This window comes from Mucilaginibacter sp., assembly GCF_025362475.1.
In the GTDB taxonomy this organism is placed as follows: Bacteria; Bacteroidota; Bacteroidia; order Sphingobacteriales; family Sphingobacteriaceae; genus Mucilaginibacter.
The window spans coordinates 1-57,671 of record NZ_JANYGH010000041.1 but is presented as its reverse complement, the minus strand read 5'-3'; the positions used below and the strand labels follow the sequence as shown (position 1 = coordinate 57,671).

Sequence of the window (57,671 nt, the reverse complement as noted above, 5' to 3'; positions counted from 1 at the left end):
TCAATGGTGTTTATTACCTGTATGGCACCAGTTATGATTGCGGCTTTGAGTGGGGAAACAAAAGCGCGCCATTTTGCGGTTTTAAAAGCTATTCATCAACAGATATGGTGAACTGGACCGATCGTGGCTTCCTGTTTGATGCGCAAACTCCGGTATGGCAAACCCGTTGTAACGGCAATACTTATGGTTGTTTTCGTCCGCATGTTATTTACAATCAAAAAACCGCATTGTATGTGCTTTGGATAAATGTTTATGATAATATATCCGGCTACAGGGTGTTTACCGCAAAAAGCCCGGTGGGCCCTTTTACAGAAGTTGCCGAGCCTAAACTGGTTGTAAATGCCGATGCCCCGGCGGCTGGTTTAAATAATGGCGACCATGATACTTTTGTTGATGATGACGGCACAGCCTACCTTGCCTATACCGACTGGCGCACAAAGGGCAGCATCATAGTTGAAAAATTAAGTGATGATTACCTGACCGGAACCGGCGAGGTTGCCAAAGGCATTACCAAAGGCGAAACCGAAGCGCCGGGAATGTTTAAGCGCAATGGCATTTACTACATAGTATATTCAGATCCTAATTGCGGCTATTGCTCTGGCACCGGGGCATCATACCGCACAGCGTCATCGCCGTTGGGCCCATGGTCTGATGGGAAAAAGATCAGTGATAACTCTTGCGGCGGTCAGCCATCTTTTGTATCGACTATAAAATTGGGTTCGGGTACGGTTTTCCTCTTCGGCAGCGACCTGTGGAATAATGCCGCCAAAAACGAAGCACTGGCCAATTACTATTGGGCGCCACTAAAATTTAATGCCGATGGTTCTATTATTCCCATGACTTGTGATCAGGCTTTTAAGGTTTCGACACTAAACAACAGAACCGGCAACAACCCTGATGCCGTAAATTATAAGATCACATGCGACATCAGCAAAAGCGTGCAGCGATCACAGTCATTTACACAAACCTCTTCGGGTGCTTTAACATTTAGCCTCACAACATTCAAAACCGGTTATCCCGATGCCGGCTTGCAGCTTACAATTTATAAAGCAAATAGTGCTGGCCAACCAACCGGTGAGCCATTGGGTACACAAACCGTCCCAGCCAGTAAAATTGGCTGGTCAGCAAAAAAAATTGACGTATCGCCCCACATGCCATCCATAAAACCAGGCAAATATTGCGTTGTTATAAGCTCGACTGCAACTACAGGATGTTACGGGCTTGCTTATCGCGACAGCAAAAAACAAAATTTTATAGAAAGTTATAGTAATGATGGTGGTAAAACATTCATCTCAGAACCCCACAGATCGTTAAAATTTGGATGGACCATCTCAAATAACTTTAAATAATCAAAACCCAAAAAGATAATCAACAACAGCTTAATAAATATATAGCCGCAGACCTTCCATGTGGGAAGGCTTTATTTACATTCGTTTGCTTTTCATCAAACTAAAATCCTACCTTGTATCAACCAATTAGTTATGAAAAGAAAAACCTTTATCCGTTTAGGCGGCACACTTATGGCTACACCTTTTTTATCTCCTATGATCAGTTTGGCAGATCAGGCCCCATTGCAAAACTGGGCGGGCAACCTTACTTACAGCACGGCCAACGTGCAATACCCACGCTCGGTTGCGGAGGTACAACAATTGGTTAAAAAACACGGCAAGCTCAAGGCTTTGGGTACGCGGCATTGCTTTAACCGGATAGCCGACAGCAAAGACGACCTGCTATCGACCAAAGAACTAAATAAAGTGATTGCCATTGATAAAAAAGCGATGACCGTTACCGTAGAAGGTGGTATTAAATACGGCGAGCTGGCCCCCTATCTGCACAAAGAAGGTTTTGCGCTTCATAATTTGGCTTCGTTGCCGCATATTTCGGTTGCAGGTTCTATCACCACGGCCACGCATGGCAGCGGTGTTAAAAATGGCAACCTGGCCAGCGCCGTTACCGCTTTGGAAGTAGTTATTGCCGATGGAAGCATTGTGCATTTTTCAAAAGCTGCCGACCCTGAAAAGTTTAACGCGGTAGTGGTTGGGTTAGGTGCCATAGGCATCATAACCAAAGTAACACTGGCTATTGAGCCAACCTATATGATGCGTCAGCGTGTATTTTTAAAGATGCCCATGGCGCAGGTAAAACAGCATTTTGATGCCATAGTATCTGCGGGTTATAGTGTAAGTTTATTTACCGACTGGCAAAGCGACAGCATCAACGAGGTTTGGATAAAAAGCCGCATTGCGGAAAAAGACCATAATGAGCCCGAGTTTTATGGCGCAAAAGCAGCCACCAAAAACCTGCACCCCATATATGACCACCCTGCCGAAAGCTGTACCGACCAGATGGGCGTACCCGGACCGTGGTATGAACGCTTACCTCACTTTAAAATGGGCTTTACCCCCAGCAGCGGTAAAGAACTGCAATCAGAATATTTTGTGCCGATAAAACATGCGGTGGAAGCAATTGAGGCAATTGCCAAATTAGGTAAACAGGTTGGTCCGCATTTGTTTATAACGGAGATCCGCACTATTGCAGCCGATAGTTTGTGGTTGAGCCCTTGCCATAACCAAACCTCAGTTACCATCCACTTTACCTGGAAACCCGAAACAGAAGCTGTTACCAAACTGCTGCCCGTTATTGAGAAAGCACTTGCACCATTCAACGCCCGGCCACATTGGGGCAAGGTATTTACGCTTGATCCTAAAGTGCTGGCTTCCCGCTATGAAAAATTGGCTGCCTTTAAAAAGATAGCTGCGGAATATGACCCGCATGGAAAATTCAGGAACGCGTTTTTGGATCATAATATTTACGGGGTGTAACAGTCAGGAAAATCGCTTTTAAACAGGAGGCGCCTACGGAGCCAAAACAACAAGATATTTTTTCGCTATAAACACGTAACTCCGCTGGAGTTGGAAACGGTTGGAGTATTATTGACCCCGTAGAAGTATCGTGTTTATAGCGCAATAAAACCAAAAAACAGGGCTCCGGTAGGTGCCTCCTGTTTGTTTTTTTCAAGTGATTTCCCTGACGTAACGGTATATTTTTTTGGCAACTATGGTATTTAAATATTTTAATATTTATCTTACCTTTCTGCCTGTAAAGCCTTGTCATGTCCCGTTTGCGCTATTCGCTGCTGTTTATTCTTGTTATTACTTTCTATAGCGTTCATGCTCAGCAGGATATGAACCTACATTTGAGCGATACGTTTCTGCCCGGTAAAAATGTTCTGAAAGTAAAACGCGATTTTCTCGATCCATATTTATGGGTTTTAACCCAAGGCAACGGCGTTTATCGGATCAACAGCATTACCGGCGATGTTGCGGATTACAGCAGTCAATTTACAGGTTACAGCAATTTCAACTTCATTGATATAGCGAGCGATAGCAAAGATGCAGTATTCGTTGCTACCAATAGCAGCAACGTACTTAAATACACTGGCAGCGGTATTGAAGTTATCGGTAACTCAAAGGGATTAACAGGCGATATAAATTCCATCGGCTTTAATTACACACAATCCGTATTTAGCCAGGGATCAGGATCAGGCGATATCGGCAAAGACGAATTGATGATAGCTACAACGGATGGTCTTTATCCTTATTCTAAGAAGAACGGAACGGTGAGGCGTGTCAACATGGTTAAAACCGATATGAGGTTGTTTGAAAGCACCTACCGCTCGCTAATGTTTACTGATGTTATTACCAGCAATACCTATCCCAATAACGCAAAGTATTACGAAGTTGCCAATTTCTATACTTCTTCTTTTGAGTATACAGGTTATATATGGCTCGAGGGGGATAAATTTGGCAAAACGCTTAAGTCTGCCTACTACGGTAATGCCGGTATTTTTGACGCCTACAACCAGCAATTCCCTTATACCGGCAATCAGTTTTGGTCAACAGAAAATGGCTTATTCCAAAACAGGTGGAGCGGTTCAAATACTACAAACAGCCCATATAATCACTACCTCAACGGTGTAAATATTAACAAGATCACTTCTATTTTTGGTTTAATTAATGTAAAAAGCCTAACGCAAGAGAATTATTTACTTGGAACCGACCAGGGTTTGTATTTTTCAAATTCAAACAACAAAACCCACGACAATCTTTTCGATTATTCATTTCAGCATTATGACGGCTTAGGCAATAAGGTGATCAATGATATTTGTGTTAACGCCACTTCTTACGCGTCGCCAATATGCGAGGACGGAGTTTGGGTTGCCGCCCAGGACGGATTGTATCTATTAAAGCCAGATTATGGCGCTTACATCGACCAAACTCAACGATTAAAGGGGATTTATATTGATGGCCAAGACCCCAGTCTAAATGAGTTTCAGGTATGCGGAAATATTATCTTAAGCGCACGGCTCACCTACTCAAATTATGTTGGCGGCCTGGCACAATGGTATAAGGATGGCATAGAGATTCCAAACGAAAGCAAGGACAAGTATACCATTACCAGCGCCGGCGACTATTACGCAATTTTATATGATCCCTGTTCAGCTCTCCACTTTGAATCCAATCACATTAAAGTAACTCAAAATGCCGCCCCGGCATTTACCTTCAACTATCCCGATGTACTAAACTATTGCGCTGGCTCAGCCGCTTCATTAAAAACAGATGATAAACCGGCTTACCAGTACCGATGGTACAAAGATGGCGTCCTAAACGGCAACACAACCGCCACACTTAATAATATAACCGAAACCGGTAAATACAAAGTAGAAGTAAGCGCCTGCGAAGGCAACTGGGTACCCTCAAAAGAAGTACAGGCAAATTTTATTACTGTACCAAAGCCCAATGTATCGGCAGATAAAACGTCATATTGTGATGGCGATCTGGCTACACTATCGGCAGCCGTACCCATAGATGGTTCACAGATCATCAACTGGACAACTTATCAATACAAATGGTATAAGGATGGCGCTCCAATAAGCGGTACCGCTTCATCTATAAAAGTTAACCAAACAGGAAAATATAAAGTGGAAGTTACCGGCTGCTCGGGCCCGGTGTTATCAGATGAAGTACAGGTAATTTTTGATAAACCGGTACAACCGGTACTTGTTGCCGATAAAGCGGCCTATTGCATAGGCGACAACGCGAAGCTGAGTATAAATACCAGCATTGATCCTCTTTACACCATAACCTGGTTCAGGGACGGAAATTTATTACGTACCGAACTGGGCAAAACGAGCATAACAACCAATCTGCCGGGAAACTATACCGTGAATATTACTAACAGTACAACCACCTGCAAAATACTTTCAGCTGCTTATCCTTTAAGTTTTACTCCTCCCCCTACCATTAGTATACAACAAATTGTAAATACTACTTTATGCGATGGCCAAACGGTAGACCTTAAAGCTACCTACTCCAGCGGCAACATCCGGTGGACCACCGGTGCTACAACCGACAAAATAAGCGTTAAAAACTCGGGGACTTATAAAGCAACTATTGCTACCGTTGCTGGTTGCGAGGTAACAGAATCTGTAACGGTACAATTTTTACCAAACCCTTCTTTAAATGTTCCTTCGGCCACGCTTTGTCAGTTTACTAAGGAAAGCATTACACTTACGGCCCCAGATGGCTTTGTTAAATATGAATGGAACGGGCAGGCCGGCAACACTACTTTTTCTACTGATAAACTGGGTCCGGTAAATTTAACCGTTACAGATAATAACGGCTGCAAGGCCACACAAACCATCAACATCAGCAGCCATTGCGATGATATTCACATTCCAAACACATTTTCGCCAAACGGCGATGGCCATAATGATAACTGGGTAATTGCCGGCCTGGAAGGCGATTTATCAACTACCGTTAAGGTTTACAACCGTTTAGGCAGCCTGATATTTCAATCAAAGGGTTATGCCTCTCCATGGAATGGCACCTTTAATGGCAAAAAGTTGCCTGCCGCCGTGTATTACTACGTTATCAGTACGCAGGAAGCCAAACAGGTGCTCAGCGGATGGGTAACAATACTCTATTAATAGCAATACTTGCCGCTCAACCTTTGGCAAATCACAAAGACAGGAACAGGATGAATAATTATCAGATAGTATTTTTCTTAGAGGCTGTCTTTAAATAAAAAACAGGCCGTCATTGCTGTGAGGTACGAAGCAAGGACGGTTGGTTTATGAGAATGCAAACATCGCCCGTTATGACGACATTGCTATTTCCCTCCTGCTCACCATTACCTTTTGCACATCGATACTTCCGTAAACCACTTTCATTGAAGGCTTTCCTGCTTTTAAGCTTACGGTACCAAAACCGGTCTCGGTACTCAAAAAACTGGTAAAGTCGCCAACTTTTGAATCAATATGCAAAGTTTTGGTAACAGCGTCAAATCTTACACCGGTGAGGGCCTGCAGATACCCATAGCTGGATAAAGCACGCGCATACCAATGACCGCACTCATATTCATTAAAAGGATTGCGAACCCTCCCATCGTACCTATCCCGTGATGCACGAAGTACGTTCAGGCCTTCCTCCACATTGTCGGTTAGCATTAAGTGTGATGCTACCTGGTGCTCAATGCCTGTCCATACCTCGTCGCTATAAACAAAGGGCAAGGATAGCTTCCCCCCTTTAGGCCAGGTACACAATAGCAAACCAGCCTCGTTACCCAAAGCAAAGGAAGGGCGCTGCGGGTTAGCGTGTTCGCTCAGGTCTGTTTTAAAATTGTACTTATATACGGATTGCAGGTGGCTGTTTATTTTTTTACTATCAATAACATCGTCAATACCACACATACGGCCTATCCACGCGCCAAGTACCCCATCGCTAAGGCAGCCTTTGCCATATTGATATTTTGGACCTTCCTTTTTTAGCAAGGTTTCGGCTTCTTTGGAATAAGCGCCGCCATATGATTTTTCTTTGGAGGGATCTTTTGCATTTAAACCGGTATAGTTTATTTCCTGGATAAAGAACTCGCCGTTATACAACTCACCCTCTATCATGGCTTTACCCTTTGCCTGCAAATCACGATAGGCCGATATATCCTGTTTTAAAAACTCGCCCATGGCAATAAAACTATGTAGCGCCCCCAGGTAAAAGCTGGTATGCATTCCATCCGCACCCCAAAATTCAATATCGTAAGTATTATGATGTGGCTCTTCAATCACCCCTTTATGGCGCGGATCCCAGGTCTTGATGCAATAATCCATGCTCACTTTCACCATGGGGTAGATTTTTTTAAGCCAGGTATTGTCCCCGCTGATGCGCCAATCCCGGTAAACTTTCATAATACCACCCAACTGGCCGTCGGCAGCCGAATGAAAATCATGCGCTACCGGTTGGATAGGTAAGTTGGTCCTAAAAGTTTGATGACCGTCTTCGGCCTGGTCTTCACAAAACTCGGTAGCCCGCAAGCTCCGCTCCAGTGCCGGGAATAAATGCGGGATGGCCTGGGCATAATTCCAAACATGTGTGCATGAGCCATGGCAACAGCCAGAATCATCACCACAGCCTTCAAAATTCCATAAACGCCCATCAAACTGCCGCATTACCGTTGGCGATTTCAATATGGATAAATTACAGGCAACAGCTTCTATCACCTCGGGCGGCAAAGTACTGGCATAAAATGCTTGGGTGAATAATTGCGATTTTGCTTTTAGGGTATTATAATTTTGCGCCCAGTAGCCGGCCACATCCTCAATACCATTAAAACGGCTGCTATACCAAGGCTTGTAAAATTTACCGTCAAAATCCTTATCATATTTATCAAGGCCAATATCCGCAGGCGAATTACAACAACCACTTGCCGGATCGCAGCCTTCTTTCTTTTTACCGGGCGTACCAAACGTAAGTTGTGTTTGGGGCGAGTACCAGGCCATCATAACCCTTATAGTTTTCTGCTTGCCGGGTGCAAGCTCAAAAGGCACGTAAAGACTGGCACCGGGCGCATCTGCAGGTACGGGCGGATTATCAACTACAAGTCCGTCCCTTATCGCGTTCCAGGCCATGGTAAAGGGATCCCACCAACCACCTCTGAACCAGCAGTGATCAACCACAGTTTCCTTATCATCAGTAAATATGGTAAAATCAGTAGGGAAAGTTGTTTCACCATTTCCTGTTCCCTTCAGGGTAAAACCTTTATTGGCTGGCTGTATACTGTCTTTACCTTTTTGCTCGCCAAAAAAATTCCTCGAATTGAACGAAAACACCGCGCTAACTTTAGCAGTACAGGTATTGGTAAACTTATATTCCAGAGCTCCTACAGGTAAGCTGGAATTATCATCATCGGTTGGGATAAAGGGGCTCCAGCCAGAAAGTTCTATTGATAGCGGTATATCTTTATCCTGCAATTGAATATGGCAGAAAGGAAACTCAGTTTTAAAAACGGCGCTGTGAAAGCGTGGCAAACCGGTAGTAGAACCTGTAAGACCATTACCGGCATCCCTGATACCAAACTTTTCCAGTTAGGTACAGGTCCCTCTAAAAGTTTAGCGCCATGAGTTATTCCTTTTACATGAATAGCGGCAAACATGCCCGGCTCGTTAAAAATATCGGGCTTGTTTCTTACAGACATGTGAGAGATTGCTCCCGTACCCTCTATACAAAACATGCCAGCTCCCATACCGCCAACCGGGAACGCTACCCTGTTAAGATTATCACCGGTGTATGGCGCGTTGTAGGCGCGCTTTAAAGCCTTTTTGGAACCATCTGAGTTTACGCTATCTGCATCAGCCTCTTTTGCGTCTGCCAGGTTTACTACAGCGGCTGGCATCATAGCCATAGCTCCGCCAACGCTAATCTTTTTCAGAAAGCTTCTGCGCCCTTTTTGATCCTTCATGATTTAAATTCCCGGTTTATAAGAATATATAGAATACCAACTTATCACAAATTATTTAAAAATCATAATGTTTTGTTGGCGCTTTACATTAGCTCATGCAATTGTTAATGACGATAGCGGTCGCGCTTGCCTTTTTGTTTTGGATACAGGGTTTGGTAAATTAGCTTGAAAATATCAACATGGCAACTCATTAGATCCCGTATTATGAAAGCAAAAAAATTTATCAGAAGCGGTCCTCACCTCCCGGTAAAAAACCTGATTCAAACACTAGCCTACTATCGCGATGTTCTGGGCTTTTATGATGAATGGAGTTTTGGAGAAAAAGATGGAGGAATAAGAAGAGACGATATGAGGCTTCTTTTTGCCGAAGACGCCGAATTTACCTCCGCGATTAATAATTCCAAACACCGCCTGCCGCTGATGTGGTTTGTTGATAATATCAACGAAGTTTACGCAGAACTGCAAGACCGGAAAATTGAAATAGCCGATACTTTAAAAACTCATCCATACCGCTTAAGGGAATTTGCTTTTATTGATATCAACGGGTATTATATTAGGGTAGCAGAAGGAGTTGAAGCATAGCATATATCTGCTCGCGAAGAAGATATGGACCAAAGTTTTTAATACCATATTAGCGCCCTAATTATACATTACAATAACCTTTTCAACCTCCCCATCAGCATTAAAAAACAAATTTTCGACAGCGTTTTTGCCGCTATCGGTGTTATGATAATATATACTGATGCTGTTTACACCGGTGAGCACCTCCAACAGCTCAAAATGCAGGTTGGGCAGTTTACTCAGGGCGGTTTCCCAATAAAGCCTTACATTATTTTTGCCCGATATGATGCCGCCACAATCGGGATATATTTTCAGGGCATACGGAGTTTGGATGCTAAAATCATCTGTATAATGCATCATCAGGGTATTCAAATCCTGTTTGTTCCAGCCGCTAATCCATTCGGCAGCAAATTGCAATGCAAATTGTTGATCTATCATTATTTATATTCAAAAAGGTTCATCTTCAACAGCTATCGTAAACGAAAATACAGGCTGCAACATTTCTTCGCGTTCGTGCATATAAATTTATCAATTTTTACGTTTAGTGTAACTTTAGCCCTTTAACTTTGTCCTATCAAAAAATCACCCAATAACAAATTGGGGCATCACATGAATAAAACATGCCCATTTTAAGCAGGATTCAGCCTTATACAGATCAACAGCTCCTGGAATTGATGAGGACTGATGACCGCGATGCCTTTACCGAGCTTTACAACCGCTATTGGGATAAAACTTTTGCCGTGGCCATGCACCGCCTGGATGATGAGCACGAGGCCGAAGAAGTAGTACAGGAAGTATTTTTAAGCATATGGCAGCGCCGGGTGAGCCTGGAGCTAACACATACCCTGGCTACTTATTTATCAACAGCTGTAAAGTATAAAGTAATTAATCATTTAGCCAGGCAGTATCGTAACCAATTGCAGATAGATGAATTAACTTTTAGCTCGCCCCAAACACAAGACAGCACTGCCGATTGGCTGCATGAAAAAGAACTCCGTAAACAACTTGACCACAGCATTAGCCAGCTTCCGGAAAAATGCCGCATCGTTTTCCTTTTAAGCCGCGAAGAAAATAAAACCTATGCCGAAATAGCTGCCGAGCTGAACATCTCCCCAAAAACAGTTGAGGCGCACATGTCAAAAGCTTTAAGCACCTTAAGGCAAACGCTCAAAGTATCGCTGCCGGTACTGCTTTTCCTCATCCACGACATAACTTAGAGCGATGAGACATTTTCACCTAACACGGTGAGACATGATAAGCGCCATATTAAGAAATGATTTTGTTAAATTGCCAAAAGTTGTGTTTTATAGTTCAATTGCCATGAATAATTCATCATCTATTGCCATGACCACTATATCAACGGAGAATAATTATCTCACGCTTATTAATATTTTTACCGTAAACCCGGCTGATCAGCAACAACTGATTGATTTGTTGATACAGGCCACCCAAATTGTCAAAGAACAACCCGGGTTCATTTCGTCAAGCCTTCACCGCAGTTTAGACGGTGGAAAGGTAACCATGTATGCACAATGGGAAAGCATTGATCATTATAATCAAATGCGGAGCAATTCCTCAGCTTCACCATTCCTGGAACAGGCGATGAAAATTGCCAGTTTCGAGCCTGATATGTACGAGGTAGTCGCTTCATTTACACCATCATCATAAGCTATTCAACAATTTATATTCATTATTTAAGCTGCTTTTCAATGTAAAATTTGCTGTTTGATTAAAAAGGAAAAAGCGCAAATTTCTCACAGGGTTGTGCCTTTCTATCGCATTTGATACTTTTTATCCTCATCCAAAAATAAATTTCATTTTGCACTAAGGGTATTCCCGTTTGGTGTTGACTATATGTGTAAAGGTCAAAATAATTTACCATGGAAAACAATTCCTACAATCCGAAGGAGCTTGCCCATAAGCTGGAACAAGGCACCATAAGCCCCGAAGAAAAAGCGTGGTTTGAGCAATGGTATGCGGGCTTCAATGATGAGGAAGTATTGTTATCCGGCTCAAAGCATGCAACTGCTGAGCAGATTAAGGATAGTATCTTCAACCGCATCTCGGCAAAAATGGAAGCACCTGCGCAATCAAAAGGCAAAGTAATTTCTTTATGGCGAAACATAGCTGCTGCAGCGGCTATAGTATTGCTGGTTGCTTTTGCCGCATTTTACAAAAATGCCATTTTAAACCTCGTTGACCCAATAAAAGATATACAGTTGAGCAGCAACGCCGGGCAGCACAGGCAAATCAGTTTGCCCGATGGTACCAAAGTTTGGCTCAGCCCGGCAACGCGTATCAGCTACCCGGATAAATTCAGAGATAAGCAACGTTTGGTAAAACTGGAAGGTGAGGCCTTTTTTGAAGTTAAGCATGATGCCAGCCATCCATTCATCATTTTGTCGGGCTCCATCAAAACCGTGGTATTGGGCACCAACTTTAATGTGCGGGCTTATGCTGATGCCAGCACTGCCGAAGTAACCGTGGTAAGTGGCAAAGTGGCGGTAGCTTCATCGGCAGGGAATAAAACCGGGCAAGAGATCATGATTGCCCGGCAAAGGGCTGTTTTCAACAAAACCAACGGCTTGCTGGTTAAAGAGAATTATCCGGATGCCGCTAAATTTCTTGGTCAGCGTAACGGCTACTATGATTTTGAAGGGGCTACCATGCAAACAGTTGCCGATGAATTGGCCAGGCAATATGGAGTACATATTAGTGTAGACCCACGCATAGCCCAGGGCTTATATTATGGCCACTTAAACACCACCCAGCCAATTAGTAATGCGCTTAATATGCTTTGCATCGTAATGGATAATGCCCACTGGAACAGGGTCGACAATAATTATTACCTACAGAAACTGCCATCTAAAAATTAACCTTTTCAAAAAACACCCGGTTAATTAACATTAACCGGGGTAACTAATCTATTCAACCCCAATACACGGCCAAAGCCCTGTATCCTTATTCAAAAACTGCTACAAACAATGAAAAACAATTTCGCAGCATGGTTCTCCATATTGATTAGCCCCCTGATGCAAATATCTGCATGGTTCCGAACGGCACTATGCGCACTGCTCCTATTAGCAACAGTGCATCCACAAGTTCATGCTCAAAGTCCGCTTGATAAAACCATAACCATCAATATTAACAACGAGCCACTTAAACAGGCATTAGATAAAATTACCGCAGCCAGCGGTGTAAGATTTACCTATAATGAAACTGTTGCCAAAAGCGATGTAAAATTGAGCATCAATGCCCAAAACCAACCGTTGGGCAACATTTTAAAAAAGGCGCTTGCACCCTATCCATTTACTTTTACAGTGCTTGACCAGGATATCATGATTAAATATGATGCTGCCAAATTAAAAAAGCAGACCGCCACCCCCACTGGCGGAAAATTCACCATAAGCGGCACCATTAAATCGGCACAATCCGGCGAAACCATTATTGGGGCAAGCATTAAAGCTACAGATGCAAACCAGGGTACATCAAGCAACGAATACGGCTTTTACTCCCTTACCTTACCAGCCGGAGATCATGAACTGGCGGTAAGTGCTATCGGCCAAAAAACCACGCTGGTAACTGTATCATTAACTGCCAGCCAACGCCTCAACATTGCTATGGATAACAACGAGCAGGCGCTACAGGAAGTAACCATCACTGCCAAAGCAGCCGGTACCCGCGACCTGGCCAGTCCGCAAATGGGGGTTGAACATTTAAGCATCCAGGAAACCAAAAACATCCCGGTGTTATTGGGCGAGCGCGATGTGATTAAAACCATACAGCTCCTGCCCGGCATCAAATCTGCCGGCGAAGGCAGCGGTGGCTTTTATGTACGCGGCGGCGCATCTGATCAAAATCTTATCCTTCTTGATGAAGCGCCTGTTTACAATGCATCGCACCTGCTGGGTTTCTTCTCCACCTTTAACTCTGATGCTATCAAGAATATCAGCATTTATAAAGGCGACATGCCGGCTCAGTATGGCGGCAGACTTTCGTCCGTGCTGGATATTAAAATGAACGATGGCAATAACCAAAAATTTGGCGTAAGCGGTGGTGTGGGGTTGATAGCGGCAAGGATTAATGTGGAAGGCCCTATCCAAAAAAATAAATCATCCTTCCTGATCTCGGCCCGAAGAACTTATGCTGATGCTTTCCTGGCTTTTTCTAAGGATTCTATCGCTAAAAAAAGTCAGCTTTATTTTTACGATATCAATGCCAAAGCCAATTATATTTTAGGCGATAAGGATCGTTTATTTCTTTCGGGATACTTTGGTAAAGATGTATTAAAAGCCGGTGATATCGCAGGCATAAACTGGGGCAACACCACCGGAACACTTCGCTGGAACCATATTTTCAACAGCCAGCTGTTCTCCAATACCTCACTCATCTATAGCAATTATGATTACAAGATCAATATCAAAGAGGATGTAAATGAGTTCAACATTTTTTCTCAAATAAAAGATCTTAACCTAAAAGAAGATCTGCAATATTATGCAGGCGATAAAAACACCATTAGTTTTGGGTTCAACGGCGTTTACCATACCATTAAACCCGGCGAAATTTCATCAACCGGTAATTCGGGCATTCAGTCGCAAAACCTGCAAAACAGGTACGCGCTGGAGGATGCCGTTTATGCTACCAATACCTGGAAAGCTACCGACCGCTTCAGTTTAACCTATGGCTTGCGTTTATCGGCCTTTACCATCCTTGGCCAGGGCGATTATTACAGCCTTGATGCGGATGGCAATATTACCGACACAAAACATTATACATCTGGCCAGGTGGTTAAAACTTATGTAAACCCCGAGCCACGCATAGCGGCAGCATATTCTTTAAATGAGTACAGTTCGGTAAAGGCATCATATGCCCGTAATGCGCAGAATTTACACCTGATCTCCAATTCAAATTCCGGTTCGCCAACAGATAAATGGGTAGCCAGCACCAACCTTATTAAGCCGGAAATTGCCGACCAGCTTTCTGTAGGTTATTACCGCGATTTTAAAGATCACCAGTATGAGTTCACCTTTGAAACCTATTATAAAAAGCTGCAAAACCAGGTAGATTATCGTAACGGGGCCAATGTTTTTACCAATCAGCCTATAGAAACACAGCTGCTTTACGGAAAAGGCCGGGCTTATGGCGCCGAGTTTTTGCTGAAAAAGAAAACCGGGCGTTTAACCGGCTGGATCAGCTATACGCTATCAAAAACCGAACGCAAGATAGATGGCATCAACAATAATGAATGGTACAATGCCCGCCAGGACCGCACACATGACATTGCCGTTGTTGCCATGTTTAAAGCCACAGAAAAATGGACCCTATCGGCCAATTTTGTTTATTATACCGGCGATGCGGTGACCTTCCCTAACGGCAAGTACCAGGTGGATGGTGCCACCTACTACTATTATACCAACCGTAATGCCGACCGAATGCCCGCCTACAACAGGCTCGATTTGGGTGCTACACGCCAGTTAAAGAAAAGCTCAAAATTTGAATCGGACCTTACCTTTAGCTTATATAATGCTTTGGGTAACCATAACGCGTACCGTATATTTTTCCGCGATAACAAGAACGACCCAAGTCGTACAGAAGCTGTAAGAACTACCCTATTCACTTTTGTACCATCTATTACCTATAACTTTAAATTTTAACCTGATGCATTCTACTATAAAATATATGATACCCGCGCTATTTGCAGCAGCATTAAGTTCCTGCGAAAAAGCTATCAACCTGAAGTTAACCGACGCTACTCCCAAATATGTTATTGAGGGTGTGCTGACCAACCAAAGCGGTGGATGCAAAGTAAGCCTGAGCCAAACCAAAAACTTTACTGATAATAACGATGTAATTGGTGTAGATGGCGCCCAGGTAAGCATAACCGATGATAATGTTGTTTATCCGCTTACGCCAACCAGCACCGGAGTTTATCAAAACACTACCCTGAAGGGCGCATACGGCCATATTTATAAATTGAGTGTTACTGTTGCCGGTAAAACATTCACTTCAACCTGTGCTATGCCTGCGGCTGTAGCTTTGGATAGTATTTACCTTGTAAAAAGCGACTTTGGCAACAATAAAGATGGCACCATACGCAAGTTTGTAACCGTAAAATACCACGACCCTGCAGCTACCAAAAACTACTATCGTTTTGTGCAATACGTAAATAACCGCAAGGAAGAATCGATATTACTTGATAATGATGAATTCACTAACGGCCAGGAAGTGAACACCAGGCTAAATTTCAATAACAGTAATGATGACCCGACAAGGGATATTCGCCCGGGTAACCAGGTAATCATCGAAATGCAATGTATTGACCCGGCTGTTTACAAATACTTTTTCAGCCTCACCACCGGCGCCACTGGCGATGGTAATAATGCTGCACCCGCAAACCCCCTATCTAACATAACAGGTGGTGCATTGGGGTATTTTAGCGTACATACCGTACAAAGAAAAACCCTGACTGCGCCGTAAGTACACGTAGTATTTATAACAAACTTTTGTCATCCTGAACGCTTGAAGGATCTGTTTATTCGCCCTGTAAGTCTGCGAATAGATCCTTCAAGTGTTCAGGATGACAAACTTTTAAACCTTCATTTCTCTTAGAATCCAAAATGGTTTTTATATGCCGGCGATGGCGCGTTTTTTACAACCCATCAGACGATGGAACCAGCTTAGCCGATAGATCCGGTTCTTTCATATCCTTATCCAGCGGAAACATGGGGCGTTGAATCCTGTGATAAGGCAGGCGCTCGATGTTCTGGTCAACGCCTCCCGGTGTTAGGGCAAGCAGCCAGTCGGCCCGCATGGCATAAAGCTCGGGCTCCAGGTAACCAATTTTTACTACCACAATATCAGCCTTCCGTGGGTTAAGACCCAGGCGGGTAAAGTCGATCTCCTTGTGGTACGGCTTACGCTTTTGAGTAATAATAACATGTACGCTGCCTACGCGCACTACAGCTTCAACCTCGGCATCCTTATCGCCATATTGTATCGATTCTACCGTTCCGGAGAGCTTTATAGGCGGAGCATACCGGGCATCTACCCTGGCTCCTGCATAACCTTCCACATGTTTACCAACGCCTGCTGCAATGGCGCTTTTTATCAACTCAGGCGCAGGGATAGAGGCATAAATTAGTGTCGGGCCATTTTCGCCCTTTAATTCCGGGCGGGCAAGGATCTGCGTCAATGTCCAGGTAGCATCGCCGGCGCCACCTGCAGTAGGGTTATCGCCCGAATCACTGATATAAAAAGGATGTTTAGTACTTGTCAATGCCTTGTTAAGGCATTCGGTAAGGCTGCCGGTGGGCGCTACAAACTCAAAAGCTTTGCGGGCATCCCAAAAGCTTTGTGCCAGCTGCCCGGCTGTATGGGTAACCTTTTCCTTGTCATCACCTGTAACCATCACCACAGCATGGTTGCGGGGTTCATCTGCCCAGGCGTAACCTATCCATATAGCAGCGTCAATGATTCCCGGTTGCGCGGCGGCGGGTGCAACCGCTTTATACAGGCTTTTGCCAGGCTCTATCCTGGTGCTCGTTTTTTCGCCGGGCAGCAATATGGGTATTGAAATGTAGGCCTTGTATGCAGGCTTACCCTTGCCGCTTTCAATCCGGCTAATCAAATATTCTACCGCCCGCTGTTTTGTTTGCATGGCGTCCTCATGGGGCGCCATCCGGTAACAGGTAATCAAATCGGTGTTTTGGGCCAAACGCCAGGAAACATTGCCATGCAGATCCATCGAAGTAGAAATGATTGTTTTTTTACCAACCACTTTCCTGATCCTTACAATCAAATCCCCCTCCGGATCGTCAAGGCCGACTACGCTCATTGCTCCATGAATATCAAAATACAAGCCATCGTAGGGTAAATATTTCTTAAGCGAATCCAGTGTTTTATTAACCAGTGATTCATAGGCCAGCCTTGTAACCGCACCGCCAGGCAGGCTTTTACCCACTAATGCAGGGAACCACACCGCTCTTTTGCGAACCGGCGAATCAACCGCTAAAAATGGGTATGAGCTAAAGACTTCCCCACCATATTTTGCGTGAAAAGCCGCTTCATCAGTAAGCGCCGGCGAAAAGGTACTCGATTCTATCCCCAGCCCGGCAATAGCTATCCGGGGCAAGGGCCGGGCAAAATGTGTATTGTTTAATTTATTGGATACGTAACTATGTTTAGTTTTTCTGCTGGTAGCAGAATTTGGAACTTTATTTTTAGGATCTGCACTCTTTAAGCTAACCGGATTGGCCCGGATGAAACCCGCCATTAAACCAATTGAAATTGTTATTAACAACAAACGCTTTACCATATTCATAAATAAAAAGGTTGTTATAAAGATACATTTTTACTTGAATGTGCCACGCCAGGAGATTTAACTTCGGGTACCTCTTATTTTTCAATATTTAACGGTTGTAATAGTAACCGGTCCCATCAAACCCGATGTCTGCAAACCACTATTTGGGTTATAAAGGCTATTGCTTGTCCAGGTTTTGCGCTGATCTGCAGGTAGCTTGCTGTCGCCTATCAGGCGGTTCATCCAGTTATTTACTACCGATATTTCCAGGGTGTTTGAACCATTTTTAACTGCATTGGTAATATCAACCCGGTAAGGATAAGTCCATACACCGCCCACGTTAATACCGTTTACTTTTACTTTAGCCATCACCTTAACATCGCCAAGGTTAAGATATAAACGCGCGCCTTTTGCAGGTTTTAAAAGCTGGAAGGTATTTTTATAAACTGCTGTGCCTGCGTAATATTTGGTACTATCATTTGCTGAGGTTGTCCAATCTGTTAATTCCTTAAATACTATCGTTTGCTGAGGGCCACGCATTTTGGCATCGAAGGCTACCTGCCATGGTCCTTTTATATCCATAACCGGTTGTTGGGCCGGGAAGTTGACACCATTTTGTTTTTTGTTATCAATCGGTTTCCTGAAAACAATAAACGCGCTTTGCAATGGCTGCAGACTTAGCGGAACTGTTGTTTTTTTATCTTTTGATGAAAATTCAGGGAGTAAACGGGTAGCGCCTGTTACTGGATCCCAAAATTCGGGTTGCCTGCCCGTTGTCCTGAAAGATGGCGCAATATTAATCTCCTGTTCGGTTTGATTACTTACAAAATATATTTCCGCTTCGGGCGTAGTTCTGTGAATATAAAGCACCGGTTGTTCTGTCTTCGAATCAAAATCAGGAGCTATGTTCAGGATATTTAGGGCGGATTGCATATCCATGCCTGCCATTACCGTTCCTTTTCCAAAACTGCCTTGCTTTAAAGTTGTGCCATTAACGCTGCCCCATAGTTCGGCAGTTAATTTTTTAACAAGATCATCCGCAGCAGGATAATTCTGTAAACTTGGAGAGCGTTCCGGTGCAGGGCCTAATATGTGAGCACCCTGCAATACAAGGTCTCTAATTTTGGTTAAAAGCTCCGGCCGCATGGTTTCCAGTTTAGGTAACACCAGCAGGTTATAGCTCATACCATCGGGCAAAACCAGTTTACCGTTAAGCACCTTAACACGATTTTTAATTACCTCGGCATTGATGTAATCATAAGAATAGCCCGCCGGCAGTTTGGGATCGGTAATACCTGTCATTTTAGGAGCATCCTCGCCGATAAAATAAGCTACATCGGCTACGTATTTCCCTTGTTGCAGCATAAGGTTATCTCTTTTCAAATAACCGGTAAACAAATCCATATAGCTAAACCAGGTATTATGCCGGTTAAATTCAGTACCGAAATTGGCATTAATACCGGGTACCTTATCCTCAGATGGTTGCGAAATAAAAACATGCAGTAATGTATTATTTATCCCCTCTGTAAAAAAGCGGTCGCCCCTTTTTTTTAGCATGTAGGGGTAGCGCAGGTATGCCCCGCCGCCTGCGGTAAAAGACTCTGCCGATACTTTATTTTTTCCATAGATATGCGCAGCGGAAGATGCCGCACGATTTTCGATATCGCCCAGGCTACCTTCACTCCAAAACTCCCCGCCTATTTCATCACTTTGCCCGCCATATTGCAAAAACTCACCCGGGAAACCCCAGTGCCCATAGTTTTCCAGCCAGGTAGTCAGGCCATGTTTATGGCTTACGTCCCGCAATCCGCCTACATAATCATAGGCAACCCGATCGGCAATAAAACGTCGCAGATCCCAAAGGAATCGATCGCTCCTGTCCTGGCTGCCAACTACGTAACCTTTTAAAACAGGCAAGTAGGGGAGCGGATCATACCCATAAACTGCTTTAAATTTCCCCAGTAAACCGTCCGTCCAGTTTTGGCCACCGGTTTCATAGCTGTCCTCAACGGTCACCTTCCAGGTTTTGCGATCTTCGGGAGGTACACGTTTCATGATCTCGCCAAGGAAAGCGTTAAAATGCCCCTCTATATGGTCTTTATTCATTTTATCAACTTCATAACCTGTACCCTCTGGCGATGCCGGTCCATTTTGCACACCTGTTGGCAGCATTCCAGTACGCATAATTACCCAATCTCCGGCAGGAGCGTTCCACTTCAAGGTGCCATCAGCAGCCATATCGGTTGATATATCTATGGTATTGTTCGGATCGATAGTTAATTGGTTATTATTGATCACCGGCTCGGCAGGCCATTGGTATTCATTCCAGTAAGGCAGCGGCGTCTGGAACATTTTGGCCAGCGTTTTTTCGATGTAACGTTCAACCACCGGAGCAGCGGAGATCTGCAACTCGGCAACACCAAAGCCAGGCGAAGCATCGCTAAATATCACCCGGAACTTTTTAGCCGTTGTGGCAGGAATAGATACAGCCACCGGGCCATACGGATCAAATCCTACATTTAAACTATTGTTGCTGCGGTCAATATCAAAGCTTTTAACCGTTTTATAAACACCATTATCCTCTGCCTGTAACTCAGCCTTTGCGGTTAAAGGATGATGTGAAGGATAGATCGTAATACTTCTCGCCGTAAATTCATTGGTTGTTTCCAGACCAACAGAAAACGACTTGGAGGCTGGCAGTACGGCTTCTGTCGACTGATTTCCATCCGTGATATTGGCAATATTATCCACCGGGACAGAGGTGCTGATCCTGGGTTTAAGATCAATAATTGATGTTCCAAAACTTTTAGGCGCTTTAAATGCAATTACCTTCACATCCTGAAAATCGGCGCCCGGTTTCTTCAATGATAAATTGATAGTTTGGCCACCTTTCACTTGCACCTCTGATGAAGCCAGGTAACGCATAGATTGCGCCGGCTTTATCCATGGGCCGCCGCTTTGGCTCCAGCCGGGACCGTTAAAAATCCCTATCTGGATATTTAATGCGGTAGCGGTTTTTAACGCTGTATGCATAATATCCCACCATTCGGCCGAAAACAATTTAACCTTTCCATATGGCGTGGCGTCATAACCAATGTTGCCAATGAAAGCCCGGTTAATCCCTACGCTTTTCATTGCCTGTAAATCTTTCACAACGCCCTCTTTGGAAATGTTGTCGGACATCCAATACCAGTAAATGCTGGTCTGAATGGAATCAGGAGGATGGATGAACCTGCTATCCAGTGAAGGAATTTTATTGTTTTTCTTAATTGAACCCTGCCCTTGAGCATTGCTGTCAATAAACGCAAGTAATAATAACGATAGAAGGATGATATTTTTTGACATTGACTAAAAGCTTTTAGCACTGTAAAATAACTATGCGTACTCCTTTTAAATAAAGGACGTGGTAAAAAAAAGCACACAATAAAATTTCCGTTTATATGGTTGATAATAGTTAAAACTAAATAATTGAGATGCCATAACTGTCATGAACAGTCTGTTCCGCTTTTTACGTAAATTTAAACGGGGTGCGTAAGTCAAATATGCAATAGCAAACTTTTATCTGGGTGAATATTTTTTAAGAGGATACCGACACTGTCCATTTAATCAGCTAAGCACATGGGCCGAACCTAGGGTTCTTTTTATAGTTGCTGCTTTTTCAACGGATTAAAATCCGTTGTTACAATATTAGCCGCGGCTACGCCACTGGTTTATTTAAAGGAAAAATATTGATGTGTTTTAAAAATTAATCATGTTCCTGCCAAGTCCCCGAGCGATAAATGTCAACACCCCATGTATAACCTAAACTCAATACCTCCAGCTCTTTAAATCTGCCCCTTTTGGTGCTCTTGTTTTAACCTCGGCTGCCCATTTTTTGATGAACATCTGGTGGTAACGCAGCCTGCTGATATAATTGGGTTGGGAATGATCGCCATTCCAACAGTGTTCGGCACGGTCGCCGTAGTCAACTTCGCAGCCGCAGTTGGGGTTGTTTAACTTTTTAAGCATATCCTCGGCACTGTAAACCGCGTTGTTGAGGTAATAGGTATCCATATCACCTACATAAATATGAATTTTACCTTTAAGGTTCGCTCCTATCTTTGGCCAATCGCGCTGAATGATGTGGGTAAGATCAAAATGATCACGCCAGTAAGCGGCCACACTGGTATCAATTGCACCCGTATACTTATCAAAAATGCGTTGAGGATATCCGTCTTTATCCATTGGCGAAAAAACAGCTTCCCATATATCAAACTGGTCGCCGCTTCGGCTGCGGCTGCCCAGGGCAAGCTCGCGCTGGTTCACCTCTTTTAAGGTAGCGCTTACATGACCAAGGTAATCGCGCTCTGCCGGGCGGGGTGTTTTTTTGAAATCGCTTGCGGGGTAATAGGCATTTTTATCGTTGTAAATATCGATGGTTGTGTAGTGGTGAAAATCTACCGGATCCGGGCAGGCGGCATAGCAACCATTGTACTCGTTGGGATAAAACACTTGCGCGGCCAGTACTTCCCAGCCGCCTGTTGAGCCGCCGTACATGAACCTGGCCCAGCCTTTTCCTATACCGCGAAATTGTTTCTCTATTTCGGGGATAAGCTCATAAGTTATTGCATCCCCATACGGACCTAAATTGGCTGAATTTACAGCGTAAGAATCATCGTAATAGGGATTGGCATGCTGAATCTCAATCGCCAGCACCCTCGGAAAACCTGGACCAGTCCATTGTTTGTAAAAGTCATACGCCTCCTGTTCCACAATTTTATTATAACCTATAAGATGGAAGCGTGCAGAGGTATCCGGCTTTAAATTTTTATCGGGCGGCGTAGTGCTAAAACCCTCCAGATCTGCCGGGAAATGCCCGTGAAATATGGCCAGCGGATATTTTACTTTGGGATGCTCATCAAAACCGCCGGGCAACAAAATATTGGCGCCTAAATACATGGGCCTGCCCCAAAATTCGGTAAGCAGCTTGCTTTGTATTTTGATATGCTTTATATATTTGGTATCCTTTGGCGCCTCAATTGGCGGGATGGTTTTATTAATAGTAAGCAATACCTCATTTGATGCCGCCGGATCAAAATGGATTTTTATTGGCGCCGAATAGATGTTACCCGGCGCTATGTTCCAATGCTGTCCTTCGCCCCTATCCATCGGTAACTTTACTGTTTGGCCGGTTTTTAAATGAAAGGTTTCGTATTTATGCAACAGTACCTGCACATAATAATCGCCTGCCGGGACATCCCTTAAACGCTCAAGCGGGTAACCAACGGCCTGCACATCTACCAGTTGAGTAGTGCCGGGTTTCCACCCGTTAACATCCATACCAAAAACCAGTTGCGTATTTGCAGCATCGCCAACCTGGAAACGGGGTTCGGCCTTATTATTTTTAGAAAGCAGGAGTAACAACCTGCCATCCAGGTCTTTTTCGCCAAGCGCGGCATCAATATTTACTCTGAAAGTTTGGCTATACACGCAAAATGGAAAGGCCAGCAAAACAAATACGATCAGTTTTTTCATGTGTAAGGTGATTTGAACTAAATATAAGAAAAATGTTTAAGCAAAAAAGCCGGCAGCTATTAAACTACCGGCCTCCATTTAACCAATTTTAACCAATTTTAACCAATTTATAAACCTATTTGTCTATTTTGTACATTGTTAGTTCAAGTAAATGGAAGTAGTTTCCGCCACCCCATGTTTCTAATACTTTGAACCTGATATATCTGTATGATGCTAAACCAGCCGGGAAAGTGAATGGTTCGCCGGCTGCTGCAAAATCAGCATCGGCCTGGCTATTTTGGCCTGTAGGTAAACCAGATGGTTTAACCGAGGTAAAACTGCCCAGCTTAACCCAGTTACTGAAATCGCCGTTTGAGGTTGGATTATTACTTCCGTAAATTTCAAACCTTTTTGGATTTCCGTAATTATATAAACCCGATGTGCGCTGCCATATTTTCATTTTAGCTAATGACGCCTGCTGCCCCATATCAAAAGTAAACCAGATAGGAAAATCCTGACCCGGAGTATGGAAACCCGGTTCATTGGTGCTTTTATCCCATAAATAATAGGTTTCCCAACCATAGGCCGATGGCACATCGGTTGGCAGGTTGTATGCTTTAAATAATGATTTATCGCACTCTACAACATTGTATATTATAGGGAAATCGTCATAGTTTTTCACATCAAAAGCATCTACAGCATCCGCAACTGGCTTATAAGCCGACCGGTACTGAAGAGGCGTACCTAATTTATAATCTGTTAATGTTACCGATTTATCTTTCGGTCCGAATGATTTCTCGGCCGTTACTCCAAGTTTATTGGTATACTTTATGGTGGTGGATACGTTTCCTGTATCTGCCTTATTAAAATATAATGTAACAGATCCATCGTCATTTAACTGGTACGGATTTGCCGTATTGTAGCCCCGGTTAAACAGCGCTGATACATATACCGCTCCGTAAACCCTTACATTGTTGATATCCTGCCCCACTGATGTGTTACCGTCATTATCATGAGCAATTATCCTGAAACTGTACACATACTCCTTTAAGCCGGGGATTGAAACCGTAATTGAATCTGCCGGACTATGAGATGTAGCGTTAACTATTACCGAATCGAGACCGTTGTTCCAGGAAACCACATAGTTTTTGATACTTGGGTCGGGACTTGGATGCCAAACCAGTAATACTCTTAAGTTACCCGGATGGTAACCTACACCTGTAGCCAAACCGGGATATATAACCTCTTTGTGATCTAAAAATTTCTTATAATCCGTATCATATTTTTTGCAGCCGAAGATTGCAAAGCCTATAACAAGGAGAACAGTAATGGTAAGTTTGATTTTCATTTTCTTAATTTTTAATTAACTACATACTGCATTACAACGGATTGCCCGATATGGTGATCTCCTTGGCATTTACATAATCAAGCCCTGCCCAGGTTTGGGTGCACTGAAAGCGGATGTATTTCACAGCCGGCGCAACTCTTGGCATTTTAAAATCAATACCATCTGCGGCAAAAGCAATATCGGCCTGGTTAGCCTGGCCCGGTGGCAAGCCCGATGGCGGATTTGGGAAAACAAAATTACCCATGTTTACCCAGTCGCCAAGTACGGTACCTTCAGGAGTGATGGTTGCAGGCCATGGCCCGTAATCCTGTGGGTTATCTTTAGTTGCACCCCATATGGTAAACTGCCTGCTATTTTGATAGCCATAAATATCTGGCAACCTGTTATACAACCTTACACGGCTTATTTTTGCAGTTACGCCCAAACCAAACGTACCTATCTTTAAACCATTGCTAAGCGTGTGCCATCCGGGATCGCCTTTGTTACCATCAAAGAAATATTTAAACTCCCAACCGTAACCAATAGGACTATCACTTGCCAGGTGGTAAGTGAAAAACTTGGTTTTATCAAGGGCTATTTCATACAAGGGTGTTAACGTGGTAAAAACCGTATCCGAAATATTCCCAAATCTATCTGTGGTAAAAACACCAAACTTTTTAGGTGTTGCCGGGAAACCAAGCGCAGAAACATTGATGGTATCTCCACTTATATATTGAGGAGTCTGTTCGTCATAAACCTTGGTAGTTTCATTAAAAGTGATAACGTGAATAGCAACCGGAACCTTATTGTGGTTAAATCCAAAAAAGTTAGCGCCTCCAAAATCTGCCGTCGCTACCAAATTACTGTTGATCAACTCGTAGTTAGGCGTTGTTGGGTTCACCTTCACTGTAACCGGATCTGACATGATATTGGCCCTGCTTACGGCATATAACGTGACTGTATATTCCTTTGCCTTTGCAAATCCATCAACCATAATGGTATCGGTGTAGTAGCTGGCTTTGGTTTCCCTGCTTTTGGTATCATTTATATTGTATTTTGCCAAAACGTAAAGCAGATTTTTGGTATCGGGCAGGGTATAAGTAAGCCTCGCGCTGCCGTTTAAGTTTTCAACCTTAACAGCTGTTATAGGGCCGGGTTTTGTTTTATCGTTTGATACCACCTCAATGTTCGACTCCATTTTTTTGCATGATGCTAAAAGCATCACCAGCAAAACCGGGGCTAACATTAACCAGTTAAGGTACCTGCGGTTATTTATCTTCTTCATAATTTATATTTTTATATTAATCATTATAAACTTTCAAATGAATATCTATACGCCTACCAGTAAGGGTTTTGGGTAAGATTTTCATTAACGATAACATCTGTTGTGCTTATAGGCCACAGGTAATCTTTTAATCCAAATAGCGGCAATACTACCGTTTGCGGGCGGTAATAATTAACAGAGTTACCCTCGTTAATATTCCAGCCTTGCAATGGTTTGCTCAATACATCCTGTAACTCTTTCCACCTGCGCAGATCCCAGCCTATCTGGCCTTCAAAGCTTAGCTCAATTCGTCTTTCCTGGTGAATTATCTGGCGTAAACCTTCTTTTGTATTGGGTTTATCCGGCGTTTTTGAATAGGTTGACCATGACGCCTGTACGCCGCCTAAGCCTGCCCTGTTACGTACTTTATCAATATAAGTAAGTACTTCCTGTGTTGGACCGGATGCCTCGTTCAACGTTTCGGCATATAGCAGGTATAAACCTGATAAACGGATCAAGGGCATATGGAAAGCAATAGGCTGAAAGCTATCGTCCATTACAGACTGATAGTTAGCCAGCTTTTTAGGCCAGTAACCTGTAATATTGGTGGAGTTAAAACTCTTTGGGCCCGATACTGCAAAAGGGCCGCGGGCTTGCACGTAATAAGCCTTATCTTCATCAACCACTCCATTACCAAACCAAATACCACCATCAAAACCTATACTTGCATAAAACCGTTGCTCGCGGTTAAAGTGCAGCTTGGCTGTTTCGTAACCCTGTTTAATATAATGCTTGTTGGCATCATCACCGGTTTGTGGTGTAAAACGACCTGCGTAATCAAATGTCTTATCTTCATTTATAGGCACGCCATTATTAGTGTAAAACAAATCACCTTCTGAAATAGGTACCGCCCAGTTTGAGGGATAGGTATTTGCCATACTAACAGATTTTGAGGTAAGTTTTGGTATGGTATAACCCTGGTAATCAAAACCATAATTTAAGGCCCATACCAACTCCGGGTTTTGTTCCCATTTTTCTGTAACAGCAGACTGTAGTGTAAGTATCTTCTTCAGTTCATCAGATACATTACCTATACCGGTTGTTGGCGCTGTATTGTACAGGTGTATGCCCTGTGCCTCGCACTCGGTGATAGCTGCTTTACAGGCATCGGCTGCTTTTTGCCACTTGGTAGCATCATAGGTAGTTGCAAAAAGGTTTTTACCATCATGATCTTTAAAGCTTACGTAATCGGGGTTACCGTTAAATAACGGACTGGCCTCTGTTGTTAAAACCTCGGCTTTTACAGACATGGCTATGAATTTGGTAATACGGCCAAACTCTTTTGCCTGGTTTTCAATTACCGGCGGCAAATCTGGTATTGCCTCATCAAGTAATGATATTACATAAGCAAATGCTTCATCTGTTGATGCTCTTTTGCGTTTTAATGATTCAGGCGGCGCGTCAATCGGGAAACTATCTTTGATTAATATAGTCGGTCCGTACATCCTGATCAGGTAATACTCGTAGTATGCTTTCAGGAATTTAACCTCTGCAATCCATCTCTTTTTTTCAGATGCGCTAAGGTCAATTGGCTTATCAATGTTCTCGAGCATGATATTACACCGCCTTAAACCCTGGAAAATTTTTACACTGCCAACATTACCACCCCAGTAATTAAGTACCGGGTTGCCGGTGCTTTGTACTCCTCTTATCAGGTTAAAACCTGCCTGGTCAAAGAAGTTAGTAATTAAATTATTGGGGTAAATAATTTCTGCCGAAGTAGTGAAACCTGCGTTGTAAATAACGTTTGATGTTTGCTGCATGGTTGAGTAGCAACCAAAAAGATAATTTTCAGCTTCATTTCTGTTTCTAAAGGCATAATCAAGAGTACCCACATTATCGGGGGCTACATCAAGGTATTTTTTACACGACAGGCCATTGAAACAAAGCACCGCGAGTAATATAAATTTATAATATGATCTCATATCGTCTGTTTTAAGCTGTTTATGATTATAAATTCACGTTAAGGCCAACATTGAAAACTTTTTGTATCGGGTAACCAAAACCATTTCCTGCCTGCTCCGGATCCCACATTTTGAAGGGACTCCAGGTTAGTAAATTCAACCCATTAAAGTAAATCCTCATGTTAGTTACCTTCAATGATTTTGATATCCGGGCTGGTAAGGTATATCCTACCTCCAATGATTTTAACCGCAGGAAGCTGGCATCGCGCAGCCACCATGTGCTGGGCTGTAAGTTATTTTCAATCACTTTGTTTGATACACCCAGCCTTGGATAGGCGGCATACAGATCCTGGTGTTCCTCGGACCAGTGACTATCTGCAAAGCCCTGTAAAACCTGGGTATTACCGTACACATAAGGATCAGGACTTGGGATGAAAGGACTCACCTTTCTTGGGTCAACAAAGAAAGATACCCTTGCCTGTCCCTGGAAAAATGCAGAAAGATCAAAGCCTTTGAAACCTGTAGAGAAACCAAAACCGTAAACAATCTCCGGCGTTTGCGGGTAGCCTATAAACGCCTGGTCAAGATTATCTATCTTTCCATCGTTATTTAAATCCCTGTACTTAATATCGCCACCCTGTGGGGCAATACCATTATCGCTAAACCTTTGCGTTGGTGAGTTTTTGGCTTCCTGATCATCAACAAACAATCTTTCGGCTATGTAGCCATAACCGCGGCTTATTGGCTGGCCAATAAAATGCCTCCATGGCTCTTTGTAATTAGGCTCTTCAATATAAGTGTACTTATTAGTTGAGTAGGTAAGGTTACCTCTGAAAGATGCCCACAGGCTATTACTAAAGTTTTGTTTAAAATCTGCAGAAAGGTCAATGCCTTTTGAGTCTGCTACGCCTAAGTTTGAGCTGATAGGTGACTCAAAACCTTCACTTGAAGGCACATACCGTTCCCGTAATATATCGTACCGGTGATTTTTGTAAAACTCGGCAACAACGTTAAGGTTTTTTAATACGGTAAACTCAACCGCGAAATTGGTTTGCCTTGATGTTTCCCAGGTGATGTTCCTGTTTTCGTAGCTGTTGATAAACACCCCTTTTCGTTCGTAGGAGTTAGCAAAACCAAACTGCGAATAGTTAGGACCATCCTTTAGGTTAACATCAGATAAATAGAAGAAACGTTGTGAGCCAATAGCGTCATTACCCACCAAACCAAAACTGCCACGTATTTTTAAGCGGTCGATAATGCCTGGATTCCACCAGCTTTCATTAGATAATACCCATGATGCACCAATTGTTGGGAAAAAGCCATATCTGTGATTTTCTGAGAAACGTTCAGAACCATTGTAACCAAAGTTTCCTTCAATAAAGTACCGGCTTTTATAATTATATGTTAACCTGCCCGCTAATCCTAAGTTTCTGAAAGGTAAAGAATACTGCAGGGTTGTGATGTGCAGTTTTGGATCCTGCGCACTTGAATAAACGGTTTGCTGCGCGGTACCTATTAATGTAGCATTAATATTATGATCGCCAAGCTGCTTGCTATAATCAAGGGCTGTTTGTAGATAAAAGAAAGTATCTGCATTTGGCTCATTTTTACTGTAAGACAGGTATTCCTGTGCTACATTGTAGCCCGTAGGCTGTGGATTAAGCCAGGTTAGGGTATACTTATCTGTTGGCTTATCATATGAACCTATGTTGTAATAAAAGGGATTATAAGCCAGCTGCGAATCAAAATATGAATGCCTGTTGGTATTAAATATCGATCTGAATTTTAATCCGTTGGTTAAAAAATTCAGGTTTTGATTTAACTCCAATTGCGCCGACATCCTGGAATCTGAAGAGTTTTTATGCCCGCGTAATAAAGCCGCATAAGGGTTATTATACAAAATACTATTGCTGCTTGTACCATCGGCCGTACCTACGTTGCCAAATAAAATGTGCTGCGCGTTGGCGTTTGCATCATCGGCCGGGAAATAGGCCGGGAAAAGAACCGGACTTGTATGGATAGCTACATTATACAAATCAGAAGCGAAGGACCCATCAGTGGTGATAGGGCCATTGTATTCGCTAAAGTTGCCCGATAACCTTACTACAAGCTCGGTAGTTTTGGTAATATTTATATTGATGTTTGAGCGTAACTGATAGTTCCTGAACTTAACATTGTTATTGTTGTTATTATGGATGTCTGATTTTAATACGCCATTATCAACATTATAAGTGCCTGTAATGTAGTAACGGGCTAAAGCGTTACCACCGTTAATACTTAAATTGTTACGTTGCGTTGTTGCTGTCTTTTTAAACAGCATATTTAACCAATCAACAGCAGGATACACGTATTGGTTGCTGCCCGGACCTCCGTTAATGGTATTTTGGGTATTATTTATTTGACTCTGCGAAAATGGCAAAGGCAGTTTTGGATCACGCGTTAATGAAGCCTCGTTATACAAATTCATGTATTGAATAGGATCAACCAAATCCAACGTTTTAGTTGACTGCGAAGAAGAGTACTCCGAACGGAAATTAATTTTGGCGGGGCCTACTTTACCCTCTTTAGTGGCTACCAATATTACACCGTTTGCACCCCTTGCACCGTAAAGAGCTGTAGCACTCGCGTCTTTTAATATCGAGAAGCTGGCGATGTCATCTACCTGTAAACGGGCAAGATCATTGGCCGATAGCTCCACGTTATCTATTAGGATAAGCGGATCTTGCTTGTAACCAAATGTGGTTACCCCACGCACAAAGAATGAGGCGTTATCCTGCCCCGGCTGTCCACTCCGTTGATAGGCTATGATACCAGCAGCCTGGCCTGCAAGGGCAGTGGTAAGGTTACTTGAAGGGATACGTAATTCGCCAGGCTTAATACTGGTTACTGATCCTACCAAAGCTTCTTTACGTTCCTTTTTACCGTATGCTGTAATTACTACCTCATCGGCTATTAGTTTATCCTCTTTAAGGATTACGGTAAACACCTTGTTTGTTGCCGAAACTGTAAATGTTTGCGGCTTAAAGCCAACAAACGACACTCTTATTACAGCGCCGTCGTTAACGTCAAGAATAAACCTTCCGTTTTCATCAGTAACGGTACCTACTTTGGCATTGTTCACCACAGAAACAGTTACCCCTGGCAACTTTATTTTTGTAGTATCAACTACTAAACCTGTAACTGTAATTTTTGATTGTGAATAGGCGGCACAATAAAACAATGATAATATAAAAAGCATTAAACAACGTCGCAGGTAAAATTGCATGGGCTTTTTACTAAATGTGTAAGGTTGTTTCATAAAATTGGATTCATAAAAATTATTTTAATCAATTGGTTTTAATCAAATCGGCTTATTAATAATCCGCAGGACTATTGAGGGAATTATGAGCTACAGATACTTGTTGATTTATTTGGGCTTTAATAATAAACGCGGAGAATTTCTTCATCAAAGTGCATAACTATCCCCTAAAGGTTAGCCAAAAGCGCCACGTACCTTATTATTTATAATTGATTGTCCTGTTTTCCCCCTTAAGGTTAAGAGTCAAAATCTTTACATACTTTATGGGTTTAGTTAATAATTGGTATTGTAAATGTAGGTGCCGGGAGTGCATCAAAAAATGGATAAACTTTCAAAAAAGATGGATAATTTTCTGATTATTTCGGTCAAAGTTGTTTTATCCATCAACAAGGTTATTTATAATTGCACAGGCGAAAAAATTTATTTGCAGATAGATTATTGCTGAAGCAGAATTGGGCGATTGAATTTTTGTCCATCAATTTATTAACGCATAACCGCAACAGATCATCCATTTATAGCACAACAACAATCATTATTGCAATAAAAGGCCGGCTACCTTGTAAAATACAGGCATTAATCATTGATGATCTACTCAAACGCTTAAACCGTGCCGAATTTATAGACGATGGTTTCCTGGTACACATCGCCGGGCAGTAATATTGTTGAAGGGAAATTAGCATGATTAGGACTATCCGGATAATACTGACATTCAAGGCATAGTCCATCAAAGGGTTGGTATGGGCGTAAAAAATTGCCATGAGGCTTACAATCAAGGTAATCGCCAGTATAAACCATCACCGAAGGGTAAGTTGTAAACACCTCCAACTTTCTGCCCGATGTGTTTTCAGTAAGTTTTGCCGCAGGTTTAAGCACATTATTATCGACGTTTTTCAAAATGTAGCAGTCATTAAAACCCGTTTTTACACCGTCAGCTATTATTTTACCCAGCATAATTTCACCTGTTAAAGCCTTATTACCAGCAGTTTTTATCTCGCCCGTAGGGATATAGCCCGCATCGACTTCTAACAAGGTATCAGCATAAACTTTAAGAGAATGGTCAAATATCCCGTCCCCTTTTGCAGATAGATTAAAATAAGCGTGATTAGTAAAATTAGCTACTGTTTTTTTATCAGAAGTAGCTTGATAGCTGATATACAATTCATTATCATCAGTCCATCTGTAATTTACTACCAAATGAAGATTACCGGGGTATCCTCCATCACCATCAGCACTGTGCAGGGTAAAAGATATGCCCTCATCAGTTATTTTATGATCAAAAACCTTAGCGTGAAAACCGGCAAAGCCGCCATGGTTGGAGTTAGCACCATCATTGGCGTCCAACTTATAAATAACACCATCCATAGTGAATTTAGCCCCCCCTGTTCTGTTGGCAAAACGCCCTATAGTTGCGCCCATATAGCATTCATCAGCTATATAACCGGCTAATGATGTATAGCCTAAAACCACATTATCGTATTTATTTTGATTATCCGGCACTACGGCAGAAACTAATGTTGCGCCATAGTTTGTAAGTTCGATGTATGCGCCATTGGCATTTTCTAACTTAAAAAGATAAACTTTAGAGCCAAAATATTCGCCCCATTCCCGGCACGATACCTTAGTTTGGCTTTTGTTCATGATTTTGTGGTGTTATAGGTTAAGATAGATTATATTATTGTTAAAACGACAAATATTAAACACAAACTTTCAGCTTGTTAATTCTTTACATGAAGGTTTATTTTTTCGTGTCAATTTGTATTTAGATAGCGAGACGCCGGTTACTTTGCTAAACAGCCGCAAAAACAATACTGATCATTAAAGCCAAGGTCGGCACATGTGGTTTTGATGCTTTTATCAGCAAAATATATCCTGGCTTGAGTTGTGATTTATTTAGGCTGAAGCATAAGCTTAATAAGCCGGGTAAATGTTTGCCACATCAACCCGGCTGAATATTGTAAACCCTTTATTAATAATTGGATACGTTTAATTGCTGCCTTGCCATCTCCAGGTGAGATTTAGCCCCGGCATGCATAGCATCAAGATCAATAACTTTGATAAACATCGCTTGTGCGGCCTCAAAGTTATCGAGCCCCAACATACCCAAGCCCTGTAAAAAGTAAGTATGAACGCAGTTGCGCATATCCAGGTCGTCATCAAAAATCAATAAGTTGGGCAGTGATACGGCGAAGTAATCTATCTTCACCACATCGTTTTCATGGGCTTTACCGTAGGCCAGCAGTTTGTTGAATATTTGCGTGGCTTTTTCTTTATTGCCCAATTTTTCCCAGCTTAAACCCTGGTAAAAAATCTTGTCGGGCTGCTGATCATTATAAAACACAGCTGCAGATGGCTCATCCAAACCAACAGTTGATTGTTTATAATACTCATTTGCAGCTTCTGTTTGGTTTAAGCCTTCATAAGCGCAACCCAACCAATAATCAATATCGTTTTCCTGTGTGCCGTACAATTTCCCTTCGCCCAAATTATGAGGATAGCTTTTTGCCGCGTTGAGATTGGCAATGGCCTTATTATATTCGCCTTCGCCCAGGTATTTTTTGGCTAATTGCACCATACTAAACACATACTGACCAGAAGCTTTGCCTTCGCCGCCCTCCCATGGATGAAACTGACGGTCCATCAATAATCCAAGCGCTTTTTCATATTCGCCTGCCAAATTAAGCAGGGTAACTCTTTCCAGGTAAACGTCGTCACGCTGCAAAGCTACTTCCAGGTTATTTTCTAAAAATTCCGAACGTTTCTCTGTAGGATAGTTCAGTCTTTTATAGAGCTGATCCAACTCCATCAAAACCCTTGCATCAGTAACATCCAGGTAAAATGCCTTTTCAAAATAAGCAAGCGCTTTTACCTGGTCATTTTGCTTGTTAAAATAAGCTATAGCCAAATTCCTGAAAACAGTAGGGAAATTTTCATCCAGCTTTGCCGACGTTTCCCAGTAACTTACCGCTTCGTCATACTGGCGCTTATCATAAAAAAGGTTACCCAAATAATAGGGAGCTTTGGCATCTGCAGCATTCACTTCAATAGCAAGCTGCAATATATTCACTTCGTCCAGTCGGTTAGGAAAGCACAGGTAAGAATCGGCAGCAGCAGCCTTTTCAAACCATTTTTTAGCGTCATCCCCCAAACCACTTTTATGGCTAAAATATCCAAGGCTATAATAAACCATTGGGTTATTGCCCTTTTCTTTTAGCGTCAGTTTCAGTAACTCAACTGCTTCAACGTATAAACCCGCTGCAGCATAATCCAACGCGTATTCTATAAAATTCTGATCATCATTTCTTGAGAGTGCTAACAACTTATCAAGGCATTTTTCTACCTGTTCTACGTCACCTGCCTGTTTGTATACCTGTATTTTTTCAAAAATAGCACCAAGATTAAAGCCGTCCCTATCCAAAGCCACATCGACAAACTGAAGGGCCACATCAAACTGCATAAGTTTACGCAGTGCGGCCGCCGCTATTACGTATGCCTTGCTGTTATTGGCATTCCTATCCAATGATTGGGTAATATGATCCAAAGCCAATGAAAAATGACCGCGGGCCATATCTATCTGCGCTACCGCAAAAAAGCCGGTATCTTTCCAGGCATTGCTCCAGGTAGATTTATAAAATACAGTATAAGCCTCATCTGCACGATCCAAATATTTGAGACATAAACCCAAATTGTAATATGGTTCGCTATCATAAGGGTTAAAATTGCGCTGAATACTGGTTTCTACCGCTTTTCTTAAAAACGGCTCGGCCTTCGCGAACTGGCCTTTGCGGATAAACCATTTACCCAGCGCGTTGTTATTACGAATATCTGTAGGCTCACGGCGCAATGCTTCCTCATAATATGGCACCGGGCTATAGGTAGCATGGCGGTATTGCTCCAGGTGCTGGGCGGTTAAAAACAACTGTTCAACGCTCTCTACTGCTTCGGGCTGCAAAGCGGGTTTAGCTGCGGTTGGCAATTCGTTTTGTTTGTTTTTGGCAGGCTCGTATCTTAATACTTCCTGTTTATTGTCATTAGTGATGATGAGCAGCAACTCATTTTCGTTCACATCAGCCGTTAGTTCCTGTACAAAAACATTTTCGGGAGAGATAGTCGTGCTTTGCTTAAATAACTCTTCGCCTTGATAAGTCAGGCTGATATTCAGGTTTGGCTGTGCAGAAGTTACCTGTATTTTGATGGTTACCTTATCGCCTGTTTTGCTTAAGGCCAATAAAATATCTTTCGATGCATTTTTCACCATACCCAATTCCCGGTACGGCAAAAAGTACTGGGTAAATGTTTTTTCTTCGTAAGGCATCAGCCAGCTAAAATCGGGCTGATTATCAGTAAATACACCGGTCATCAGCTCAATGTATGGACCATCCTCATCAGTAAGATTTCTGTCCCAGGCCTGGCCGAAGTCACTGTGGCCCCAGGTCCATTGTTTTTTACCCGGCGATACGTGATGATTCGCCACGTGCAACAGGCCCGCCTGTGAGTCATGCTCATATCCACCTACAAAATCATAGTCAGAATTGATAGCCATGTACGAGGTTGGCACAGGTATGTTTTTATACATCGAGATATCTGTACCCGGCGAATAATCAACCTTATAATAGGTGCCGGTAGCTATCGGAAAATCAGACACATCGCGTTTGCCATGGTCAAATACCGCGTTCACATCAGGTGGAAATACAGATTGGTAGTAATCATTCACCTTAACAGCCGGATTTGCCCACCATAAAAAAGTTTGCGGCAGCGCCGAGCGGTTAAACAGCTTCGCTTTTATTTCGATATAAGCGGTATCGGGGCGTAGGGTAAAACCCGCCATCCCCTTGGTATGGAACATGCGTTCCACCTCGTTAACCCAAACGGTTTTGCTGCCATCCGCATGCTCTTCCAGCTTATAATCAACCGGATCAAAGGTGCTGGGGCGGTGATGCTGGGGCCAGTTAAACTCAATACCACCAGAGATCCATGGACCAGTTAAACCCACCAACGCGGGCTTAATTACCTGGTTGTGATAAATAAAATGCCTTTGTTTTATTTTATCAAAAGCCGTTTGGATACGACCTCCCAACTGAGGCAATATCATCACCTTCAGATACTTATTTTCCAGGAAAAGACCAGTATATTCCTTGTCTTCTTTTTCATCGACAATTTTTTCAATTACCGGGTTTGGATAAACCACCCCACTACTGCCCTGGTATACCCGTTTTTCAAAAAACATAGGGTTTTTATCTGGCTTGCCAACACTATAGGTGGGGATAATTACTTTCTCTTCCCAAACGGAAACAGTTGAATTTTGCATACTAACTATGTATTATTAATGTCTTATTAAATTGTCTTCTAATTCCTCTAAAGTTTGACCTTTTGTTTCCTTTACCCTGGCTTTTACAAACAGAAAGCCACCAAAACAAATTGCCGCATACAGGTAAAATGGCCCGTAAGCACCTAATATTTTTGCAAGGATTGGGAAGGTAAAAACGAGTATAAAGTAAGCTCCCCATAACGAAACGATGGCTACAGATGAAGCTACCCCACGGATTTTATTAGGAAATATCTCCGAAATTAATACCCAGGTTACAGGTGCCAACGAAATTGCATAGGTGCTGATAGCCAGCAATACAAATATGGATACCAACCCTGCCGGGAAGTGATTTTGCAGCAGGAACGCCAGTACAATGTAAAGGACAGATAAACCCAATGAACCCCATAACATTAGTGGGCGGCGGCCAAGTTTATCAACCTGCCACATGGCCAGTAAGGTAAATACCAGGTTTACTACACCTATAGCAACGGTTTCAAACAATTGCCGGTTAAGGTTTGCTCCTACCGATTCAAATATGGTTGAGGTATAATTAAATACCACATTGATACCGCAAAACTGTTGAAACACAGCCAGCGTGATACCTACAACGACCGCAGGGCGAACAGCTTTTTCAAACACCATTGCATAGGATTGCTTTGTTGCCCCAACCAGTGATTTTTCAACAGCTTTAAAGGTGGCATCTGCAAAATCCGGAGATCCTATTTTATTCAGTATCACTTTTGCTTTATCCAGCTGACCGGATTTCATCAACCACCGTGGGCTTTCGGGCAGCCAGGTAACCCCAATTAAAAATATGGCAGATGGCACAGCCCCCAAGCCAAACATCCATCGCCATGAATCAGCACCGTGATCGGCCAGGAAGTAGTTAACCAGGTTGGTGATCAATATTCCTATAACCACTGTAAGTTGATTGATGGCCACATTGCGCCCCCTAACCTCGGCAGGCGAAACCTCGGCTATGTACATTGGGCAAAGCATAGAGGCCATACCTACTCCTATCCCGGCTGCAAAGCGCAGGATTAAAAAGTAAGTTAACGTAGCCGAAAACGCAATCCCGATAGATGATATAGCGAAAATTAAAGCAGCTATGATCAGCCCAGGTTTGCGGCCATAGCGGTCGGCAATATTACCTGCAAGCAGGCAGCCAACTATACAGCCCAGGGCCAGCGAGCCGGTCAAAAAACCTTCCCATACCGGGGTAAGTGCAAATTGTGTGCGCAAAAAAGGCAATGCGCCGGATATCACCGCAAAATCAAACCCGAAAAGGTATCCCCCGAGGGCCGAGATAAAGGAGATGCCGATAATGTAACTACTGTTAAAGCTTTTTGAACTACTCATTTTTTAGGTTGTATGTATTAATTGGGATAGGCATAATATCGAATTTATTTTCAATGGTCAATTTATTGGTACAAGTTTTATCAATACCGCATCGGCCGGGGCCGCGCTCAGGGTAACTTCGGGTACATCGGCCTTTAATTCGCCAATAACAGCATTTGATAAAAAGTCTCTTAACTCATATTTTTTATGCGCATCAAGATGCAGGCTTTCCCTGCTGAATACCTGCTTAAAATCGTTTTTCAGGTCGAAATTAAACAAGGCCAACATGGTGTTATCACCGGGCAGGTAAAATGATAGTTGCTGATCAAATGTTTCACCATCAGCAGTTTTTAATGGGATAAACGCTTTAGGATCGCTAAAAAAGGCGGCGATATTTTTATTGTTTAAAAACTCCTGTGCCCGATAGGCCGCAAGCGGGTTCCTAAAATCAGATCCATCGCCCAGAATGCTCCCCATCACCATCATGGCATATAAGCGCACCTTTATTTCCTGCTCGTTAAGATCAGGATTTCTCTGGAAGTTTTTCATGATGCTTACATCCAGGTTGGTATACGGGAACAAAGTACCCTGAACCCAGCCCATATGTGATCCTGTGGCTAATGATGATTCGGTACTACCCCAGCCCGGAAAGCCCTTTTGATCATCGCGCAAGTGCGAATACACATCGGTGGATACAAAACGGGTATGTGCATATTGGTGCGGAAACAGTGGCGAAATGGCCTGCGTGATAAAAATATCCTTACCCATAACGGAATCAACCAAATGCCTTAGCGTTTTCATCCCATAGTTATAGGCCTGCATTCCGGTACGTACATTTACATCGTAGCGTCTTGTTGTTTCCAGCGCGCCGGCTGTAAGAAAATCAATCTTTAAAAATTTAGCGTTGATAGCTTTGGCCTTTTTTAGTTGCTGAATGATGTACAAACGGATAGCAGGATGTGTTGGATCCATAGCGTATGCGCCCCATTTACCATCTTTGTACATGATGGGCTTGCCCTCTTTATCATGCAGTAAAACATCTTTTAAATCATAATTAGAACCGGGTACCTTTTTACCTTTAATATCATCTTTCCAGGCCCACATGGCAAAAGGGATAAAATAAAAACCCATTTGCTGACCGTTCTTAGCACCATACTCGCCTATAGATTTTAAAACTTCAGTTGAGTAAATTGCCTGGTCGTATGAATCAATGCTCAATACCGGTTTTGAATAAGTGCTGAAATTTGGCATAGAATGTATAAAATCCGAGATCTGTTCCACAGCAGGGGGCATCATTACTCCCTCGTAACCCAATACGCCTTCCACACCAAAGCTATTCCAGTAAACCGGCGCATAACCTTTCCAGGTTTGTTTACCATTGATGATTGAGTTTACCCTGCCGTAATCCAAAAACGCGTCATGTACATTGGCCAATCCGCATAAATAAATAGTTGGGGAGCTCACCGTTTTACCCAGCATAGTACCGTGTTCTGTATGATCATGCGTACCATCCAAACCACCGTATGCCGATTTTAAAGATGGATTATCAGCTGTAGCTACGCCACCAAAAACCTTTAACGAATCAACATAGCCCAGTTGGGTATCTGCTTGATAAGCTAAGCCTGTTTTCCAGAAATCATGGTTCACGCTACCTATAACCAGGCCAGAGTTTTTTAATTGATCATAAATAGCTACAAATTCATAGCTGATGCCTGTATTTTTGGGTGAGTTTGCTTTGGGCCAAGTCCTTTCTAATGTGGGTGTCCAGTCGTCATTATCAAACGGAACATCCAGGATACGGGGCTCGGTACCGGGGATAAATAATTTGCCTTTATAGGCCGGAAGGATAGCTATAGGGCTAATATCCCTGGTCTCGATGGGTTTATCTGTACTTGTAGCACTTACATTGATCAATGCATACGGCTTGTTTTCATATAGCGTAATGCGCTGTATCAAAACAATTTTATGGTTACCATCACTATGCTTTACGGTAAGACTGATGCCTTTGCCAACGTTATCATTGATTTGTGCAACTTCACAATTATGCGATGAGAAATCGGTAGTCGAAAAATTACGGGAATTTAAATCCGATACATAAGCAACGGTATTATCCATACGCATCCCGTTGGCAAATAAATAACTAACCGTCCCTGTAAGTTTATCAACGCTGATTTTCAATTGCGGGTTGCTGATAGTAGCATTATCCGCGCTTTTTTGAATTGGCTGCGCATATAGTACACTTCCCGATATTGTTAAAATAAGCGCGGCAACAAAACAGTTTAGTTTTATCCAGCTTAATTTGTACGTGCTAACTTGTAAGTTAAAATGCTGCATTTAGTTTAATTATGTGCTATTATCGATGTCTTTATTTAAAGCTTTTTAAGCTGTGCTTATCCTTTAGTTTCGCTGCTATCGTCCTGTAAAAAAACAACGCTCAAATTCTCATTCAATCAAAAAAAGGAAAAATCAGGAAGCATTAAATGTTGACTGTATCACTAATTGGTTGCGATGTAAATCTCATGGATTAAATGAGATAATAAAATAGGTAATATTATGATAATGATGGACTTTATTACGACAGGAAGCTAAATGTTTATTTGCAACTTATATACCTTATATGATGGTATTTTAAGATTTTTTATGAATGTTTGTATTTCAGGAATATCCAATTAATCTAAAGATTAAAATACAATAGTATCGATAGTGAAAAAATGATCAAAAATATTGTTCTAAGGCGAAGAGATGGTTTTGAGGGACAAAAGCTTATTGTAGTACCTAAAAAGATCATTACCAATTTTTTAAGCAAAGACCTGGTGACCAAACAGATCTACATCACTGATATTGGATACTACCCCAAAGCAAAGCACCACTACGCCGAGCGCCCCAATGGAATAAACCAGCATATTATTATTTATTGCACCGAGGGCTATGGCTGGCTGGAGATCAATAAGAAAAAAGTGGAGGTGTCACCTTCGCAATTTATTGCTATACCTGCCAATACACCACATAAGTATGCAGCCAACATGGATAAACCATGGACAATATACTGGATACATTTTAAAGGCGAAATAGCTGCATTTATAGTGGAACTGATCCTGAAGAACTCTGAAAATTACAAGCCATACCTATCTTTTAATGAAGACCGCATAAAGCTGTTCCAGGATATATGCTTTAACCTGGAGAAAGGCTATAGCAGCGATGCCTTGCGCTACGTAAACATGATATTTTCGCACTTTTTGTCGTCATTGATATATGAGGATAAGTTTAACCATTTTGACGATAAGCCAGCAGATGATGATATTGTGGAAAAGACCATCAACTACATGCAGGAAAACATCAATACCATGATCAGGCTGGATGACCTTTCCAGCTATGCTAAATTATCCACTTCACACTATTCGGCTATCTTCAGGGCCAAAACAGGTTATTCGCCAATAGAGTATTTTAACCAGTTAAAAGTTCAAAAGGCCTGTCAGTATATTTCGTTTACATCCATGTCTATCAAAAACATAGCTTTAACTTTGGGGGTAGAGGATCAATATTATTTTTCAAGGATGTTTACTAAGTTGATGGGAAGCTCGCCTAACGAATACAGAAAGAAAGTTAAAGCAAGCTAAAAAAGGCGAAAAGCAAAAGGCGAAAAGCCGAAAAGCTAAAAGCTAAAAGCTAAAAGCAAAAAGCTGAAAGCCCAAAGCTTTGAAATCAACCTGGTCCAATATATTAATATAGCATTCGGCTTTTTGCTTTTAGCTTTTTGCCTTAAGCATCCCCTCCTATTTGAATTTCGCAAACATTGGATTGATGTATGCAAACCGTCCGGTATTTTACCATTTACCTTTGTGCTATCAAATTAAAACAGCAAAATGGAACTAACAAATAAAATAGCCCTTGTAACCGGTGGTAGCCGCGGGTTGGGCAAAAACATGGCCTTAAGCCTGGCTAAAAAAGGTATTAACGTAATACTAACCTATCACAGCAAACAGGACGAGGCACAGGCAGCAGTGGCCGAAATTGAGAAAGCAGGTCTTAAAGCCGCGGCCTTACAACTCAATGCCGGCGATGTTAAAAGCTTCGATAGCTTTTTTACCGCGGTAAAAGCTGTGCTGAAAGACACTTTTAATACCGATCATTTTGACTTTTTAATAAACAATGCAGGTATTGGCGTTGGCGCTTCTTTTGCCGAAACTACGGAAGAAGATTTCGATCTGCTTTTCAATATTCATTTAAAAGGCGTATTCTTTTTAAGCCAAAAAGCGCTGCCAATTATTAATGATGGTGGCCGCATCATCAACATATCAAGCGGTTTGGCCCGTTTCAGTATGCCAGGTTATGCAGCTTATGCATCAATGAAAGGCGGTATTGAAGTACTAACAAGATATATGGCTAAAGAATTAGGCGCACGTGGAATTGCGGTTAATGTAGTTGCCCCCGGTGCTATCGAAACAGATTTTGGCGGTGGCCTGGTACGTGACAACCAACATGTAAATGATCATGTTGCCGGTATAACCGCATTGGGCCGCGTTGGCTTACCCGACGATATTGGCGGTGTAGTTGCATTTTTATGTACCGAAGAAGCCCGTTGGATAAACGCACAAAGGATAGAAGTTTCGGGCGGAATGAACCTTTAAGAATATCATTTTAAACTCCCGGTTTAAATAAAAAACTCCCGGTTGGCATCCGGGAGTTTCAAAAACAAAAATTCAAACCAATAAATTAACTAACCTTTTACAACTTTTTGTACGTTAATTAAAACGATAGGGTTACATTTTGTGAAAAATATTTTAAATACTGGTAATCAGGCAATCCGACAAGATTTTACTTAATTAATAATTAAATTCTGGATGGTGCAACACCATAAGTTTTTTTAAACGCAAACGAAAAATGGGACAGATCCTCAAAGCCCAAATCGAGGTAAACATCTGACGGGGCCTGCCCTTTTTCTTTAATAAGATAATGAGCCTCCTGTAACCTGCGCTGTTGTAGCCACCTGCTGGGCGTAACATGAAATATCTTTTCAAAATCGCGCTTAAAAGTAGCAAGACTACGGCCTGTTAAATAAGCAAAGCGATTAAGGTGAACATTAAAATGGTAGTTTTTATTCATAAAACCCTCCAGATCTATTTTACCAGGATCGCTAAAATCAAATAAAACATCTTTAAGCCCGGGGTTTGCCTGGAGTAAAATCAGGATAGCCTCACGCAGCTTTAAGCGTTGCAGATCATTGCTGATAGTATGCCCTGTTTGCTGATAAGGCAATAATGACTCCATAAAGCTTTTATAAAGCGGATCGGGCCTTAGGCTAATAAATGAATCCCCGGTATCGTGCTTATCCGATTGGTAACCATATTCAATACTGAAATTACGCAATGTTTCCTGGTCAAGATAAACGGACAAGGCCTTGTACTCGCCATTTAAAGGAGGCTGCTTTACAAACTTAACCAGGTGGTTACGTTTGCTCAATCTAAAATCGCCTTCTTTTACTGTATATATTTTATTATTTGCATCGCTTATGGTGAGCGAGCCCGCTATCTGGTAGCTAAAAACATGCTCCGGCACAAATTGCTCGCCTTCCCTGCTCCTGGCTATGTAGCAGGAATAGTTTATTTGCCGCAGTACCTGTTCTTTTTCTTGTTTAAGCATGTAATTCAAATTTACAAATAATAACAGTACAGGATTATTTACCTGTGCTGTTATTATTTATTGATAATTTATTTTTTAAGGTTGAGGTATGCTTTACCTTGTTCAGATTCAAAGAAATTATCTGCCTCATCATGATCTGTTGAGATACTAACATCGAACCACTTTTCCAGCTCGGCCAGCTTTACCGCCTCAGAACTTTTCACAATAGCTATCCCTTCGCTGCCCAATATCAAATGCAAAGGTGGCTTTGGCTCCTTAATTATATCAATCATTACTTTGGCAGCCTTATCAGGATCGCCCACGGGCACAAATTTTCCACTTTGAAAAAAGTCGGCCCTTTTACCTACAGAATCTTCATAGCCTTCAATGGATTTTGCATAGGTCATCGAGTCGCCTGCCCAATCTGTACGGAAACCACCCGGTTCAATCACAATTACTTTTATCCCCAAAGGCGCAAGCTCCTGGGCCAAACCCTCGCTAAAACCACTTAAACCAAATTTAGCCGATTGATAAATAGTAACCCCTGCTGAACCAACCCTGCCCCCAATGGAGCTGATCTGCAATATATGGCCCGACCGCTGCTTACGCATATAAGGTAATACCGCGCGTGTGATGGCAATGGGAGCATACAGGTTTGTTTCCAACTGGCTGCGCACCTGCTCATCTGTATAAGCTTCTGCGGCACCGGTGATGCCAAACCCGGCATTATTCACCAATACGTCAATGCGCCCAAAGTGTTGTATTGTTTTTTCAACCGCGGCATTTATTTGCTCCTGGTTGGTTACATCCAATTGAACAGGTAATAACTGGTTAGGATATTGATCTGCCAGATCCTTTAATTGTGCTGTATTACGTGCTGTCGCTGCTACTTTATCGCCATTGGCAAGTACTGCTGCTGTAAGGCTTCGTCCCAATCCGCGGGAGCTGCCTGTTATAAACCAAATTTTTTCCATGTCTTTTTTAATTTTTTGTTACAACAAATATCGGGTGTATTTACAACCTCAACTTTGTTAAAAAGCTCAAGTTACTTTGTTAAAAAGTGCATAAAATCAAACAGCTTATCTCTCGCCATAATAAAACGCAAACTATTTACAATCAAAAACTTATCTTTAGGCTGCCTGTATTATGATGTATTAAACTCAAGCTAATGGCGCCAAATACCACTAAAGCAACCCTGTTTCCCATACTGCTGGTAAACTTTATTGATACCCTTGGCTTTAGTGTTGTAATCCCGTTTTTGGTGGTTATTGTTTTAAAGCTGGGCGGCAATGAGGTGGTATATGGCTTTATGAGTGCCACCTATTCCGTTTTTCAGCTGATAGGCGCTCCCATCCTGGGTAATTGGTCTGACAAGTTTGGACGTAAAAAAATATTGCTCCTGAGCGAGGCTGGAACTTTTTTGGCATGGCTCATATTTTTAGCCGGGTTAATTATACCTAACCACCAGATAAAGCTAACCGACACTTTTATATTCAGTCTCCCCTTGCTGCTCATTTTTTTAGGCCGGGCGCTTGACGGCCTCACCGGCGGTAATATGTCTGTTGCCAATGCTTACGTAGCAGATATTTCTGTAAAGGAGAATCGCAAACAAAATTTTGGGCAGATGGCCGCCGCATCAAATATGGGTTTTATTTTGGGGCCATTAATGGCTGGTTTATTAGGAGCCACCATATTGGGCAACATATTACCGGTTGTAGTAACCGCACTTATTTCGTTGGTGGCATTACTGGTAATCTGGTTGCGCATCCGTGAACCCCAGGCTAAAAAAGAAAACGCCACTACTCCCTCTCCTCTCGTAAAACAAACCAATTTAAAAGGACTAAAGGAAGTGTTTAAACTACCTTATGTACCTTATTTTTTGGTCCTTTACTTCCTTATATTTTTAGGCTTCAATTTTTTTTATGTTGGCTTCCCGGTGTATGCTGCCGGGCAGTTGCATTGGAAAGTATTAAAACTGGGCATCTACTTCTCCTTTTTAAGCGGGATGATGGTTTTAGTAGAGGGACCGGTATTGAGCTTTATTGCCAAACGCGTTTCTGGCGCGGTGTTGGTAATTACCGGCAGCCTGATCCTTTGTGCCTGCTTTGTGCTTTTAAAATTCAATAACATAGTGCTCATCTATTCTTCTGCCTTTCTTTTTGCAATTGGCAATGGCCTTATGTGGCCTTCATTTATCGCTTTGTTATCTAATACCGGGAACGGACAGGTACAGGGTAAAATACAAGGATTTGCCGGCAGTGCTGGTAGCCTGGCCAGTATCATTGGCCTCATTAGCGGGGCATTTTTGTATCATACGCTGGGATCGAACCTTTTCCTGGTAACGGCGGCCTTTATGTTACTGATAGCATTCGCGGCTATACCTTTGATCAGGATCGAAAAAAAGATGTGAGATCAAAACCTCTCATCAATCAATTGCTTATTGATCAACCTACCGGTTTCAAACAAGCAATTACAGCTTCAATAACCCTTTTTGTTTCCTGCGGATCGCGAACCTGGATACAATCGGCACCGGTGGTTCGGGCGGGATAATCGTTGCCGCCGTCAAAAAGAGCATCACCCATGAACAGCATTTCTTTGATGGATATTTTCAGCATATCGCGCAGTTTGTACATCCCGTATGCCTTATCAATTCCCGGCTTGGTAACATCAATAGATGTGGCGCCGCCCAGGTTCACCGCAAACTCCGGGATCAGCTTATCAAGAATCACCTTGATTTTTTTGCGCTTTTTAAAGTCGGGGTCCCAGGCTTTTTTAGGCTCCAGGGGGGCCTTTTGTCCAAGGGCCGAAAAAGTGATCTGGCTATCACGGTCTTCCACTGTATCGCCCCAGGTCTTTTCCGCTTTAAATCCCGATTTTTCCACAGCTTGATTTAGTGACGCGGTGATCTTTTCCTTTTCCCCCGGTGTAAAATCTTCCGAATAGATCTTTTTCCATTGGGATGCCTTGTACTGGTAAAATTTGGTTCCACAGGTTGGCAATATAGATAAGTGGGGTAGCTTGCTGCCTTTGGGCAAATGTGCTATTACCTGCTTTTCAAATTGAGGCCAGTCGCCGCCAGATATGATAGCCACCTGGGCTACTTCCAGCAAGCCGGAAAACAGCAGGGCCATTTCTTTATCTATCGCCGCCTTGCTTTCTGCAAGAGTGCCATCCAGGTCAAAAACAATGAGTTTTTTCATGTTTTAATCCAACGGATGAGGAGGAGATTGGTTTTAATTTACTCCTCCATTTTAACACCTGGCATAAAGTAAATTGCTACTTTAAAGCAATTCCAGCTTTGCAAAAAAATCATTAAACATCAGGTTAATATCCAGGTGCTGGTAAACCCTGATGTTTCGGCCATTGGCATTATATTCATAAACGCCTTGCGCATTTATCCGCGGGCAGGGCTTAAGCACATAATCGCTGCTTGATGGATCAGCTTCAAAAGAGGACTGCAAGGCGGTAAGCAACACCAGCGGGCTATCGCCTAAAATATAGGTTTCGCCAATATTAAGATGGTATTGCTGTAAGCGAATCATGAGGTTTTCAAGCACGTTGTTTAAATACTTCCCTATCTCGCCATGAGGTTTTACCCTGGTTTGCAATTGTGAGTAAGGCAACAACGCCTGGCGGTAAGCATTGCGGGGTATTTGCCATAATTTTAATTGCGGCTGGTTAAAAACAACCCTCGCCGCGGCAATGTCAATATTAAGATTGTATTCGGGATTTGAATAATTAGGTGGCGGTAATGCCAGGTCGCTGTATTCGGCGCCGCCTATCCAAACCAATGTAAATTTACCGGCTATCTGCGGGTTAGTTAAAACAGCCGAAGCAACTTCGGTAAGGCCAGCTCCGCAAAGCACATATAAGGGCAAGGAAGTATCAGTACGTGAAGCCTCTTTGATAATAAAATCAACTGCCGCGCTTTTAACAGGGGTGCTATCATTGAGCATCCCCGTGTTTGATCCGGCAATTACAGGCATCCGGCCATTCATCTTCATCATTTTTAGCAGTTCGGTAGCCTTTTTAACAGCATTATCTGCCTGGGTTTTCGAGTTATCAAATCCATCCCCCACTTTAAGGTGCGAACCAATAATGCCCCTGATCTCCACCGATGATGATAACAAAAGATGAGTAAGCGCAAATAAGCCATCCGGATCGCCACTAAAGTCATTATCAATAATAACCCGCATTCTTGCAGCAACAGCTTTGCCATTAGCGGCCGTTTGCGCAAAAGACAGGCATGGCAGCATAAAAAGCAGCAAAAGGCTTATTATTGATAGTTTTCTTATCATGGTTTTAACTTAATTGGTTTGCTATGGCAATATAAACGTTTTTTGATAAGCATGTACTTTGCTATGTTGATAATAGCAACAAGAACCATTAAATGAATTTTAGTCTTGTTGCCTTTTACTCCTTTTTAAATGATGCCAATTCTCCCTACCTGTTCAATGGATACTCATTTACCCAATGAAAGCCACGCCGCAGCAGTAAAAAATTATACAGGTCGTATTTTTTGAGGTTGATGGTCAGCGAATCTCTGTCCCATTTGCCTTTCAGCAGCAGATCGCCATTTTTTGCTTCGGTGTAAGTTAAATAGTGCTTGTTCACCGTATCTGCGTATGTATTGATGGTAATAACATGTTTCTTTAGGTCGGGTTTAAAGCTGTAATTTTTTGAACTATCGTTCATGAATTTAATCTGCGCATTATCTGCATAGCTAATCACTAACTTGCGCCAGCGGTTGGTATCTGTAGTAAGCGGCGCAATGGTATCCTTGTTTCGCACAAAGCTTTGCACATCATAAATGCCATAAAAAGGTGGCTTTTTAGCCTTATCGCCGTAGTATTTAGCGGCTTGCAAATTACTTATGGTGTACCCAACAAGCACATATATTATAAAAACATATTTAATACAACATAGGGTGATGTTTTTCCACCTTTCCTTAAAACTGTGAGGAACTATGTTTGATGGTGGGGCTTCCCTATTTAGCAAAAAGAAATTAATTAAACGCCGAGCATCCTTAACCAGTAAAAACAACGACATTAGCACCAGCATGGTTGATAATAACTTAACCGGCACATCAAAACAATAGTTTATAGCCATAATATTGCCGGCAACCACCACGCCCAACAGTGCACCAAGGGTTGTTGTTTTGCGAAAAAGCAACAACAAACCACAGCTTAACTCACCTATACCTGTAAAATAATTAAAGCCTTTGGAGTAGCCCATATACGTCCAGGCCAGGCCCATGGGCGATGCATTGCCAAAGGGTTCCAACAGGCGGGCGGGAGATGGTGACGGAAATTGCAATTTAATCACTTTTATAAAGCCGTAGGTAAGCATGGTGATAGCCACATAATAACGCACAATTACACAAACCCAATAAAACAGCTTGTTATAATTGCGGGCCTTTCTGTCAATTGCCGACCAAACACTAGCACATACACCCGCCACTACCACGCTAAACAATATAATGAGGTAATCATAAGTGGTATCGCCGCTGCCATTGGTAAATATGGTAACGGGGTTGGCCATGTGTAATACATGTGCAGCCAGCCAGGGAATTAATTTATGAAATGGCTGGATATAGTACCGGGAAGCTGCATTTAAAAATGGTATGGTGCCATTGGGATTAAACAATATGTACAGCAAAAAAAACACCAGGAAAAACCTTAATGCTATTTTTTGCGCACCAGACCAGTAAATGGATTCAGTAGTGGCAGTGGTAGTCATATTTTATTGCGATGATTTAGTTTAGGCTAAATATAATAAATCAGGCAGTAAATTATTGAAGGGCAAAAAATTAAAGGGCGTAAGTAGTATCACGCACCGGGCCAGGATGCATCTGCCGCCCGGTTTTGGCACATCTCGGTTGTAAAAAAATCACAAAAAGTGGCTCTTCACCCCATTTCAAAAAGATGGAAGGTTGTTAAATATTTAAATCAGTACCGCTGTGGGTACTCCTGCTTCGGCTATAAACAACCTGTTGATAAACGACCAAATAATATCAAACAAGCTACGCTTTTTTACAGGATCAATAACAGGCACTTCAACTGGCGGCTGATCATCCGGCGGGGAATCAAGTTCCTGCATTTCAACCAGGATACTTTCACGTATGGCGGGGTCGCGGTTCACAATATCATCAAGTTCGGTAAGTTCGTTAAAGGTGGCTGTGCCACTCCTTTGTCTTTTAATCAGGATGTCGAAACGGTCTTGCAAAAATGTACGCCGCTCCAGTTGTTTATGATGCTTCATGATGCTATCCCTTAGTGAACAACATGAAGCAAAGCGAATGCCATGGTTGCATATAATTGATTATCAAATATTTACAATATTAAAAACTAACCACCGTCCATTTTTGATACAAGAATATGTGCGGTATCGGTCATGTGATACAATTGACTATCAGCAACACTAAATACAATAATATGGAAAGCTTCCCACTAAATTTAAAAAGCGATTTTGCCCCCACAACCTGCGCGACTACCTTTTATCGCAATAAATGCCTGAAGCTAAAATCCAACCTGTTTTTTTTTACGTAATTGTTAAAAACAAATTAAGCAACTTCATGAAAAATTCCAGGGATTATCATGTAAAAACGGTGGCCGAAAGCATAAGGAACACCAGGCAGCAGTTAAGCTATTCGCAGGAGTACCTGGCGGCTAAGCTTAATGTATCGCAAAATACCTACAGTAAAATTGAATTAGGAAACGTAAAACTAACCCTAGATAGATTTTTCAAGATCTGCGACATCCTGGAAATAGACCCTGTCGACGTGATCAATGGCGACAAAGAATTTGCAGCCTGATGAGGGCGAAAAAAGAATATTTAAGCCGCATTTAGTAACAATCGCGCGAGTAAAAATTTCCTAATTAACAACCTTCAATATCCCTGCCTTGTATAAACTGGGCGTAGTACCGGCAATTTTCCTGAAAGCGCGGCTAAAATAATGCTGGTTGTTAAAACCTGCTTTAAAGCAGGCATCGGCCATACTGCAATACGGGTTGTGCAATAACTGTTTGGCAAATTCTATCCGTTCCTTAATAATATAATCAACCGGCGACATCCCCATTTCATACTTAAAGGTTCTAAAGAAACTGGCTTTGCTCATGTAGGCCATCTGGCTAAGGGCGTCAATATTCAGTTTTTCGGTAAGGTGACTTTTAATGTATTGTAAAATATAAGCAAACCGGTTACCGGCAGATAGTTGCTGCAGGTTTTCCTGTACATGGTGCAGGTTTTGCATCTGCATAATACGGATAAGCAATTCTTTAAGAGTCAGGTTGGCCAGCACATCTTTGGTAAGCACATCGCCGGTGCTTATGCTGATGAGCTTATTAATGAGCTGCGCCAGCTCATGGTTATTAAAAAAATGAAACTGCTGGTAATTAAGCTGCCATTTATCATCATCGGCCCGCGGGTAATTCTCGTTCAAAAAATCAATGGTACTTTTTATCTCCTGGTGGTTAATAGCCAATGCCGTACACTGTGATGGATTAAGCTCAGATGCTTCGGGAAAATCAATTGTCATGGTAACATTGGGCGGTACAATAACCGTTTCGCCGGGCAGGTAATCAAAGCCGGGTTTATCAAACAAGTGCATTACCTTTTTGCCCCGCAGCATACTGGTAATCACCAGGTCGTTAAAAGTGAGAGGCACAAGCTCGCTGCGCTGATAAGTTTCGTAAATATTAAGTTCACAATGATTTAAAGTGTATGCCTTACGATTTTCCACAAGCGTTTGTATCTCCTTTTTACCACTCAGGGCAAACGGAGATACCAGGTTTCTCTCATTCATAATTGGCTTAATTTAAAACAAGTTAGGCATAGTTAATGATACTTTATAATTCAATTTAAAATTGAAACTATAATGCACCCAATTGATAGCATTGTGCAAATAACCAATGCCATAGGCACTTACCTTAGCTACACCAATTAAAAAACAAAAACCATTATGAGTGTAGCGCAAAGACCAATCTTTAAGGAAAAGTACGATAATTTTATTGGCGGTAAGTTTGTTCCGCCCGGCAAAGGAGAATATTTTGACAATATTTCGCCTATTGATGGCAAAGTTTTTACCCGGGCCGCGCGCTCAACCAAAGAAGATATTGACGCAGCTGTTGATGCTGCTACCGAGGCATTTAAAACCTGGAGTAAAACGGCGGCAACCCTGCGCAGCAACCTGCTGTTAAAAATAGCGCAGGTGATTGAGGATAACCTAAGTTACCTGGCCACGGTAGAAACCATTGATAATGGCAAAGCCATCCGCGAAACCATGGCTGCCGATTTGCCACTGGTGGTTGATCATTTCCGCTACTTTGCCGGCGCCATACGTGCCGAAGAAAGCAGTATATCTGAGCATGATGAGTTTACCGTAAGCATTAACCTGCAGGAGCCGCTTGGCGTAGTAGGGCAAATTATCCCCTGGAATTTTCCTTTACTCATGGCCACCTGGAAAATAGCCCCTGCTTTGGCTGCCGGCTGTTGCGTGGTAGTAAAACCTGCAGAGCAAACCCCTACCAGCATTATGGTGCTGATGGAACTGATAGGCGATATCCTGCCTGCTGGTGTATTAAACATTGTTACCGGTTTTGGACCCGAAGCCGGCAAGCCATTGGCAACTAACCCACGCATCAGTAAGGTTGCCTTTACCGGCGAAACCACAACCGGCAGGCTGATCATGCAATACGCGTCAGAAAACCTGATCCCCGTTACAATGGAGCTTGGCGGTAAATCGCCAAATATTTTCTTTGAATCTGTTGGCGATGCTGATGATGAGTTTTTTGACAAGGCTGTAGAAGGCGCTGTACTATTTGCCTTAAACCAGGGCGAGGTTTGTACCTGCCCATCGCGCATGCTGGTACATGAAAACATTTACGATAAATTTATGGAGCGCGTAATTGCCCGCACCAAAGCCATCAAAATGGGCGACCCGCTGGATTCAACCACCATGATGGGTGCGCAGGCATCAAATGATCAGTACGAAAAGATCCTGAGTTACCTGGATATTGGTAAAAAAGAAGGTGCCGAAGTATTAGCCGGCGGCGATGCCCTGAAGCTTGATGGCGACCTTGCAAACGGGTATTACATAACACCAACTATATTTAAAGGGAATAATAAGATGCGCATTTTCCAGGAAGAAATTTTTGGTCCGGTTGTATCAGTTACCACTTTTAAAACCGTTGAGGAAGCCATCGAAATTGCCAACGACACCCTTTATGGTTTGGGCGCAGGTGTTTGGACCCGCGATGCACACGAAATTTACCAGGTACCGCGCGCTATACAGGCCGGCCGCGTTTGGGTTAACTGCTACCATGCCTACCCTGCACATGCACCATTCGGCGGGTATAAAAAATCAGGTTTCGGCAGGGAAAATCATAAAATGATGCTGAACTATTACCGCCAGACAAAGAATATGCTGATCTCCTATAATAAGAACAAACTGGGCTTTTTTTAAGACCAGGCGAGTTGAGGTTGCTGCAATTGTATTGGGCTATTGCAGCGCCTCTTTTTAATACCAGATGAAAAGCAAAGAGTAGACAATTCCCCTATTAAGAAGCGGTGGGTTGTGTTTTCATTAACTAAGAACGCAGCCACTGCTATTTTGCAGCTCAACCTGCGCGTGCTCCAAAAAAGGACCCGTACTTTTGCAAAAAAGAATTTGTTATTTCTTATAACCTACCTGCCATGACCAAAAGAGTTTCTGTTACTCCCGAAGCCGAAAAGGTGATAGCTGAGCTAAAAGTCAAATTTGGCCCGCTGATGTTTCATCAAAGCGGAGGTTGTTGCGATGGTTCCTCGCCCATGTGTTTTGAAAAAGGTGAATTTAAAATTGGCAGCAGTGATGTAAAGATTGGCGAAGTAGCAGGCTTCGATTTTTTCATGAGCATTGATCAGTTTGAATACTGGCGGCACACACACCTTACACTTGATGTTACTCCCGGCAGGGGGTCCAGTTTCTCTATCGAGATCCCGATGGGTATCCGGTTTATTATCCGCTCCCGCTTATTTACCGATGAGGAGTTGAATGACCTGGAGCCTGTAGAATATTTTGAATCATAAAAATCTTAAACATTTATAATAAGCCGGGAGATATCCCGCGAAATCGCTTTTTAATATTTAAAGGGGCAAACGCCAGAAAAATCTATTAAATGACCCTGTTTGGCTCAGAATATTGGCAAATAGCGATGGGTTTGAAACCCATCGCTTTGCTGAAAGTTTTAATTTAGTTTTTAAACGCAATTTCCCTGGGTGATACCCGAGTAGTTTAACTCATACTCTACTCGCCCCAGGCTGTAATAACCAGGTCGCGGCTGCCGCCATAATTCCGATGTTCGCACAGATAAATACCCTGCCAGGTACCAAAGGCCGGGCGACCATTACGGATAGGCACCATTACCGAACTACCCAGCATGGCTGCTTTTAAATGAGCCGGCATATCATCGGATCCTTCATCATCATGCCTGTAGTCGGGATCATTCTCGGGCACGGCCTTGTTAAAATACATTTCAAAATCCTGCCGCACGGTTGGGTCGGCATTTTCATTAATAGTTAAAGATGCCGAGGTATGCTGAATAAAAACCTGCATCACTCCTACCCGCATCGTTGCTATTTGCGGTATAGCCTGCAAAACTTCGGCAGTAATTAAATGAAAGCCCCGTTTGCGCTCCCGGAGGCGAAGAATTTGCTGATGTATTTGCATGAGGTTAAATATATTGAGAATAGGTTCTTGGAGCAAGCACTTTTGGAGTAAAGATTTTTGGATCAAGGAGCAAAGACATTTAGAGTAAAAATTTTAGGACAAAAGATGAAGGATGCATTTTCCTTCTTTTTGTCCTTTGTCCAAAAATCCTTGCTCCTTACTCTAAATGTCTTTGTTCCAAAAATCTTTGCTCTTTGCTCTAAAAGTCCTTGTTCCAAAAATCCTTGCTCCTTGATCAAAAAAATCTTCGATTTTTTTCTAACTTTCTGTAACCAATTAAAATTTCTGCGGTCTCCAATATATAAATTAAAATAACCGAGCCTTTTTTGAACGCACTTAGTGATAACACGATCATGCTCCGGGTAAAAGCCGGAGATTTGGAAAGGATGGGTTTGCTGTTCGAGAGGCATTACCGTTCGTTGTATGGCTTTTTGTTCCACATGACCTATCACCGCGAGGCCAGCGAGGATATGGTGCAAACTGTGTTTTACAAAATGCTGCGGTACCGTAACAGTTTTACCGGCGAGGGCGAGTTTATGGCCTGGATGTACCAGATAGCCCGCAACGTGCTGAAAGATGAGGTCAAAAAAAAAGGCAAACTGCCCGGAACGCACCATGATGCTAATGAATTGGCCGATAGGCTTCCCGGTGGCGCCAGTGCCGATGAGCACCTGGAAAAAAAGCAAGCTAATGCCGGTTTATACATGGCGATGAATAAGCTAAGCGATGACAACCGGGAAATACTGACCCTGAGCCGTTTCCAGGAGCTGAAATACCAGGAGATAGGGCAAATTTTAGGCATCACGGAAGGTGCCGCTAAAGTTCGCGCCTTTAGGGCCATGCAGGAGTTAAAGGATATTTACACCAAAATGGAACGTTAAACAGGATGAAGATGAATTGTGAGCAATACGAGGAAAAATTTAGCGATTATATAAGTAAACAGCTAACTATTGCTGAGCGTGAGGAGTTTGAAAAACACCTGGCAGGCTGCGAAAGCTGCATGCAGGAATTTACCGCCATACAACAGGTTTGGGATTTGATGGATGAAATTCAGGTGCCCGAGCCAGGTGGCCACATGCCGGTAAAATTTAAGGCGATGCTGGATACCTACAAGCAATCTGTTGATGAGAAAAAAGAGGCGTTTAGTATTAAAGAGCTGCTGGCCCGTTTATGGCAATGGCAGCCACGCTGGCCATTGGCTTACAGTTTGGTTATAGTGCTCATCAGTTTTGGTAGCGGGTACCTTGTTTTCCATGCCAGTACCACCGGTAAGCAGGATGAGCAGTTGCAGGCCCTTACCTCGCAGGTGCATGAGTTAAAGCAAACCATGATGCTGGCCCTGCTGGAGAATCCTTCCGCATCTGAACGGATCAAGGGGGTAAGTTATACCAGCGAGATCAAGCATGCCGATAAAGAGGTGATTGACGCTTTATTTGCCACGCTTAACAACGACCCGAATGTGAATGTACGTTTGAGCACATTGGATGCTTTGACCCACCTGGCTGCGCACCCGGAAGTAAGGCAGGGGCTCATCCAATCCATCATACAGCAGGATTCGCCGCTGATGCAATCAGCCATTGCCGATGTGATGCTTAAACTGCAGGAAAAAGGATCGGTAAATTCATTTAAACAACTATTGAAACAAAAGGACCTTAATCCTGGCGTAAAGGACAAGATAAGGCAAACCATAACACAACTCATTTAAAAAAAGAACCATTTTATGAAAACAACATTGATCACCGTTTTTACGGCGCTGGGGCTTTGCTTTGCCCAAACACTGGCACACGGCCAGGAGTATAAAGAACACATCAGCAAACAGTTTACCTTTGGCAAAGGGATAGTGGTTGTTTACAACATTTGGGGAAGTATTAAGGTAGAAGGCTACGCAGGCGATAAGGTGCTGATGGAAATTGACCAAACCATTAAAGGAAAAACCCAGGCCGATGTTGATCTGGCCAAAAAAGAATTTAAGCTGGGCTTTAACCAAAAAGCAGATAGTGTAATAGCTTACACTGCCGAACCATACGATACCCGCCCCCACAATTGGACCCGCGACGATAAAGACCATCACCAGAATTACATAGTACAACTGGAATACACCATCAAAGTGCCATTCAATATGAGCCTGGCTGTTTCAACAGTAAACGATGGCCATATTACGGTTAAGGATGTTTACGGTTCATTAAAGGTTAATAACGTAAATGGTTCTTTAGAGATCATCAATGCCAAGGGCACTACTATTGCACATACCGTAAACGGCCCTGTAACGGTAAATTACCTCGCTGTGCCTCCCGGCGAATCATCATACCATACCATAAACGGGCAGATGAATATTACTTACCCCGCCAATTTATCGGCAGATCTGTCATTTAAAAGTATGAACGGCCAGTTCTTTACTGATTTTCCCGATGCCCAGGTAATGCCAAGTAAGGTGGTAAAAACTGAAGCAAAAAGTGGTGGGGGTACTACGTATAAACTTAATTCCAACTCTGATGTGCGCATTGGCTCGGGTGGTAAACTATTCAAATTTGAAACCCTTAATGGGAATATTTATATCAAAAAACAACAATAACAGAGGATAACATGAAGACGATAAAGATTTTAAGTGTATTTGCAGCAGCCATACTATTAACGGCCCGGTTATCGGCACAGGAGCAATTGGTTGTTCCGCTGAGTGATCCTGGTAAACCTTATAAACTAAATGTGGGTTTAATTGATGGTTCGATAACAATAATAGGTTACGAAGGTAAAACCATTGTAGTAGAGGGGCAGATTGACGAAAAGCGGAAAGAGCGTGAAAAAGATAAAGAGAAAGTAAGTGGTATGCGCCGTTTAAACAGCAATGGTATGGATATCAGCGCGCAGGAAAAAGATAACCAGGTAAATGTACACAGCAGCATGGGCAAACCTGTTAACCTAACCATCAAAGTTCCTAAAAGCGGGGGTAATACCTTTAAAATATCAACCGTAAATGGCGGCGACATCAATGGCAGCAACCTTGATGGCGAACTGGAGGTATCAAACGTAAATGGTTCAATTAAGCTAACAGATATCACCGGCTCGGTAGTAGCCACTACGGTTAACGGTCCGGTGGTTGTGAGTTTCAGGTCTATTGATTCAAAGGCGGCTATGGCGTTCTCTACCCTCAACGGAAAAATAGATATTACCTTCCCTGCCGGCTTAAAAGCCAACGTGAAGTTAAAATCTGATCGTGGTGATGTCTTTACTGACTTTGATGTTGCTACCGAGCAGCATAAACCCAACGTTACCCGCAGCAATAAAGACGGCATGTACGGCCTTAAAATTGACGACTGGGTATACGGCAAAATAGCCGGCGGCGGCCCCGAGATATTAATGAAAACCACTTTTGGCAGTATTTATATCAGGAAGGCGAAGTAAGAAAATAATTTGAGAATCTGGTGATTTGAAGATTTGAAAATGATAAGAGCCAATTAATTATTAGAAGCTGTTTAAATTTGATTTATTAATGTTTTTATACTTCTAATGAAGCATTTAACCACCCGTCATTGCTGTAAAGGTCAACTAATTCGGTAACAGAATTAGCTTTACAAATCCGATCTGCACAGTTTGGGATTGCTTCGTACCTCGCAATGACGATCTTTTTCTCTATTTTTAAACAGCTTCTTAAAATCGACAAAATCACCAAAACCATCTGCACATCTGTAATCTATAATCCGCACA

The 57,671-nt window shown here is 42.6% G+C and carries 41 protein-coding genes (1 of these 41 running past the window's edge); 19 read left to right on the top strand and 22 right to left on the bottom strand.

Features of this window, described 5'->3' with window-relative positions; genetic code table 11:
• From Q0R88_RS14165 to Q0R88_RS14155, 3 genes are all read left to right on the top strand, one after another.
• Nucleotides 1-1,349, top strand: the 3' portion of a protein-coding gene (locus Q0R88_RS14165) for a family 43 glycosylhydrolase (RefSeq protein WP_295717132.1). 220 nt of this gene lie to the left of the window's left edge; the window shows 1,349 of its 1,569 coding nt (coding positions 221-1,569); its start codon lies off the left edge, out of view; the stop codon is at nucleotides 1,347-1,349.
• A 132-nt stretch (nucleotides 1,350-1,481) separates the two neighbouring features.
• Complete coding sequence (locus tag Q0R88_RS14160; RefSeq protein ID WP_295717130.1) at nucleotides 1,482-2,822, top strand: D-arabinono-1,4-lactone oxidase; 1,341 nt, start codon at nucleotides 1,482-1,484, stop codon at nucleotides 2,820-2,822.
• A gap of 290 nt (nucleotides 2,823-3,112) precedes the next feature.
• On the top strand, nucleotides 3,113-5,989 hold the full coding sequence (locus tag Q0R88_RS14155; RefSeq protein ID WP_295717128.1) for a gliding motility-associated C-terminal domain-containing protein: 2,877 nt from the start codon (nucleotides 3,113-3,115) through the stop codon (nucleotides 5,987-5,989).
• Between the two features lie 168 nt (nucleotides 5,990-6,157).
• Here the strand turns inward: Q0R88_RS14155 and Q0R88_RS14150 are convergent, their stop codons facing one another.
• Complete coding sequence (locus Q0R88_RS14150; RefSeq protein WP_295717126.1) at nucleotides 6,158-8,305, bottom strand: GH116 family glycosyl hydrolase; 2,148 nt, start codon at nucleotides 8,303-8,305, stop codon at nucleotides 6,158-6,160.
• A complete protein-coding gene (locus Q0R88_RS14145) occupies nucleotides 8,275-8,793 on the bottom strand; it encodes a hypothetical protein (protein ID WP_295717124.1) in 519 nt (172 codons plus the stop codon). The genes Q0R88_RS14150 and Q0R88_RS14145 overlap by 31 nt, the downstream gene beginning before the upstream one ends.
• A 204-nt stretch (nucleotides 8,794-8,997) precedes the next feature.
• Here Q0R88_RS14145 and Q0R88_RS14140 point away from each other — a divergent pair, with 204 nt between their 5' ends.
• Nucleotides 8,998-9,375 carry a VOC family protein gene (locus Q0R88_RS14140; RefSeq protein ID WP_295717122.1) on the top strand — a complete coding sequence of 126 codons (378 nt, stop codon included), beginning with the start codon at nucleotides 8,998-9,000 and terminating at the stop codon, nucleotides 9,373-9,375.
• A gap of 57 nt (nucleotides 9,376-9,432) precedes the next feature.
• On the opposite strand, the gene Q0R88_RS14135 is transcribed toward Q0R88_RS14140, so the two are convergent.
• Nucleotides 9,433-9,792: a nuclear transport factor 2 family protein gene (locus Q0R88_RS14135; RefSeq protein ID WP_295717121.1), complete on the bottom strand. Its 360-nt coding sequence runs from the start codon at nucleotides 9,790-9,792 to the stop codon at nucleotides 9,433-9,435.
• Nucleotides 9,793-9,974: 182 nt separating this feature from the next.
• Here Q0R88_RS14135 and Q0R88_RS14130 point away from each other — a divergent pair, with 182 nt between their 5' ends.
• The 5 genes from Q0R88_RS14130 to Q0R88_RS14110 all read left to right on the top strand — a co-directional run bounded on the left by Q0R88_RS14130 (nucleotide 9,975) and on the right by Q0R88_RS14110 (nucleotide 15,831).
• Nucleotides 9,975-10,571, top strand: coding sequence for an RNA polymerase sigma-70 factor (locus tag Q0R88_RS14130; RefSeq protein ID WP_295717118.1), 597 nt, complete (start codon nucleotides 9,975-9,977; stop codon nucleotides 10,569-10,571).
• Between the two features lie 34 nt (nucleotides 10,572-10,605).
• Nucleotides 10,606-11,022 carry an antibiotic biosynthesis monooxygenase family protein gene (locus tag Q0R88_RS14125; protein WP_295717117.1) on the top strand — a complete coding sequence of 139 codons (417 nt, stop codon included), beginning with the start codon at nucleotides 10,606-10,608 and terminating at the stop codon, nucleotides 11,020-11,022.
• A gap of 212 nt (nucleotides 11,023-11,234) precedes the next feature.
• On the top strand, nucleotides 11,235-12,230 hold the full coding sequence (locus tag Q0R88_RS14120) for a FecR family protein (RefSeq protein WP_295717115.1): 996 nt from the start codon (nucleotides 11,235-11,237) through the stop codon (nucleotides 12,228-12,230).
• A gap of 108 nt (nucleotides 12,231-12,338) precedes the next feature.
• Entirely contained in the window at nucleotides 12,339-15,008 is a 2,670-nt protein-coding gene (locus Q0R88_RS14115; RefSeq protein ID WP_295717111.1) for a TonB-dependent receptor, read from the top strand.
• 4 nt (nucleotides 15,009-15,012) lie between these two features.
• Entirely contained in the window at nucleotides 15,013-15,831 is an 819-nt protein-coding gene (locus Q0R88_RS14110) for a DUF4249 domain-containing protein (protein ID WP_295717108.1), read from the top strand.
• Nucleotides 15,832-16,003: 172 nt separating this feature from the next.
• On the opposite strand, the gene Q0R88_RS14105 is transcribed toward Q0R88_RS14110, so the two are convergent.
• The 11 genes from Q0R88_RS14105 to Q0R88_RS14055 all read right to left on the bottom strand — a co-directional run bounded on the left by Q0R88_RS14105 (nucleotide 16,004) and on the right by Q0R88_RS14055 (nucleotide 39,976).
• Nucleotides 16,004-17,674 (bottom strand): M81 family metallopeptidase, encoded by a 1,671-nt coding sequence (locus tag Q0R88_RS14105; RefSeq protein ID WP_295717107.1) that lies wholly within the window; start codon nucleotides 17,672-17,674, stop codon nucleotides 16,004-16,006.
• 81 nt (nucleotides 17,675-17,755) lie between these two features.
• On the bottom strand, nucleotides 17,756-20,998 hold the full coding sequence (locus Q0R88_RS14100) for a glycosyl hydrolase (RefSeq protein ID WP_295717105.1): 3,243 nt from the start codon (nucleotides 20,996-20,998) through the stop codon (nucleotides 17,756-17,758).
• A gap of 462 nt (nucleotides 20,999-21,460) precedes the next feature.
• The gene (locus tag Q0R88_RS14095) at nucleotides 21,461-23,167 is read right to left on the bottom strand and encodes a hypothetical protein (RefSeq protein ID WP_295717103.1); all 1,707 of its coding nucleotides are present in this window, start codon (nucleotides 23,165-23,167) and stop codon (nucleotides 21,461-21,463) included.
• 115 nt (nucleotides 23,168-23,282) lie between these two features.
• On the bottom strand, nucleotides 23,283-24,494 hold the full coding sequence (locus Q0R88_RS14090; RefSeq protein ID WP_295717102.1) for a DUF4998 domain-containing protein: 1,212 nt from the start codon (nucleotides 24,492-24,494) through the stop codon (nucleotides 23,283-23,285).
• 31 nt (nucleotides 24,495-24,525) lie between these two features.
• Nucleotides 24,526-25,758 (bottom strand): DUF4959 domain-containing protein, encoded by a 1,233-nt coding sequence (locus Q0R88_RS14085; protein WP_295717099.1) that lies wholly within the window; start codon nucleotides 25,756-25,758, stop codon nucleotides 24,526-24,528.
• Nucleotides 25,759-25,811: 53 nt separating this feature from the next.
• Nucleotides 25,812-27,722: a RagB/SusD family nutrient uptake outer membrane protein gene (locus Q0R88_RS14080; RefSeq protein ID WP_295717098.1), complete on the bottom strand. Its 1,911-nt coding sequence runs from the start codon at nucleotides 27,720-27,722 to the stop codon at nucleotides 25,812-25,814.
• Nucleotides 27,723-27,747: 25 nt separating this feature from the next.
• Nucleotides 27,748-30,939 (bottom strand): TonB-dependent receptor, encoded by a 3,192-nt coding sequence (locus Q0R88_RS14075; protein ID WP_295717096.1) that lies wholly within the window; start codon nucleotides 30,937-30,939, stop codon nucleotides 27,748-27,750.
• Between the two features lie 660 nt (nucleotides 30,940-31,599).
• A complete protein-coding gene (locus tag Q0R88_RS14070) occupies nucleotides 31,600-32,637 on the bottom strand; it encodes an aldose epimerase family protein (RefSeq protein WP_295717093.1) in 1,038 nt (345 codons plus the stop codon).
• 328 nt (nucleotides 32,638-32,965) lie between these two features.
• Nucleotides 32,966-36,304: a DUF5107 domain-containing protein gene (locus Q0R88_RS14065; protein ID WP_295717091.1), complete on the bottom strand. Its 3,339-nt coding sequence runs from the start codon at nucleotides 36,302-36,304 to the stop codon at nucleotides 32,966-32,968.
• 15 nt (nucleotides 36,305-36,319) lie between these two features.
• A complete protein-coding gene (locus Q0R88_RS14060; RefSeq protein WP_295717087.1) occupies nucleotides 36,320-37,663 on the bottom strand; it encodes a sugar porter family MFS transporter in 1,344 nt (447 codons plus the stop codon).
• 57 nt (nucleotides 37,664-37,720) lie between these two features.
• Entirely contained in the window at nucleotides 37,721-39,976 is a 2,256-nt protein-coding gene (locus tag Q0R88_RS14055) for a hypothetical protein (RefSeq protein ID WP_295717085.1), read from the bottom strand.
• Between the two features lie 377 nt (nucleotides 39,977-40,353).
• Here Q0R88_RS14055 and Q0R88_RS14050 point away from each other — a divergent pair, with 377 nt between their 5' ends.
• Together Q0R88_RS14050 and Q0R88_RS14045 are read left to right on the top strand one after the other, a co-directional pair.
• Nucleotides 40,354-41,259, top strand: coding sequence for an AraC family transcriptional regulator (locus Q0R88_RS14050; protein WP_295717082.1), 906 nt, complete (start codon nucleotides 40,354-40,356; stop codon nucleotides 41,257-41,259).
• A gap of 246 nt (nucleotides 41,260-41,505) precedes the next feature.
• The gene (locus Q0R88_RS14045) at nucleotides 41,506-42,270 is read left to right on the top strand and encodes an SDR family oxidoreductase (RefSeq protein ID WP_295717081.1); all 765 of its coding nucleotides are present in this window, start codon (nucleotides 41,506-41,508) and stop codon (nucleotides 42,268-42,270) included.
• A 202-nt stretch (nucleotides 42,271-42,472) separates the two neighbouring features.
• Here Q0R88_RS14045 and Q0R88_RS14040 read toward each other — a convergent pair whose 3' ends face one another.
• Together Q0R88_RS14040 and Q0R88_RS14035 are read right to left on the bottom strand one after the other, a co-directional pair.
• Nucleotides 42,473-43,282 (bottom strand): AraC family transcriptional regulator, encoded by an 810-nt coding sequence (locus Q0R88_RS14040; protein WP_295717079.1) that lies wholly within the window; start codon nucleotides 43,280-43,282, stop codon nucleotides 42,473-42,475.
• A 68-nt stretch (nucleotides 43,283-43,350) separates the two neighbouring features.
• Nucleotides 43,351-44,235, bottom strand: coding sequence for an oxidoreductase (locus Q0R88_RS14035; protein ID WP_295717076.1), 885 nt, complete (start codon nucleotides 44,233-44,235; stop codon nucleotides 43,351-43,353).
• A gap of 194 nt (nucleotides 44,236-44,429) precedes the next feature.
• Here Q0R88_RS14035 and Q0R88_RS14030 point away from each other — a divergent pair, with 194 nt between their 5' ends.
• On the top strand, nucleotides 44,430-45,671 hold the full coding sequence (locus Q0R88_RS14030) for an MFS transporter (protein ID WP_295717074.1): 1,242 nt from the start codon (nucleotides 44,430-44,432) through the stop codon (nucleotides 45,669-45,671).
• Between the two features lie 34 nt (nucleotides 45,672-45,705).
• Here the strand turns inward: Q0R88_RS14030 and Q0R88_RS14025 are convergent, their stop codons facing one another.
• From Q0R88_RS14025 to Q0R88_RS14010, 4 genes are all read right to left on the bottom strand, one after another.
• Nucleotides 45,706-46,461 (bottom strand): HAD-IIB family hydrolase, encoded by a 756-nt coding sequence (locus tag Q0R88_RS14025; protein WP_295717072.1) that lies wholly within the window; start codon nucleotides 46,459-46,461, stop codon nucleotides 45,706-45,708.
• 81 nt (nucleotides 46,462-46,542) lie between these two features.
• Nucleotides 46,543-47,559, bottom strand: a complete 1,017-nt coding sequence (locus Q0R88_RS14020; RefSeq protein WP_295717071.1) for a nucleoside hydrolase — start codon at nucleotides 47,557-47,559, stop codon at nucleotides 46,543-46,545.
• 145 nt (nucleotides 47,560-47,704) lie between these two features.
• On the bottom strand, nucleotides 47,705-49,000 hold the full coding sequence (locus Q0R88_RS14015; RefSeq protein WP_295717069.1) for a hypothetical protein: 1,296 nt from the start codon (nucleotides 48,998-49,000) through the stop codon (nucleotides 47,705-47,707).
• A gap of 204 nt (nucleotides 49,001-49,204) precedes the next feature.
• A complete protein-coding gene (locus tag Q0R88_RS14010) occupies nucleotides 49,205-49,522 on the bottom strand; it encodes a hypothetical protein (RefSeq protein ID WP_295717067.1) in 318 nt (105 codons plus the stop codon).
• A gap of 313 nt (nucleotides 49,523-49,835) precedes the next feature.
• Between Q0R88_RS14010 and Q0R88_RS14005 the strand changes: the two genes are divergently transcribed.
• Nucleotides 49,836-50,075, top strand: a complete 240-nt coding sequence (locus tag Q0R88_RS14005; RefSeq protein ID WP_295717065.1) for a helix-turn-helix transcriptional regulator — start codon at nucleotides 49,836-49,838, stop codon at nucleotides 50,073-50,075.
• 60 nt (nucleotides 50,076-50,135) lie between these two features.
• Here the strand turns inward: Q0R88_RS14005 and Q0R88_RS14000 are convergent, their stop codons facing one another.
• Entirely contained in the window at nucleotides 50,136-51,065 is a 930-nt protein-coding gene (locus Q0R88_RS14000) for an AraC family transcriptional regulator (protein WP_295717062.1), read from the bottom strand.
• A gap of 156 nt (nucleotides 51,066-51,221) precedes the next feature.
• Here Q0R88_RS14000 and Q0R88_RS13995 point away from each other — a divergent pair, with 156 nt between their 5' ends.
• The gene (locus Q0R88_RS13995) at nucleotides 51,222-52,724 is read left to right on the top strand and encodes an aldehyde dehydrogenase family protein (protein WP_295717060.1); all 1,503 of its coding nucleotides are present in this window, start codon (nucleotides 51,222-51,224) and stop codon (nucleotides 52,722-52,724) included.
• A 230-nt stretch (nucleotides 52,725-52,954) separates the two neighbouring features.
• A complete protein-coding gene (locus Q0R88_RS13990) occupies nucleotides 52,955-53,329 on the top strand; it encodes a DUF779 domain-containing protein (protein ID WP_295717058.1) in 375 nt (124 codons plus the stop codon).
• A 217-nt stretch (nucleotides 53,330-53,546) separates the two neighbouring features.
• Here Q0R88_RS13990 and Q0R88_RS13985 read toward each other — a convergent pair whose 3' ends face one another.
• A complete protein-coding gene (locus Q0R88_RS13985; protein ID WP_295717056.1) occupies nucleotides 53,547-53,969 on the bottom strand; it encodes a secondary thiamine-phosphate synthase enzyme YjbQ in 423 nt (140 codons plus the stop codon).
• 326 nt (nucleotides 53,970-54,295) lie between these two features.
• Here Q0R88_RS13985 and Q0R88_RS13980 point away from each other — a divergent pair, with 326 nt between their 5' ends.
• Genes Q0R88_RS13980 through Q0R88_RS13965 form a run of 4 tightly spaced genes read left to right on the top strand, consistent with a single transcriptional unit; the run spans nucleotide 54,296 to nucleotide 57,368 of the window.
• Complete coding sequence (locus tag Q0R88_RS13980; RefSeq protein ID WP_295717054.1) at nucleotides 54,296-54,850, top strand: RNA polymerase sigma factor; 555 nt, start codon at nucleotides 54,296-54,298, stop codon at nucleotides 54,848-54,850.
• 5 nt (nucleotides 54,851-54,855) lie between these two features.
• A complete protein-coding gene (locus Q0R88_RS13975; protein ID WP_295717052.1) occupies nucleotides 54,856-55,674 on the top strand; it encodes a zf-HC2 domain-containing protein in 819 nt (272 codons plus the stop codon).
• A 15-nt stretch (nucleotides 55,675-55,689) separates the two neighbouring features.
• Nucleotides 55,690-56,541 carry a hypothetical protein gene (locus Q0R88_RS13970; RefSeq protein ID WP_295717050.1) on the top strand — a complete coding sequence of 284 codons (852 nt, stop codon included), beginning with the start codon at nucleotides 55,690-55,692 and terminating at the stop codon, nucleotides 56,539-56,541.
• Between the two features lie 11 nt (nucleotides 56,542-56,552).
• On the top strand, nucleotides 56,553-57,368 hold the full coding sequence (locus tag Q0R88_RS13965) for a DUF4097 family beta strand repeat-containing protein (RefSeq protein WP_295717047.1): 816 nt from the start codon (nucleotides 56,553-56,555) through the stop codon (nucleotides 57,366-57,368).
• Nucleotides 57,369-57,671 lie beyond the last annotated feature (303 nt).

Bases quoted from the DNA above. Each gene is read 5' to 3' on its own strand.
- Q0R88_RS14120 (WP_295717115.1), top strand. From the start codon at position 11,235: ATGGAAAACAATTCCTACAATCCGAAGGAGCTTGCCCATAAGCTGGAA.
- Q0R88_RS14105 (WP_295717107.1), bottom strand. From the start codon at position 17,674: ATGAATATGGTAAAGCGTTTGTTGTTAATAACAATTTCAATTGGTTTA.
- Q0R88_RS14000 (WP_295717062.1), bottom strand. From the start codon at position 51,065: ATGAATGAGAGAAACCTGGTATCTCCGTTTGCCCTGAGTGGTAAAAAG.
- Q0R88_RS14140 (WP_295717122.1), top strand. From the start codon at position 8,998: ATGAAAGCAAAAAAATTTATCAGAAGCGGTCCTCACCTCCCGGTAAAA.
- Q0R88_RS14025 (WP_295717072.1), bottom strand. From the start codon at position 46,461: ATGAAAAAACTCATTGTTTTTGACCTGGATGGCACTCTTGCAGAAAGC.
- Q0R88_RS14125 (WP_295717117.1), top strand. From the start codon at position 10,606: ATGATAAGCGCCATATTAAGAAATGATTTTGTTAAATTGCCAAAAGTT.
- Q0R88_RS14030 (WP_295717074.1), top strand. From the start codon at position 44,430: ATGGCGCCAAATACCACTAAAGCAACCCTGTTTCCCATACTGCTGGTA.
- Q0R88_RS14015 (WP_295717069.1), bottom strand. From the start codon at position 49,000: ATGACTACCACTGCCACTACTGAATCCATTTACTGGTCTGGTGCGCAA.
- Q0R88_RS14135 (WP_295717121.1), bottom strand. From the start codon at position 9,792: ATGATAGATCAACAATTTGCATTGCAATTTGCTGCCGAATGGATTAGC.
- Q0R88_RS14075 (WP_295717096.1), bottom strand. From the start codon at position 30,939: ATGCTTTTTATATTATCATTGTTTTATTGTGCCGCCTATTCACAATCA.
- Q0R88_RS13995 (WP_295717060.1), top strand. From the start codon at position 51,222: ATGAGTGTAGCGCAAAGACCAATCTTTAAGGAAAAGTACGATAATTTT.
- Q0R88_RS14060 (WP_295717087.1), bottom strand. From the start codon at position 37,663: ATGAGTAGTTCAAAAAGCTTTAACAGTAGTTACATTATCGGCATCTCC.
- Q0R88_RS13985 (WP_295717056.1), bottom strand. From the start codon at position 53,969: ATGCAAATACATCAGCAAATTCTTCGCCTCCGGGAGCGCAAACGGGGC.
- Q0R88_RS14070 (WP_295717093.1), bottom strand. From the start codon at position 32,637: ATGAACAAAAGCCAAACTAAGGTATCGTGCCGGGAATGGGGCGAATAT.
- Q0R88_RS14085 (WP_295717099.1), bottom strand. From the start codon at position 25,758: ATGAAGAAGATAAATAACCGCAGGTACCTTAACTGGTTAATGTTAGCC.
- Q0R88_RS14160 (WP_295717130.1), top strand. From the start codon at position 1,482: ATGAAAAGAAAAACCTTTATCCGTTTAGGCGGCACACTTATGGCTACA.
- Q0R88_RS13965 (WP_295717047.1), top strand. From the start codon at position 56,553: ATGAAGACGATAAAGATTTTAAGTGTATTTGCAGCAGCCATACTATTA.
- Q0R88_RS14020 (WP_295717071.1), bottom strand. From the start codon at position 47,559: ATGATAAGAAAACTATCAATAATAAGCCTTTTGCTGCTTTTTATGCTG.
- Q0R88_RS14065 (WP_295717091.1), bottom strand. From the start codon at position 36,304: ATGCAAAATTCAACTGTTTCCGTTTGGGAAGAGAAAGTAATTATCCCC.
- Q0R88_RS13990 (WP_295717058.1), top strand. From the start codon at position 52,955: ATGACCAAAAGAGTTTCTGTTACTCCCGAAGCCGAAAAGGTGATAGCT.
- Q0R88_RS14090 (WP_295717102.1), bottom strand. From the start codon at position 24,494: ATGAAAATCAAACTTACCATTACTGTTCTCCTTGTTATAGGCTTTGCA.
- Q0R88_RS14045 (WP_295717081.1), top strand. From the start codon at position 41,506: ATGGAACTAACAAATAAAATAGCCCTTGTAACCGGTGGTAGCCGCGGG.
- Q0R88_RS14110 (WP_295717108.1), top strand. From the start codon at position 15,013: ATGCATTCTACTATAAAATATATGATACCCGCGCTATTTGCAGCAGCA.
- Q0R88_RS14010 (WP_295717067.1), bottom strand. From the start codon at position 49,522: ATGAAGCATCATAAACAACTGGAGCGGCGTACATTTTTGCAAGACCGT.
- Q0R88_RS14080 (WP_295717098.1), bottom strand. From the start codon at position 27,722: ATGAGATCATATTATAAATTTATATTACTCGCGGTGCTTTGTTTCAAT.
- Q0R88_RS14055 (WP_295717085.1), bottom strand. From the start codon at position 39,976: ATGCAGCATTTTAACTTACAAGTTAGCACGTACAAATTAAGCTGGATA.
- Q0R88_RS14095 (WP_295717103.1), bottom strand. From the start codon at position 23,167: ATGAAAAAACTGATCGTATTTGTTTTGCTGGCCTTTCCATTTTGCGTG.
- Q0R88_RS14050 (WP_295717082.1), top strand. From the start codon at position 40,354: ATGATCAAAAATATTGTTCTAAGGCGAAGAGATGGTTTTGAGGGACAA.
- Q0R88_RS14005 (WP_295717065.1), top strand. From the start codon at position 49,836: ATGAAAAATTCCAGGGATTATCATGTAAAAACGGTGGCCGAAAGCATA.
- Q0R88_RS14035 (WP_295717076.1), bottom strand. From the start codon at position 44,235: ATGGAAAAAATTTGGTTTATAACAGGCAGCTCCCGCGGATTGGGACGA.
- Q0R88_RS13970 (WP_295717050.1), top strand. From the start codon at position 55,690: ATGAAAACAACATTGATCACCGTTTTTACGGCGCTGGGGCTTTGCTTT.
- Q0R88_RS14115 (WP_295717111.1), top strand. From the start codon at position 12,339: ATGAAAAACAATTTCGCAGCATGGTTCTCCATATTGATTAGCCCCCTG.
- Q0R88_RS14040 (WP_295717079.1), bottom strand. From the start codon at position 43,282: ATGCTTAAACAAGAAAAAGAACAGGTACTGCGGCAAATAAACTATTCC.
- Q0R88_RS14100 (WP_295717105.1), bottom strand. From the start codon at position 20,998: ATGTCAAAAAATATCATCCTTCTATCGTTATTATTACTTGCGTTTATT.
- Q0R88_RS14130 (WP_295717118.1), top strand. From the start codon at position 9,975: ATGCCCATTTTAAGCAGGATTCAGCCTTATACAGATCAACAGCTCCTG.
- Q0R88_RS13975 (WP_295717052.1), top strand. From the start codon at position 54,856: ATGAAGATGAATTGTGAGCAATACGAGGAAAAATTTAGCGATTATATA.
- Q0R88_RS14145 (WP_295717124.1), bottom strand. From the start codon at position 8,793: ATGAAGGATCAAAAAGGGCGCAGAAGCTTTCTGAAAAAGATTAGCGTT.
- Q0R88_RS14155 (WP_295717128.1), top strand. From the start codon at position 3,113: ATGTCCCGTTTGCGCTATTCGCTGCTGTTTATTCTTGTTATTACTTTC.